Annotated in this window: 78 protein-coding genes and 3 tRNA genes (2 of these 81 cut by a window edge); 39 read left to right on the top strand and 42 right to left on the bottom strand. The window is 58.5% G+C overall.

Annotation, left to right across the window (positions count from 1 at the left end):
- On the top strand, positions 1–24 hold the 3' portion of the coding sequence (locus HB680_RS26000; protein WP_213941266.1) for an ATP-binding protein. The gene continues 2,208 nt to the left of window position 1, outside the view; only the last 24 of its 2,232 coding nucleotides appear in the window; the start codon falls outside the window, past its left edge; its stop codon occupies positions 22–24.
- Here HB680_RS26000 and HB680_RS25995 read toward each other — a convergent pair.
- Complete coding sequence (locus tag HB680_RS25995; RefSeq protein ID WP_213941265.1) at positions 21–389, bottom strand: VOC family protein; 369 nt, start codon at positions 387–389, stop codon at positions 21–23. The genes HB680_RS26000 and HB680_RS25995 overlap by 4 nt on opposite strands.
- 306 nt (positions 390–695) lie before the next feature.
- On the opposite strand from HB680_RS25995, the gene HB680_RS25990 reads away from it, so the two are divergent.
- Positions 696–1,265, top strand: coding sequence for a DUF4174 domain-containing protein (locus HB680_RS25990; protein WP_213941264.1), 570 nt, complete (start codon positions 696–698; stop codon positions 1,263–1,265).
- A 253-nt stretch (positions 1,266–1,518) separates the two neighbouring features.
- Here HB680_RS25990 and HB680_RS25985 read toward each other — a convergent pair whose 3' ends face one another.
- Positions 1,519–2,313, bottom strand: a complete 795-nt coding sequence (locus tag HB680_RS25985) for an SDR family oxidoreductase (RefSeq protein ID WP_213941263.1) — start codon at positions 2,311–2,313, stop codon at positions 1,519–1,521.
- A gap of 233 nt (positions 2,314–2,546) precedes the next feature.
- On the opposite strand from HB680_RS25985, the gene HB680_RS25980 reads away from it, so the two are divergent.
- Positions 2,547–3,662 (top strand): MFS transporter, encoded by a 1,116-nt coding sequence (locus HB680_RS25980; RefSeq protein ID WP_213941262.1) that lies wholly within the window; start codon positions 2,547–2,549, stop codon positions 3,660–3,662.
- 128 nt (positions 3,663–3,790) lie between these two features.
- Here the strand turns inward: HB680_RS25980 and ampC are convergent, their stop codons facing one another.
- Positions 3,791–4,942, bottom strand: coding sequence for a class C beta-lactamase (gene ampC, locus HB680_RS25975; RefSeq protein ID WP_213941261.1), 1,152 nt, complete (start codon positions 4,940–4,942; stop codon positions 3,791–3,793).
- A 154-nt stretch (positions 4,943–5,096) separates the two neighbouring features.
- On the opposite strand from ampC, the gene HB680_RS25970 reads away from it, so the two are divergent.
- Entirely contained in the window at positions 5,097–5,969 is an 873-nt protein-coding gene (locus HB680_RS25970) for a LysR family transcriptional regulator (protein ID WP_213941260.1), read from the top strand.
- 132 nt (positions 5,970–6,101) lie between these two features.
- Here the strand turns inward: HB680_RS25970 and gudD are convergent, their stop codons facing one another.
- Together gudD and HB680_RS25960 are read right to left on the bottom strand one after the other, a co-directional pair.
- On the bottom strand, positions 6,102–7,445 hold the full coding sequence (gene gudD / locus HB680_RS25965; protein ID WP_213941259.1) for a glucarate dehydratase: 1,344 nt from the start codon (positions 7,443–7,445) through the stop codon (positions 6,102–6,104).
- Positions 7,446–7,469: 24 nt separating this feature from the next.
- Entirely contained in the window at positions 7,470–8,816 is a 1,347-nt protein-coding gene (locus HB680_RS25960) for an MFS transporter (RefSeq protein WP_213941258.1), read from the bottom strand.
- A gap of 272 nt (positions 8,817–9,088) precedes the next feature.
- Between HB680_RS25960 and HB680_RS25955 the strand changes: the two genes are divergently transcribed.
- Together HB680_RS25955 and HB680_RS25950 are read left to right on the top strand one after the other, a co-directional pair.
- Positions 9,089–9,802 carry a FadR/GntR family transcriptional regulator gene (locus HB680_RS25955; RefSeq protein WP_213941257.1) on the top strand — a complete coding sequence of 238 codons (714 nt, stop codon included), beginning with the start codon at positions 9,089–9,091 and terminating at the stop codon, positions 9,800–9,802.
- Positions 9,803–9,894: 92 nt separating this feature from the next.
- The gene (locus HB680_RS25950) at positions 9,895–10,125 is read left to right on the top strand and encodes a hypothetical protein (RefSeq protein ID WP_213941256.1); all 231 of its coding nucleotides are present in this window, start codon (positions 9,895–9,897) and stop codon (positions 10,123–10,125) included.
- Between the two features lie 265 nt (positions 10,126–10,390).
- Here HB680_RS25950 and HB680_RS25945 read toward each other — a convergent pair whose 3' ends face one another.
- Positions 10,391–11,308 (bottom strand): DMT family transporter, encoded by a 918-nt coding sequence (locus HB680_RS25945; protein ID WP_213941255.1) that lies wholly within the window; start codon positions 11,306–11,308, stop codon positions 10,391–10,393.
- 96 nt (positions 11,309–11,404) lie between these two features.
- On the opposite strand from HB680_RS25945, the gene HB680_RS25940 reads away from it, so the two are divergent.
- Entirely contained in the window at positions 11,405–12,268 is an 864-nt protein-coding gene (locus HB680_RS25940; RefSeq protein ID WP_213941254.1) for a LysR substrate-binding domain-containing protein, read from the top strand.
- Between the two features lie 126 nt (positions 12,269–12,394).
- On the opposite strand, the gene yegQ is transcribed toward HB680_RS25940, so the two are convergent.
- On the bottom strand, positions 12,395–13,711 hold the full coding sequence (gene yegQ / locus HB680_RS25935) for a tRNA 5-hydroxyuridine modification protein YegQ (RefSeq protein ID WP_213941253.1): 1,317 nt from the start codon (positions 13,709–13,711) through the stop codon (positions 12,395–12,397).
- 168 nt (positions 13,712–13,879) lie between these two features.
- On the opposite strand from yegQ, the gene HB680_RS25930 reads away from it, so the two are divergent.
- On the top strand, positions 13,880–14,941 hold the full coding sequence (locus tag HB680_RS25930; protein WP_213941252.1) for an AI-2E family transporter: 1,062 nt from the start codon (positions 13,880–13,882) through the stop codon (positions 14,939–14,941).
- On the opposite strand, the gene HB680_RS25925 is transcribed toward HB680_RS25930, so the two are convergent.
- The 3 genes from HB680_RS25925 to HB680_RS25915 form a co-directional block, all read right to left on the bottom strand.
- Positions 14,938–15,120, bottom strand: a complete 183-nt coding sequence (locus HB680_RS25925) for a hypothetical protein (protein WP_213941289.1) — start codon at positions 15,118–15,120, stop codon at positions 14,938–14,940. The genes HB680_RS25930 and HB680_RS25925 overlap by 4 nt on opposite strands.
- 104 nt (positions 15,121–15,224) lie before the next feature.
- Entirely contained in the window at positions 15,225–15,419 is a 195-nt protein-coding gene (locus tag HB680_RS25920) for a hypothetical protein (RefSeq protein WP_213941251.1), read from the bottom strand.
- Positions 15,420–15,655: 236 nt separating this feature from the next.
- Positions 15,656–16,015 carry a hypothetical protein gene (locus HB680_RS25915; RefSeq protein ID WP_213941250.1) on the bottom strand — a complete coding sequence of 120 codons (360 nt, stop codon included), beginning with the start codon at positions 16,013–16,015 and terminating at the stop codon, positions 15,656–15,658.
- A 245-nt stretch (positions 16,016–16,260) separates the two neighbouring features.
- On the opposite strand from HB680_RS25915, the gene HB680_RS25910 reads away from it, so the two are divergent.
- Entirely contained in the window at positions 16,261–17,079 is an 819-nt protein-coding gene (locus HB680_RS25910; protein WP_213941249.1) for a shikimate 5-dehydrogenase, read from the top strand.
- 126 nt (positions 17,080–17,205) lie between these two features.
- Here HB680_RS25910 and HB680_RS25905 read toward each other — a convergent pair whose 3' ends face one another.
- The gene (locus HB680_RS25905; protein WP_054053870.1) at positions 17,206–17,850 is read right to left on the bottom strand and encodes a DUF480 domain-containing protein; all 645 of its coding nucleotides are present in this window, start codon (positions 17,848–17,850) and stop codon (positions 17,206–17,208) included.
- A 141-nt stretch (positions 17,851–17,991) separates the two neighbouring features.
- On the opposite strand from HB680_RS25905, the gene HB680_RS25900 reads away from it, so the two are divergent.
- The gene (locus tag HB680_RS25900; protein WP_123513633.1) at positions 17,992–18,501 is read left to right on the top strand and encodes a DUF1993 domain-containing protein; all 510 of its coding nucleotides are present in this window, start codon (positions 17,992–17,994) and stop codon (positions 18,499–18,501) included.
- A 186-nt stretch (positions 18,502–18,687) separates the two neighbouring features.
- Here HB680_RS25900 and sstT read toward each other — a convergent pair whose 3' ends face one another.
- Complete coding sequence (gene sstT, locus HB680_RS25895) at positions 18,688–19,920, bottom strand: serine/threonine transporter SstT (protein WP_213941248.1); 1,233 nt, start codon at positions 19,918–19,920, stop codon at positions 18,688–18,690.
- 335 nt (positions 19,921–20,255) lie between these two features.
- Here sstT and HB680_RS25890 point away from each other — a divergent pair, with 335 nt between their 5' ends.
- A complete protein-coding gene (locus HB680_RS25890) occupies positions 20,256–21,416 on the top strand; it encodes an MFS transporter (protein ID WP_213941288.1) in 1,161 nt (386 codons plus the stop codon).
- On the opposite strand, the gene nhaR is transcribed toward HB680_RS25890, so the two are convergent.
- A complete protein-coding gene (gene nhaR, locus HB680_RS25885; protein WP_213941247.1) occupies positions 21,403–22,302 on the bottom strand; it encodes a transcriptional activator NhaR in 900 nt (299 codons plus the stop codon). The genes HB680_RS25890 and nhaR overlap by 14 nt on opposite strands.
- Before the next feature lie 246 nt (positions 22,303–22,548).
- Here nhaR and HB680_RS25880 point away from each other — a divergent pair, with 246 nt between their 5' ends.
- Positions 22,549–22,791, top strand: a complete 243-nt coding sequence (locus HB680_RS25880; protein WP_213941246.1) for a hypothetical protein — start codon at positions 22,549–22,551, stop codon at positions 22,789–22,791.
- Between the two features lie 29 nt (positions 22,792–22,820).
- Positions 22,821–23,570 carry a TerC family protein gene (locus HB680_RS25875; protein WP_213941245.1) on the top strand — a complete coding sequence of 250 codons (750 nt, stop codon included), beginning with the start codon at positions 22,821–22,823 and terminating at the stop codon, positions 23,568–23,570.
- A 79-nt stretch (positions 23,571–23,649) separates the two neighbouring features.
- Here the strand turns inward: HB680_RS25875 and HB680_RS25870 are convergent, their stop codons facing one another.
- Positions 23,650–23,808, bottom strand: a complete 159-nt coding sequence (locus HB680_RS25870) for a hypothetical protein (RefSeq protein ID WP_213941291.1) — start codon at positions 23,806–23,808, stop codon at positions 23,650–23,652.
- A 179-nt stretch (positions 23,809–23,987) separates the two neighbouring features.
- Between HB680_RS25870 and HB680_RS25865 the strand changes: the two genes are divergently transcribed.
- The 3 genes from HB680_RS25865 to HB680_RS25855 all read left to right on the top strand — a co-directional run bounded on the left by HB680_RS25865 (position 23,988) and on the right by HB680_RS25855 (position 25,250).
- Positions 23,988–24,716, top strand: a complete 729-nt coding sequence (locus HB680_RS25865; protein ID WP_213941244.1) for a peptidase C39 family protein — start codon at positions 23,988–23,990, stop codon at positions 24,714–24,716.
- Positions 24,717–24,809: 93 nt separating this feature from the next.
- Entirely contained in the window at positions 24,810–25,016 is a 207-nt protein-coding gene (locus HB680_RS25860; protein ID WP_213941243.1) for a DUF6021 family protein, read from the top strand.
- Positions 25,017–25,034: 18 nt separating this feature from the next.
- A complete protein-coding gene (locus HB680_RS25855; protein WP_213941242.1) occupies positions 25,035–25,250 on the top strand; it encodes a hypothetical protein in 216 nt (71 codons plus the stop codon).
- A 62-nt stretch (positions 25,251–25,312) separates the two neighbouring features.
- On the opposite strand, the gene pbpG is transcribed toward HB680_RS25855, so the two are convergent.
- The 3 genes from pbpG to folD all read right to left on the bottom strand — a co-directional run bounded on the left by pbpG (position 25,313) and on the right by folD (position 28,221).
- Entirely contained in the window at positions 25,313–26,251 is a 939-nt protein-coding gene (pbpG, locus tag HB680_RS25850; protein WP_213941241.1) for a D-alanyl-D-alanine endopeptidase, read from the bottom strand.
- A 159-nt stretch (positions 26,252–26,410) separates the two neighbouring features.
- The gene (mddA, locus tag HB680_RS25845; protein WP_213941240.1) at positions 26,411–27,193 is read right to left on the bottom strand and encodes a methanethiol S-methyltransferase; all 783 of its coding nucleotides are present in this window, start codon (positions 27,191–27,193) and stop codon (positions 26,411–26,413) included.
- A gap of 173 nt (positions 27,194–27,366) precedes the next feature.
- The gene (gene folD / locus HB680_RS25840; protein ID WP_123513612.1) at positions 27,367–28,221 is read right to left on the bottom strand and encodes a bifunctional methylenetetrahydrofolate dehydrogenase/methenyltetrahydrofolate cyclohydrolase FolD; all 855 of its coding nucleotides are present in this window, start codon (positions 28,219–28,221) and stop codon (positions 27,367–27,369) included.
- Positions 28,222–28,496: 275 nt separating this feature from the next.
- Between folD and HB680_RS25835 the strand changes: the two genes are divergently transcribed.
- The 3 genes from HB680_RS25835 (at position 28,497) to HB680_RS25825 (ending at position 28,822) form a co-directional block, all read left to right on the top strand.
- Positions 28,497–28,573, top strand: a tRNA-Arg gene (locus HB680_RS25835).
- Positions 28,574–28,605: 32 nt separating this feature from the next.
- Positions 28,606–28,681, top strand: a tRNA-His gene (locus HB680_RS25830).
- Between the two features lie 56 nt (positions 28,682–28,737).
- Positions 28,738–28,822, top strand: a tRNA-Leu gene (locus HB680_RS25825).
- Positions 28,823–28,831: 9 nt separating this feature from the next.
- On the opposite strand, the gene HB680_RS25820 is transcribed toward HB680_RS25825, so the two are convergent.
- The 25 genes from HB680_RS25820 to HB680_RS25705 form a co-directional block, all read right to left on the bottom strand.
- Positions 28,832–29,740, bottom strand: a complete 909-nt coding sequence (locus tag HB680_RS25820; RefSeq protein ID WP_256735625.1) for a site-specific integrase — start codon at positions 29,738–29,740, stop codon at positions 28,832–28,834.
- Between the two features lie 74 nt (positions 29,741–29,814).
- On the bottom strand, positions 29,815–30,126 hold the full coding sequence (locus HB680_RS25815) for a helix-turn-helix domain-containing protein (protein WP_213941238.1): 312 nt from the start codon (positions 30,124–30,126) through the stop codon (positions 29,815–29,817).
- A 1-nt stretch (position 30,127) separates the two neighbouring features.
- Entirely contained in the window at positions 30,128–30,520 is a 393-nt protein-coding gene (locus HB680_RS25810; RefSeq protein ID WP_213941237.1) for a hypothetical protein, read from the bottom strand.
- Positions 30,517–30,702 carry a hypothetical protein gene (locus HB680_RS25805; protein ID WP_213941236.1) on the bottom strand — a complete coding sequence of 62 codons (186 nt, stop codon included), beginning with the start codon at positions 30,700–30,702 and terminating at the stop codon, positions 30,517–30,519. The genes HB680_RS25810 and HB680_RS25805 overlap by 4 nt, the downstream gene beginning before the upstream one ends.
- Complete coding sequence (locus HB680_RS25800) at positions 30,689–30,883, bottom strand: hypothetical protein (RefSeq protein ID WP_213941235.1); 195 nt, start codon at positions 30,881–30,883, stop codon at positions 30,689–30,691. The genes HB680_RS25805 and HB680_RS25800 overlap by 14 nt, the downstream gene beginning before the upstream one ends.
- 179 nt (positions 30,884–31,062) lie before the next feature.
- Positions 31,063–31,902, bottom strand: a complete 840-nt coding sequence (locus tag HB680_RS25795; RefSeq protein ID WP_213941234.1) for a hypothetical protein — start codon at positions 31,900–31,902, stop codon at positions 31,063–31,065.
- Complete coding sequence (locus tag HB680_RS25790) at positions 31,899–32,123, bottom strand: DUF551 domain-containing protein (protein WP_213941233.1); 225 nt, start codon at positions 32,121–32,123, stop codon at positions 31,899–31,901. The genes HB680_RS25795 and HB680_RS25790 overlap by 4 nt, the downstream gene beginning before the upstream one ends.
- Complete coding sequence (locus HB680_RS25785; protein WP_213941232.1) at positions 32,120–32,566, bottom strand: hypothetical protein; 447 nt, start codon at positions 32,564–32,566, stop codon at positions 32,120–32,122. The genes HB680_RS25790 and HB680_RS25785 overlap by 4 nt, the downstream gene beginning before the upstream one ends.
- A gap of 33 nt (positions 32,567–32,599) precedes the next feature.
- Positions 32,600–32,902 carry a helix-turn-helix domain-containing protein gene (locus HB680_RS25780; protein WP_213941231.1) on the bottom strand — a complete coding sequence of 101 codons (303 nt, stop codon included), beginning with the start codon at positions 32,900–32,902 and terminating at the stop codon, positions 32,600–32,602.
- A 177-nt stretch (positions 32,903–33,079) separates the two neighbouring features.
- Entirely contained in the window at positions 33,080–34,390 is a 1,311-nt protein-coding gene (locus HB680_RS25775) for a DNA cytosine methyltransferase (protein WP_213941230.1), read from the bottom strand.
- Between the two features lie 55 nt (positions 34,391–34,445).
- The gene (locus HB680_RS25770) at positions 34,446–35,090 is read right to left on the bottom strand and encodes a hypothetical protein (RefSeq protein ID WP_213941229.1); all 645 of its coding nucleotides are present in this window, start codon (positions 35,088–35,090) and stop codon (positions 34,446–34,448) included.
- Positions 35,087–35,854: a lambda exonuclease family protein gene (locus HB680_RS25765; RefSeq protein WP_213941228.1), complete on the bottom strand. Its 768-nt coding sequence runs from the start codon at positions 35,852–35,854 to the stop codon at positions 35,087–35,089. Before HB680_RS25765 ends, HB680_RS25770 begins: the two co-directional genes overlap by 4 nt.
- On the bottom strand, positions 35,851–36,762 hold the full coding sequence (locus HB680_RS25760) for a hypothetical protein (protein WP_213941227.1): 912 nt from the start codon (positions 36,760–36,762) through the stop codon (positions 35,851–35,853). Before HB680_RS25760 ends, HB680_RS25765 begins: the two co-directional genes overlap by 4 nt.
- An 8-nt stretch (positions 36,763–36,770) precedes the next feature.
- On the bottom strand, positions 36,771–37,928 hold the full coding sequence (locus HB680_RS25755) for a hypothetical protein (RefSeq protein ID WP_213941226.1): 1,158 nt from the start codon (positions 37,926–37,928) through the stop codon (positions 36,771–36,773).
- Between the two features lie 166 nt (positions 37,929–38,094).
- On the bottom strand, positions 38,095–38,481 hold the full coding sequence (locus HB680_RS25750; protein ID WP_213941225.1) for a hypothetical protein: 387 nt from the start codon (positions 38,479–38,481) through the stop codon (positions 38,095–38,097).
- A 117-nt stretch (positions 38,482–38,598) separates the two neighbouring features.
- Positions 38,599–38,739, bottom strand: coding sequence for a hypothetical protein (locus HB680_RS25745; protein WP_213941224.1), 141 nt, complete (start codon positions 38,737–38,739; stop codon positions 38,599–38,601).
- Entirely contained in the window at positions 38,736–39,095 is a 360-nt protein-coding gene (locus HB680_RS25740) for a hypothetical protein (protein ID WP_213941223.1), read from the bottom strand. Before HB680_RS25740 ends, HB680_RS25745 begins: the two co-directional genes overlap by 4 nt.
- On the bottom strand, positions 39,092–39,226 hold the full coding sequence (locus HB680_RS32935; RefSeq protein ID WP_256735624.1) for a hypothetical protein: 135 nt from the start codon (positions 39,224–39,226) through the stop codon (positions 39,092–39,094). Before HB680_RS32935 ends, HB680_RS25740 begins: the two co-directional genes overlap by 4 nt.
- Before the next feature lie 121 nt (positions 39,227–39,347).
- Positions 39,348–39,776 carry a hypothetical protein gene (locus HB680_RS25735; protein WP_213941222.1) on the bottom strand — a complete coding sequence of 143 codons (429 nt, stop codon included), beginning with the start codon at positions 39,774–39,776 and terminating at the stop codon, positions 39,348–39,350.
- A 21-nt stretch (positions 39,777–39,797) separates the two neighbouring features.
- Positions 39,798–40,004: a hypothetical protein gene (locus HB680_RS25730; protein ID WP_213941221.1), complete on the bottom strand. Its 207-nt coding sequence runs from the start codon at positions 40,002–40,004 to the stop codon at positions 39,798–39,800.
- Positions 40,005–40,155: 151 nt separating this feature from the next.
- Complete coding sequence (locus tag HB680_RS25725) at positions 40,156–40,371, bottom strand: hypothetical protein (RefSeq protein WP_213941220.1); 216 nt, start codon at positions 40,369–40,371, stop codon at positions 40,156–40,158.
- 288 nt (positions 40,372–40,659) lie between these two features.
- Positions 40,660–41,292, bottom strand: a complete 633-nt coding sequence (locus HB680_RS25720; protein ID WP_213941219.1) for a pentapeptide repeat-containing protein — start codon at positions 41,290–41,292, stop codon at positions 40,660–40,662.
- A gap of 239 nt (positions 41,293–41,531) precedes the next feature.
- Positions 41,532–41,675, bottom strand: a complete 144-nt coding sequence (locus HB680_RS25715) for a hypothetical protein (protein WP_213941218.1) — start codon at positions 41,673–41,675, stop codon at positions 41,532–41,534.
- A gap of 317 nt (positions 41,676–41,992) precedes the next feature.
- Positions 41,993–42,523, bottom strand: a complete 531-nt coding sequence (locus HB680_RS25710; protein WP_213941217.1) for a hypothetical protein — start codon at positions 42,521–42,523, stop codon at positions 41,993–41,995.
- A gap of 12 nt (positions 42,524–42,535) precedes the next feature.
- On the bottom strand, positions 42,536–43,300 hold the full coding sequence (locus HB680_RS25705) for a S24 family peptidase (RefSeq protein WP_213941216.1): 765 nt from the start codon (positions 43,298–43,300) through the stop codon (positions 42,536–42,538).
- A 52-nt stretch (positions 43,301–43,352) separates the two neighbouring features.
- Here HB680_RS25705 and HB680_RS25700 point away from each other — a divergent pair, with 52 nt between their 5' ends.
- The 20 genes from HB680_RS25700 to HB680_RS25610 form a co-directional block, all read left to right on the top strand.
- On the top strand, positions 43,353–43,562 hold the full coding sequence (locus tag HB680_RS25700; protein ID WP_213941215.1) for a Cro/CI family transcriptional regulator: 210 nt from the start codon (positions 43,353–43,355) through the stop codon (positions 43,560–43,562).
- 29 nt (positions 43,563–43,591) lie between these two features.
- Complete coding sequence (locus tag HB680_RS25695) at positions 43,592–43,798, top strand: hypothetical protein (RefSeq protein ID WP_213941214.1); 207 nt, start codon at positions 43,592–43,594, stop codon at positions 43,796–43,798.
- Positions 43,799–43,817: 19 nt separating this feature from the next.
- Positions 43,818–44,039, top strand: coding sequence for a hypothetical protein (locus tag HB680_RS25690; RefSeq protein ID WP_213941213.1), 222 nt, complete (start codon positions 43,818–43,820; stop codon positions 44,037–44,039).
- A gap of 111 nt (positions 44,040–44,150) precedes the next feature.
- Positions 44,151–44,945 (top strand): helix-turn-helix domain-containing protein, encoded by a 795-nt coding sequence (locus tag HB680_RS25685; protein ID WP_213941212.1) that lies wholly within the window; start codon positions 44,151–44,153, stop codon positions 44,943–44,945.
- Positions 44,935–45,744: an ATP-binding protein gene (locus tag HB680_RS25680; RefSeq protein ID WP_213941211.1), complete on the top strand. Its 810-nt coding sequence runs from the start codon at positions 44,935–44,937 to the stop codon at positions 45,742–45,744. Before HB680_RS25685 ends, HB680_RS25680 begins: the two co-directional genes overlap by 11 nt.
- The gene (locus tag HB680_RS25675; protein WP_213941210.1) at positions 45,744–45,962 is read left to right on the top strand and encodes a TraR/DksA C4-type zinc finger protein; all 219 of its coding nucleotides are present in this window, start codon (positions 45,744–45,746) and stop codon (positions 45,960–45,962) included. The genes HB680_RS25680 and HB680_RS25675 overlap by 1 nt, the downstream gene beginning before the upstream one ends.
- A complete protein-coding gene (locus HB680_RS25670; protein WP_213941209.1) occupies positions 45,959–46,426 on the top strand; it encodes a recombination protein NinB in 468 nt (155 codons plus the stop codon). The genes HB680_RS25675 and HB680_RS25670 overlap by 4 nt, the downstream gene beginning before the upstream one ends.
- A complete protein-coding gene (locus HB680_RS25665; RefSeq protein WP_213941208.1) occupies positions 46,423–46,644 on the top strand; it encodes a hypothetical protein in 222 nt (73 codons plus the stop codon). The genes HB680_RS25670 and HB680_RS25665 overlap by 4 nt, the downstream gene beginning before the upstream one ends.
- A complete protein-coding gene (locus HB680_RS25660) occupies positions 46,641–47,228 on the top strand; it encodes a recombination protein NinG (RefSeq protein WP_213941207.1) in 588 nt (195 codons plus the stop codon). Before HB680_RS25665 ends, HB680_RS25660 begins: the two co-directional genes overlap by 4 nt.
- Positions 47,225–47,350 (top strand): hypothetical protein, encoded by a 126-nt coding sequence (locus tag HB680_RS32930; protein ID WP_256735623.1) that lies wholly within the window; start codon positions 47,225–47,227, stop codon positions 47,348–47,350. The genes HB680_RS25660 and HB680_RS32930 overlap by 4 nt, the downstream gene beginning before the upstream one ends.
- Entirely contained in the window at positions 47,347–47,601 is a 255-nt protein-coding gene (locus tag HB680_RS25655) for a hypothetical protein (protein ID WP_213941206.1), read from the top strand. The genes HB680_RS32930 and HB680_RS25655 overlap by 4 nt, the downstream gene beginning before the upstream one ends.
- Complete coding sequence (locus HB680_RS25650; RefSeq protein ID WP_213941205.1) at positions 47,598–47,801, top strand: hypothetical protein; 204 nt, start codon at positions 47,598–47,600, stop codon at positions 47,799–47,801. The genes HB680_RS25655 and HB680_RS25650 overlap by 4 nt, the downstream gene beginning before the upstream one ends.
- 244 nt (positions 47,802–48,045) lie before the next feature.
- Positions 48,046–48,318: a hypothetical protein gene (locus HB680_RS25645; protein ID WP_213941204.1), complete on the top strand. Its 273-nt coding sequence runs from the start codon at positions 48,046–48,048 to the stop codon at positions 48,316–48,318.
- A complete protein-coding gene (locus HB680_RS25640) occupies positions 48,315–48,674 on the top strand; it encodes an antiterminator Q family protein (RefSeq protein ID WP_213941203.1) in 360 nt (119 codons plus the stop codon). The genes HB680_RS25645 and HB680_RS25640 overlap by 4 nt, the downstream gene beginning before the upstream one ends.
- Positions 48,671–48,844 carry a hypothetical protein gene (locus HB680_RS25635; protein ID WP_213941202.1) on the top strand — a complete coding sequence of 58 codons (174 nt, stop codon included), beginning with the start codon at positions 48,671–48,673 and terminating at the stop codon, positions 48,842–48,844. The genes HB680_RS25640 and HB680_RS25635 overlap by 4 nt, the downstream gene beginning before the upstream one ends.
- Before the next feature lie 401 nt (positions 48,845–49,245).
- Complete coding sequence (locus HB680_RS25630; protein ID WP_213941201.1) at positions 49,246–49,560, top strand: peptidase M48, Ste24p; 315 nt, start codon at positions 49,246–49,248, stop codon at positions 49,558–49,560.
- Between the two features lies 1 nt (position 49,561).
- Positions 49,562–49,822 carry a hypothetical protein gene (locus HB680_RS25625; protein WP_213941200.1) on the top strand — a complete coding sequence of 87 codons (261 nt, stop codon included), beginning with the start codon at positions 49,562–49,564 and terminating at the stop codon, positions 49,820–49,822.
- A 56-nt stretch (positions 49,823–49,878) separates the two neighbouring features.
- Complete coding sequence (locus HB680_RS25620) at positions 49,879–50,037, top strand: hypothetical protein (RefSeq protein ID WP_213941199.1); 159 nt, start codon at positions 49,879–49,881, stop codon at positions 50,035–50,037.
- A gap of 15 nt (positions 50,038–50,052) precedes the next feature.
- Complete coding sequence (locus tag HB680_RS25615; protein ID WP_213941198.1) at positions 50,053–50,577, top strand: hypothetical protein; 525 nt, start codon at positions 50,053–50,055, stop codon at positions 50,575–50,577.
- A protein-coding gene (locus tag HB680_RS25610; RefSeq protein ID WP_213941197.1) for a PBSX family phage terminase large subunit crosses the window boundary here: on the top strand, positions 50,567–50,597 show its 5' portion. Its footprint extends 1,229 nt past the window's final position; 31 of the gene's 1,260 nt are visible here — the first part of the coding sequence; the start codon lies at positions 50,567–50,569; the stop codon falls past the right edge of the window. The genes HB680_RS25615 and HB680_RS25610 overlap by 11 nt, the downstream gene beginning before the upstream one ends.

Below are 50,597 nucleotides of genomic sequence, written 5' to 3'. Positions count from 1 at the left end.
TCCATCCCGGCGATGAGTGCCTAGGGGCGGGTCATGATCTCCAACAGGTGCCCGTCCGGGTCATCGAAATACACGCGCCGACCGCCGCCGTAATCGTTGATCTCATTCGGCCGCTGCTTGCCCGGGTCGGCCCACCACGGCTGCTTGCGCGCTTGCAGGCGGGCGAAGGCCTGGTCGAAGTCGTCGTCACCGATCAGGAACGCATAATGCTGCGAGGCGATGGGCGGGTCGTTGTCGTAGAAATCCAGCGATACGTCGTTGTCGAGTTTGACGATCAGCATCGGCCCGAACGGCTCGGGGCTGGGCAGGCCGAGGATCTCGGCGAGGTAGTTCGCCGAGATTTTTTTATCGCGGCACCAGACGATGGTGTGGTTCAGATGAGCGCTCATGGAGAGGTCCTCATGGCGGGTCAATCAAGATTAGCCCAGCAGGACCAGAGCACCTCAACCCTTGTGGGAGCGGGCTTGCTCGCGAAAGCGGTGAGTCAGCCAATATCAATGTCGACTGACACGACGCCTTCGCGAGCAAGCCCGCTCCCACAGGGTTGTGCATTCGCTTGAAAGACTCATCATCTGTTGCGCAATGCCGCCCCTGACCTAAGCTTTGGGCTAAGCGAAACATATTCGTGGATCGTCACCCGGAACGATCGTCGCGATGCGCAATCATTAGAGCGTGGATATCAAAAGGAGATGCGCATGCTCATCAGGTCATTGACCCTGACAACCTTGCTGGCGCTTGCCGGCCCCTTGCTCGCCGCCGACGGCGATTCACCTCTGGATATCGATAAGGGCAGGGCCCGACCGTTGATCGTGATCACGTCCAGTACCATTGACCCGGTCTGGCTGGGCCTGAAAAAGTCGTTCGAGGATCCCGCCAACAAACAAGGCGTCGCTCAACGCAATATCAAGGTCTACAGCGTGCTGAACATGTCCGGTCAGCTCGATGGCAAGGACATGGGTCAACAGGACACCATGGCCCTGATCCGTTCGCTGAAACTCGGCGCCGGGGCGTTGCCCAAAGTCATCTTGCTGGGCAAGGACGGCGAGAAAAAACTCGAAAGTTCGGGGGATGAATCGAAGGCGGTCGATCTGAAGAAAATCTTCGACACCATCGATGCCTTGCCGCCAGAGGAGAAGGAAGCCGCAGCGCCAACCCCGCCACCGGTGGCGGCGGAACCCGCAGCGCCAACGGCCAAAGGGGCCAAGGGCACGAAACCGGGGAAACCGGCCAAGCCTGCCAAACCACCTGAGATGCCGGATGATTGATTGACACCTGCGGGAGCGAGCCTGCTCGCGAAGACGGCGGCACATTCAGCTTCAATGTGCCTGACGCGCCGCCTTCGCGAGCAGGCTCGCTCCCACGGTGAGTTTGTGATGAACCGGTCATTTGTGCGCGATGAGATCCCTTGTGGGAGCGGGCTTGCTCGCGAAGGCGTCGTGTCAGTCGACATTGATATTGACTGACCCACCGCCTTCGCGAGCAAGCCCGCTCCCACAGGGGGGATTGTGGTGGTCTTGTTCAGGCGATGCTGTCCACAACCCCGCCGTCGACCCGAAGTGCCGCGCCAGTCGTGGCCGACGCCTGGGGCGACACCACATACACCACCAGATTCGCCACTTCCTCCATGCTCGCCGCCCGTTGGATGATCGACGTCGGGCGGTTGGCCATGACAAAGTCCGCCGCCACTTTCTCGATCGGCTCGCCGGACTTCTGCTGCTCATCCTTGAGCATGTCTTGCAGCCCCTCGGACAACGTCGGCCCCGGCAGCACCGCATTCACGGTCACGCCAGTACCGGCCATGCGCTTGGCCAGGCCACGGGAAATCGACAGGTTGGAGGTCTTGGTAAAACCGTAATGAATCATGTCCGCCGGAATGTTCAGCGCCGACTCGGAGGAGATGAACACCACCCGACCCCAACCGTTTTTGGCCATGCCTTCGAGATACGCGCGGGACAGCCGCACGCCGGACATTACGTTCACTTCGAAAAACTTCTCCCAGACCTCGTCTTCAGTCTCGAAAAAATCCTGCGGGCCGTAGATCCCGACGTTGTTTACCAGAATATCGACCTGGGGCAGGTCCGCGACCATCGCCTTGCAGCCTTCAGCCGTGCCGGCATCGGCGGCGATACCACGCACGTTGGCGGACGGGAGCAGGTGTTTGAGTTGGGTGACGGCGGCGTCTACGGCGTCCTGCTTGCGGCCATTGATCACCACCTCGGCGCCGGACAGGGCCAGCCCTTTGGCGATGGCGAAACCGATGCCTTGGGTGGAGCCGGTGATGAGGGCGGTTTTGCCGGATAGATCGATATTCATGGGGTTCTCACTCTTGAAGGGGGTAAGAGGGATGACTGCGCGGTGCTTAGCCTAGTTCAAGACATCGCTGTGCAGCAGCCCCCTTTTTTGGGGCCGCTTCGCAGCCCGGCGGGAGCAAGCTCCCTCGCCACAAAGTGTGTTGAGTCCGGCCATTTGTTATTAAAGCGATTGTCAGCGCCCTCACTTCACGCCAGTGTGTAGGCCGCTGATTGTTACCAAGGCCTTTCACTCCCATGTCAGAAAAAACCGCCGACAGACACTCCTCCCGGGCCGCCGCTGTATTGGCCCTGTGTTTACCTGGCGACGTGTTGTTGTACTTGCTCTTGCCCATGCAGCCGCAGGCATTTGGCATCAGTCTGGCCGAGGCCGGGATTTTGCTGGCGGCCAATCGGCTGGTGCGGATTTTCGGCTACCGCTACGTCATGCAGTTTTACACCCGCCAGGGCGATCGCCCGGCGTTGCTGCTGGCCACCGGCACGGCGGCGTTGTGTGCGTTGGGTTATGCGACCTTGTCGGGGTTCTGGTGGTTGTTGCTGTTGCGCCTCGGCTGGGGTTTGTCTTACGCGGCGCTGAATTTGTCCACGCAAGTGATGGCGACGGCTGAACCCTCGGGCGCTGCGCGTCGCACTGGCCGCTCACGCGCACTGATTGCGGCGGGGCCGATGCTGGCGTTGCCGTTGGGGGCGCTGCTGAGTGTGGCGTATGGGCCACGAGTGATTTTTTTTGTGATGTTCGCGACTTCATTGCTCGCGATGTGGCTGGCGCTGGGTTTGCCGTCGGCACCGCATCCGATGTCGGCGTCGACACGGCGTTTTCAACTGCCTGACAGTGTGGCGATGTGGTCGTTTATCGAAGGGTTGACCCTCGACGGGCTGTTCATCATCGGCCTTTCGCTGTTGGCGCAACATCTGCTGGAAGGCAACGCGGTGGTGGTCGCCGGGTCGTTGCTGGCGTTGCGGTATGTCTCGGAATTGTTGCTCAGCCCCTTGGGCGGGATCGCGGCACAGCGTTGGGGGGCGACGCGGATGTTGATTGTGTTCTCGCTGATGACCTCAATGGCGCTGATCGGGTTTGGCTTCCACTGGCTGATCGTCGGCGGGGCGTTGGTGCTGGTGCTGCGGGCGCTGCAACTGCCGTTGGTGGTGACTGTGATTGCGCAACGTCATCCGGACAGTGGGCGTGTCCGGGCGCTGGCGGGGAATGCCGTTTGGCGTGATATCGGCGCGGGGGTGGGGCCGTTGTTGGCCGGGTTTCTGCTGCCGGTGGCGGCGTCGGAGTGGGTGTATACGGGGGCGGCGTTGTGTTTGGCGGTGAGTGCGTTGGCCTGTCTGGAGCGCAAAAAAGCGTAGGCCCACCACATAACCCCCTGTGGGAGCGGGCTTGCTCGCGAAGGCGGAGTGTCAGTCAACATCCATATCAACTGACAGACCGCTTTCGCGAGCAAGCCCGCTCCCACAGGGAATGGTGGTGTGTCGAGTTATTCGGCCAGCGCACTCAATATCCGATGCGCCGCTTTTACCCGCTCCGGGATCGGGTAGTTTTTGTTGGCCAGGATCACGATGCCGATGTCCTTGGCGGGCACGAACGCGACGTAGGCGCCGAAACCTCCGGTGGAACCGGTTTTGTTGATCAGCACACTCTGCGGTTCAGGCTGCGGCGGGTTCAACCATTGGACTTTATGCGCTTGCATCGCCATCGGCGTCGAGTTGCCGCCCAGCAATTTTTCGAGACTGATCGGATAGCTGTAGCGTTCCCAGCCCAGGCCCTGAGTCATGTCGCCGACTGTGTAATAACCGGTGTGAGTGGTCGCGATGGCTTGTTGCAACGGTTTTTCCAGTGAAGCCGGTTTCAGGTTTGCTTGAACAAAGCGAATCATGTCCGTTGCACTGGTTTTTACGCCGTATGCCTGTGAGTCCAGCGCCCCTGGCCCGACGCGCACAGGTTTGCCGTCCTTGTCGTAGCCCTCGGCGTACAGCCCCATCTGGTTCTGCGGCACGTTGAGATAGGTGTGCTTGAGCCCGAGTTTCGGCAGCAGGGTTTTTTCCATCACCTCATCAAAAGACTGGCCCAGGCTTTGGGCTGCGAGATAGCCGAATAACCCAATGCTCGGGTTCGAATATTGCCGATGGGTGCCAGCGGCATACACCGGCTTCCACTGTTTGAAGTAGGCAAGCATCTTGTCCGCTTGATCCGCCTCATCCGGGAACTGCAACGGCAATCCACCGGCGGTGTAGGTGCCCAGTTGCAACACGCTGACATTATCAAAGGCACTACCGCGCAAGGCTGGAAGCACTGTGCTGGCCTTTTCGTTCAGCGACAGCTTGCCGGTCGCGTTGGCATAGCCGCCAAGGGTGGCGGTGAAGGTTTTGCTCACCGAGCCGATTTCAAACAGGGTGTTTTCCGTGACCGCTTGGGCGCTTTCCTTGGAGGCGACGCCGTAGTTAAAGTAATGCGGCTTGCCGTTGACGGTGACAGCCACGGCCATGCCGGGAACACCCTGGGCTTGCAGGATGGGGCGGATGGCGGCGTCGACCGTGCTTTGGATCTGCTGATCGGTCTGACCCTGGGCCAGGCACGGACCGGCGCCGAGCGCTGCCACGCAAACCGCGAAAACAGTCAGTCTGGACATAGTGGTGTTGTTCTTCATTGTTTGTATTCCCTGCGAATGGAGGCCGCTACCCGGTAGACTGCGCGCTGAACGGCGAGGCAAATCTAGGCAGTCCGGCGCTGTTCGACAACCGATGATATTTCGCATGAGCCATTAGAAAATTTTGGGGGTTGGCATGATCCGGCCGCAATTACCGTTAAACGCACTGCGCGCCTTCGAGGCATCCGCGCGGCATTTGAGCTTCACCCGGGCGGCGGTGGAGCTGTGCGTCACGCAAGCGGCGGTGAGTCATCAGGTCAAAAGTCTTGAGGCTCAGCTTAGCGTCACCCTGTTCAAACGCTTGCCCCGTGGGCTGATGCTGACCAGCGAGGGCGAAACCCTGTTGCCGGTGTTGCGCGAATCCTTCGACCGAATCGCCGAAACCCTGGAACGACTGGAGGGCGGGCATTATCGGGAAGTGCTGGCGGTCGGCGCCGTCGGGACGTTTGCCGTGGGTTGGCTGTTGCCGCGTCTGGCGGACTTCCAGGCGAAACACCCGTTCATAGATTTGCGCCTGTCGACCAACAATAATCGGGTCGACGTGGCCGCTGAAGGGCTGGATTACGCGATCCGCTTTGGCGCCGGAGCGTGGCACGGAATTGAAGCGCTGCGGTTGATCGAGGCGCCGCTGTCGGTGTTGTGTGTGCCCGAGATTGCCCGGCAACTGCAGGAACCGGCGGATGTTTTGGGACAAACCCTGCTGCGTTCCTATCGCTCGGATGAATGGCCGGACTGGTTTCAGGCGTCCGGCCTTTCGACCCACGTCTCACCGCCTCAGAGCATCGTCTTCGACTCGTCGCTGGCGATGATGGAAGCGGCGTTGCAAGGGGCGGGTGTAGCGTTGGCGCCGCCGCTGATGTTTGCACGGCAACTGGCGGCGGGGGCGATTGAGCAGCCGTTTGCCATCCACATCACCACGGGGAGTTATTGGTTGACGCGGTTGCAGTCGCGGTCCGAGACGGCGGCGATGGTGGCGTTTAAAGCGTGGTTACTGAACGCCGCGCAATAATCTCAAATTGATACAAAACCTGTGGGAGCGGGCTTGCTCGCGAAAGCGGTGGGTCAGTCAAAATTGATGCCGACTGACACGACGCCTTCGCGAGCAAGCCCGCTCCCACAGGGAGATTGCGGCACGCCGGGATTAACGCACCAAACACGGCCGCTTGTTATCGAACTTCCACCCCGGAATCAGAAACTGCATCGCCACGCTGTCATCCCGCGCGCCCAGTCCCATGCCTTTGTACAACTCATGAGCCTTGGCCAACTGATCCATATCCAGCTCAACCCCCAGCCCCGGTTTCTTCGGCACCTGCACGCAACCTCCGACAATTTGCAGCGGAGCTTTGGTCAGGCGCTGGCCGTCCTGCCAGATCCAGTGGGTGTCGATGGCTGTGATTTCACCCGGCGCCGCCGCAGCGACGTGGGTGAACATGGCCAGGGAAATGTCGAAGTGGTTGTTGGAATGCGAACCCCAGGTCAGGCCCCACTCGTGGCACATCTGCGCCACCCGCACCGAGCCCTGCATGGTCCAGAAGTGCGGGTCGGCCAGGGGAATGTCCACCGATTGCAACTGAATTGCGTGACCCATCTCGCGCCAGTCGGTGGCGATCATGTTGGTCGCGGTTTTCAGCCCGGTGGCGCGGCGGAATTCAGCCATCACTTCACGACCCGAATAACCGTTTTCCGCCCCGCATGGGTCTTCAGCATAGGCCAGCACGTGATGCTGATCGCGGCACAAGCGGATCGCTTCTTTGAGTGACCACGCGCCATTCGGGTCGAGGGTGATGCGCGCATCGGGGAAGCGTTCGGCCAGGGCGGTGACGGCTTCGATTTCTTCGTCGCCGCTGAGCACGCCGCCCTTGAGCTTGAAGTCCTTGAAACCGTAGCGCGCATGGGCGGCTTCGGCGAGTCGGACCACGGCGCCGGCGGTCATGGCTTTTTCGTGACGCACGCGGAACCAGTCGTTATCGGCGTCCGGTTCGCTGCGGTAAGCCAGGTCGGTTTCGTTGCGATCACCGACATAAAACAGATAACCGAGCATCTTCACTTCATCACGCTGCTGGCCTTCGCCGAGCAGGGCTGCCACTGGCACATCCAGATGCTGGCCGAGCAAGTCGAGGAGGGCGGCTTCCAGGCCGGTGACCGCGTGAATGGTGATGCGCAGGTCGAAGGTCTGCAAACCACGGCCACCGGCATCGCGGTCGGCGAAGGTCTGACGCACTTGGTTGAGGATCTTCTGATAAGTGCCAATCGGACTGCCGACCACCAGCGATCGCGCATCTTCCAGGGTCTGGCGAATACGTTCGCCGCCCGGCACTTCACCGACGCCGGTATGCCCGGCATTGTCAGTGAGGATGACGATATTGCGCGTGAAAAATGGCCCGTGGGCGCCACTCAAATTGAGCAGCATGCCGTCATGGCCCGCCACCGGAACCACTTGCATACTGGTGATGATCGGCGCTTTGGCAGTGTCGTGTGCGTTCATTGTGATGTCCTTCAAAACAGAAATTCAGGCGTGGCTGGAAGCAGGTTTGCCGACGGCAGCGGCGGGCTCGGTTTTCGGTGTGTTGCGGGCGGCGAAGACGATGATCGCGGCGATGATCGAGGTCGCGGCCAAGCCGTAGAGCCCGCCCTGAATCGAGCCGGTGTGTTCTTCCAGCAGGCCGAAGGTCGTCGGCGCGACGAAGCCGCCAAGGTTACCCACCGAGTTGATCAGCGCGATCACACCCGCAGCGATCCGCGCATCGAGGTACGCCTGGGGAATCGGCCAGAACAGCGACGATGCCGATTTGAAGCCCAGCGCCGCAAAGCAGATCGCGACAAAGGCGAAGATCGGCCCGCCGGTGGTGGACATGAACATCCCGGCCGCCGCGATCAACAGCGCAGCGGCGACCCAGGCTTGCTGATGTTTCCATTTGGCGGAAAACGCGGCGAAGGCGTACATGCCGACAATCGAGAGCAGCCACGGGATCGAGTTGAACAACCCGACCTGAATATCGCTGAGGTCACCCATCTTCTTGATGATGCTCGGCAGCCAGAAGGTCGCGGCATAAATGGTCAGTTGAATGAAGAAGTAGATCAGGCAGAACAGGATGATCTGGCGATCCTTGAGCAATTTGCCGAGCGAAGGTTTGATCGGCGTCGCGGCTTCGCGGGCCAGTTGTTCGTCGTCGATGGCCTTGACCAGAGCATCCTGCTCGTCGCGGCTCAGCCATTTGGCGTCGTGGGGTTTGGAGTCGAGCCAGAACCAGACGAACACGCACAACCCGACCGAGAACATGCCTTCAATGAAGTACATCCACTGCCAACCGTGCAGACCGAACCCTTCAATTTGCAGTAGCAGACCGGACAACGGACCGGAGATCAGCGACGCAACCGCCGAGCCGCTGAGGAAGATCGCAATCGCTTTGCCGCGTTCGACCCCTGGCAACCAACGGGTGAAGTAGTAGATCACTCCGGGAAAGAATCCGGCTTCAGCCACGCCCAGCAGAAATCGCAGGATGTAGAAGTGAGTTTCGTTCTGGATGAATGCCATGCCGGCGGCCACCAGGCCCCAGGTGAACATGATGCGGGTCAGCCAGATACGCGCGCCGACTTTTTGCAGGAGCATGTTGGAGGGGACTTCGAACAGGGCGTAACCGATGAAGAACAGGCCGGCCCCGAGGCCGTAGGCAGCAGCGCCGATGCCCAGGTCCTGCTCCATGTGGGCGCGGACGAAGCCGATGTTCACGCGGTCGATGTAGTTGACGATGAACATGATCACGAACAGCGGCAGGACATGACGTTTGACTTTCGAGATGGCGGACTTGAGGACCGAATCGGTGCCGTCGTTCGTCCCGGACAGGGCTGTATTCACTTGCGTTTCTCCCACTGATTATTTTTATGCGGGGTGTGACTGGGTGTTGCGATGTTGATAGACATCATACAACTGCGTTTTTTCGTCATGCAAGTGTTGTCGTCCAACAAAATGGCGCTTATTTGGCTATTTGTTATTCTTTGTTTGGTTGGAGTGAGCGCTTTTCGGGGCGTTTAGCCCTGTTTTGCTGAATGTTGTCATACAAGTTGAGCGCTGTTTTCTCCGGCATCCGGTGCTACGATCTGGACAGCCCTGCTTTTCGGATAACCACCATGCAAGAAGACCTCGACGCACCCGCCCGCAAGCGCAGCCATAACCTGGCCCATGATCTGGTGGCCAAACTGACCCAAAGCATCCTGCTCGGCCAGATGTTGCCGGGGGACAAACTGCCGTCGGAAAACACCATCGTTCAGGAGCATGGGGTCAGCCGCACGGTGGTGCGCGAGGCGATCTCGAAGTTGCAGGCTTCGGGGCTGGTGGAAACCCGGCATGGCATCGGCACCTTTGTCATCGAGCGCGCGGCAGAGCAAGGGCTGCGGCTGAACGTCGATACCGCGCTCGGGGTGCGCAGCATTCTGGAGCTACGCCTGGGCCTGGAAACCCAGGCTGCCGCCCTGGCTGCGGTACGCCGCACCGATCAGCAACTGGGGCAGATGCGTGAAGCGCTGGATGACTATCAACGTTTGCTGGCCAACAACGACAGTTGCGTGGAAGCCGACAAACGCTTCCACCTGTTGATCGCCGAAGCCACCGGCAATGTGTGCTTCACCGAAATCATGCAACACCTGGGCAGCGCGATGATCCCCCGCACCCGCGTCAACGCCGCCGAGCGTGGCGCCACGGATTTGAGCAAGCTCGGGCAACTGGCGAATCAGGAACACGAGGCGATTCTCAACGCTATCAAGCGCCAGGACCCGGACGCAGCGCGGGCGGCGATGTGGCTGCACCTGACCAACAGCCGCGACCGGTTCCTGGCCCAGGGCTGACAACCGTCGGTCTACTCGATAGCACGCCCGTCATGCGCCCGCTTCCAACCTGTACGGCCCAGATTAACTGGACCTCATCAGTGAGGTGCATCATGGCTAATGATTCAATGTTCCAGGGCGGAACCCCCAACACCGACCCGACCAGACCCATGCCTGGCACAGACGAGCCAACGCTGGACCAGGATGCACCGCCCGGCATGGACCCTTCCCGGGACCCGGCCCTGAGTGACGCTGATCGTCCTGACGACTGGAAAGACCCGGCCGCCGATGAAGATGTGCCGTCGGCGGATGAAGAGACGCCGCTGTCTGATGACAGGCGGTAAATGAGAAACCCGGCTATTGCGCCTAATGCCGGTCAGTTAAGCCGTCAATCTGTAGCAGCTGGCGAAGCCTGCGTTCGGCTGCGCAGCAGTCGTGAAATCGGGCGGCGCGGTGGTTCAGAGAGTACGTGTACTCAGGGTTCACGACTGCTTCGCAGCCGAACGCTGCCTCGCGTTGCTCGTCAGCTGCTACGCAGCGCGTGTTTCGTCTGAAACTCTCTTAACTGACCGGCATTAGCCATTGCGCCGGGTTTTTTGTTTTCACAGATCAATGTGGGAGCGATCCGGCTCGCGAAGGCGTCAGCAACCCCAGCACCCGACGCTCCAGATTCAACGCCAACACACTCACCAACACCACCATCGCCCCGACAATCACCATCAACGCCGGCCGTTCACTCAGTGCTACTGAGGCAATCACCATCGCCGTCGGCGGCACCAGGTACAACGTCATCGCCGCACGGCTCAAATCCACATGGGCCAGCACAAACGCCCAAGCCAGGTAGGCCAACGCACTCGGCAAAATCCCCAGCCCGATCACCGCCATCTGCACCGCAACCGGTGCGCGCACCACCTGATCCAGCAACCCCGGCAGATACACCAGCAACAGCAGCGTCCCGGACCAGACCGTGTAGCAGGTCAGGGTCAAACCGTCATAACGCCCGGTGTGATGCTTTTGCAGGGCAAAGTAAAAACTCCACGACACCGCCGCCGCCAGTATCAACAAGCCGTGCGCATCAATGCTGCCCAACCCCTTATTGCCAGCCACCACAATCACCACGCCGATCAAACCCAGAAGCACACAACCCCAACGCCAGACGCTCACACGATCCTTGAACACAAAACGCGCCAGCAACGTGCTGAACAACGGCGTCGATTGCGCCAGCACACTGGACGCTCCGGCGCTGACACCTTGCTGGCCGAAGTTCAGCAGCACGTGGTGCAGGCTCACTGCAAAGAAACCGAGGGCGATCAGGAACGGCAAGTCGCGCGGTTTTGGCAGGCTGATGCCTTTGAACACCGCGATCACCGCCACGAACACCGACGCCACCAGAAACCGCAACAGCGCCAGATGTCCAGGGTCGTAGGCCTGCAAACCGATATGGATGCCGGTCGGAGAGTAACCCCAGCACAGCACGACAAACACCATGGCGAGGATGATTTTAAGGGTGGGCGAGAGCAGCGGCATGGTCGGGCACCTGTGGGTTGATGCCCTCAGTATCAGAAGCCCGACCATTCGCCACAACTGACTTATACTGCGTCAACTCTTCACTTTAGGTGATGTATGGAATTGGCCCAGATTCGCATGTTCAAGACCGTTGCCGACGTCGGCAGCATCGCTCGGGCGGCCGAGTTGTTGCACTGTGTGCCGTCGAATATCACCGCACGGATCAAAGCGCTGGAGGCCGAGTTGGGGGTGGCGCTGTTCCTGCGCGAAGGCCGGGGACTGCGGATCAGTCCGTCGGGCCAAACCTTTCTGGCCTACGCCTCGAAAATCCTCGCGCTGACGGCCGAAGCCAAGCGCGCACTGGACCCGTCCGCCGATCCTTCCGGGCCGCTGCGTATTGGCGCCATCGAATCCTCGGCCACCGGTCGCTTGCCGCGATTGCTGGCCAAGTTTCACAAGCGTTATCCCGGCGTGGCGTTGGAACTGACCACCGGCACCTGGAGCCAATTGCTCGACGACACCGTCAATCACCGCCTCGACGGCGCGATCGTTGCGGTGGATGTCGAGCGTTCGCAGCTCAAACGCACGCCGATGTACCGCGAAGAGTTGTTGCTGATTGCATCGACATCGTTGGGGCCGGTGCGCGACATCGCCGATTTGCAGGACAAAACCGTCTTCATGTGGCCCCAGGGCTGCCCGTATCGTGCAGCGCTGGAGCATTGGTTGCTGCGTCAGGGGCAAGCGCTGCCGATTGTCAGCCTGGCCAGTTATGGGGCGATTGTCGGATGTGTCAGCGCCGGGGCCGGGGTGGCGCTGGTGCCCAAAGGGGTGTTCGACCAGTACGCCAAAGGCGCGGGTTGCGCGGGGTATGAATTCCCGGAGCTGACGGCGGTGGAGAATTTGTTCTACTGGCCTGAAAACGCCGGGGTACACCCTGCGCGGGAGGCGTTTGTGGGGATGTTGCGGGAAGAGTTCGCGTAGGCGGACATGACCACTGTAGGAGCTGCCGAAGGCTGCGATCTTTTGATCTTTGGCAAACTTAAGAGCGCCAAAGATCAAGGTCAAAAGATCGCAGCCTTCGGCAGCTCCTACGGGTTTGCCGTTGGTTTAGGCGCCGACATCCCGCATCAACAACCCAAACCGCAAATCCACCGCATCCGGAATCGGCACATACACCGTGTGCCCATCCCCGGGCGCCACTTCTATCGGCAGGCCTTTGACGTTTTGCAAGTCATGCAAATCAAAGTGAAAGTTGCCCTTGGGCGTCATCAGCTCCATGTGATCGCCCAGGCCAAAGCGATTCTTCACCTTCACCTGCGCCAATCGATCGCGCCGTTCACCGGTCAGTTCGCCGACAAACTGCTGGCGCTCCGACACCGAGCTGCCGTTCTGATAATTCTGGTACTCATCGTGCACATGCCGCCGCAGAAAACCCTCGGTGTAGCCGCGTTGGGCCAGGGATTCCAGGTCAGTCATCAAACTGCGGTCGAACCCGTGCCCGGCCACCGCATCGTCGATGGCCCGGCGATACACTTGGGTGGTGCGGGCGCAATAGAAGTGGGATTTGGTCCGGCCTTCGATTTTCAGTGAGTGCACGCCCATTTGCGTCAGGCGTTCGACGTGCTGCACGGCGCGCAAGTCCTTGGCGTTCATGATGTAAGTGCCGTGCTCGTCCTCGAAGGCGGGCATCAGCTCGTCGGGGCGATTGGCTTCCTGCAACAGGAACACCTGGTCGGTCGGTGCGCCGATGCCGAGGGTTGGTTGAAACTGTTGCACGATTTCACCGAGCTGATTTTCCGTGGCCTCCGTCGCTGAGTACTTCCAGCGACAGGCATTGGTGCAACTGCCCTGGTTGGCGTCGCGCTTATTCATATAGCCCGACAGCAGGCAGCGCCCGGAGTAAGCCATGCACAACGCGCCGTGGACGAACACTTCCAGCTCCATGGCTGGCACCTGCTGGCGGATCTCGGCGATTTCTTCGAGGGACAGTTCCCGGGACAGGATGATCCGGCTCAAGCCCTGTTGCTGCCAAAACTCGACACTTGCCCAGTTCACCGTGTTGGCCTGCACTGAAAGGTGAATCGGCATCTGCGGATAGTGCCGGCGCACCAGCATGATCAGGCCCGGGTCGGACATGATCAGCGCGTCCGGCGCCATGGCGATCACCGGTTCCAGGTCTTTTAGGAAGGTTTTGAGCTTGGCGTTGTGCGGCGCGATGTTGACCACCACGTAGAAGCGCTTGCCCTGTTCCTGGGCCTCGCGAATGCCGAGGGCCAGGTTAGCGTGGTCGAATTCGTTGTTGCGCACCCGCAGGCTGTAGCGCGGCTGCCCGGCGTACACCGCATCGGCGCCGTAGGCAAAGGCATAACGCATGTTTTTCAGGGTGCCGGCGGGGGCGAGCAGTTCGGGAGCGATGAGGGGCATGAGGGTTTCGACCACAAAAGCCGGGCAGGGTAAACGGCTTGGCCCAAGGGTTTGTTGATCTGGATCTATGCTTGATGAACAAACGGATGGCACTCGCGCGAACCGTGGCGGACTAAGCATCAGGAGACGAGTTTCGCGCTCCTTTTTGCGCACTGACATGGATCGGACATGAAAGAAACCACGCTACAAAACAGATCACTGCTCGTCTTGCTACTGGTGGTCACTCTTGCGTTCATTGGCATCCTGCTGCCGTTCTACGGCGCGGTGTTCTGGGCCGTCATTCTCGGCATCGTATTCGCGCCGTTGCAGCGGCGATTGCAGATGAAATTCAACTGGCCACGCAACCTGACGTCGTTGTGCACCTTGAGCATCTGTCTGGTCATCGCGATTTTGCCGGTGATCATCATCAGTGTGTTGCTGGTCCAGGAAGGCGCGTCGCTGTACAGCCGCATCGAAAGCGGTGAGCTGGACATCGCGGCGTATGTGGCGCAGTTCAAGCACGGTTTGCCGCCGTATTTCCAGCATTTGCTCGATCGCTTCGGTGTCGGCGAGTTGAAGGGTTTGCAGGACAAAATCGTCAAGGGCGCGATGCAGGGCAGTCAGTTCGTGGCGGCGCAGGTCGTGACGTTTGGCCAGGGCACGTTCGAGTTCATCGTCAGCTTCTTCATCATGCTGTACCTGTTGTTTTTCTTTCTGCGGGACGGCGCCGAGCTGGCGCGCAAAGTGCGCACGGCGGTGCCGTTGCAGGAGCACCAGAAACGTCGTTTGCAGCTCAAGTTCAACCGCGTGGTGCGGGCCACCGTCAAAGGTAATCTGTTGGTGGCGATCACACAGGGTGCGTTGGGCGGTTTGATTTTCTGGTTTCTGGATATCCCGAGCGCGTTGCTCTGGGCGGTGTTGATGGCGTTTCTGTCGCTGTTGCCAGCGGTGGGAGCGGGGATTGTCTGGGCGCCGGTGGCGGTGTACTTCCTGCTCAGCGGGGCGATCTGGCAGGGCGTGGTGCTGGGGCTGTTCGGGGTATTTGTAATTGGTCTGGTGGACAACGTGCTGCGCCCGATTTTGGTGGGCAAGGACACGAAAATGCCCGACTACATGATTCTGATCTCGACGTTGGGCGGCATGGCCGTGTTCGGTCTCAACGGCTTCGTGATCGGGCCGTTGATTGCTGCGCTGTTCATGTCGAGCTGGGCGATCTTCATCGAAACCAAGCCGCGGGTTCAGCTGCCTTAGGCGCTGAGCTGCACGGTGCCGATACGTTGCGACAGGGCTTGTGCGGCGGGGAGCGAGGTGAGCGGGCCGCTGATCGGTTCGCCGTCGCGCATCAGGTACCAACAGGCGAGCAATCCCAGCTCTCTGAGCGATGCGGGAACGGCGCTACCGATAACGGACATGATCTGAACCTGGGACATCATAAGTACCTCCATCAATCTATGGAGCCACCTTACGGACCGCGCGGTTCAACGGACAATCAACATTCTCGATAGTGGACATTGATGCCAGCGAGGTGAGGCGATCAATCCACGACCAGATCGAGCATATGCACCACTTCCTGTTCGTTTAGCAGGCCTTTGCGCACCAGGTTTTCGGCCAGCAGCGAAAGAAACTTGGCGCTGCGATGGCCTTCCAGGTGCTTGAGTTCAGTCAGTGCGTTGTACACCTTGCTGGAAGTGCACAAGCTGACATTGCGGTGCGGGTTTTGCGTGGGCATGAGGTCGTCCTTGTTTTTATCAACCTGTTGTTTACGGACAGATCCAAGCTTGCGGACCTGACATGACATAAATATGACCGTTTTCCCCTGATTGGGGGAAGGGCGGTCCAGTCAATCTTGCCTGCTTTACTTGCCGATACTGTCCTGACAGCGACCTTGACGAGATTTATCCAGACCTCACCCGACTGGCGGGCATAAAAAAGGCCCCGCTTTTAAGGCGGGGCCTGATGAGTCTGTTACCAGCGTGGGCCACCATAGTAACCGCGGGGATGGCCGTAGTAGCCGCGTGGGGGGCCGTAATAAACCGGCGCAGGGCTGTAATAGACCGGTTGTTGCACATACACCGGGGCCGGTTGGTAGTAGACCGGTGGCGGCGGTTGCTGCACGTAAACCGGTTGTGGCTGAACGTAAACCGGCGCCTGTTCTACATAGACTGGCCGATTGGCGTTAATGAGGGCCGAGCCGACGATGGCCGAGCCAACGATCGCACCAAATACCGCTGGACCTTGCCAACCGCCACCGCCATGGGCTTCTGCCTGCCCTGCGACAGCCAGTACACCAATCAACAAGGCTACTGTGGGGATTTTACGGATCATGATAATTCCTCGGTTCTTCGACCCGGCGCTTGAATCTGCAATAGACCCAAGGATTGTCGCGGGGATACTTCTAAGACAGCGCTTTTTTGAAAAACTGCACAATCGTTAGGTAAATTTTGTGTAAGGTCTGTACCGGCTTCCTTACGGTGCTGCAAAGCCGTGTGCGGACAGGCCTAATGATCGAACAGAACAGGATGGAATGGCTAATCCCGTCTATCTGAAAGTGCAATCGAAGGAGATATTTCATGCAGATGAACCCCAACAAAGACACCCAGCTGTGCATGTCCCTGTCAGGGCGCCCCGGGAACTTTGGCCTGCGATTCCACAATCATCTGTACGAACAACTGGGGCTGAATTTTTACTACAAGGCGTTCAGCAGTAAAGACCTGACCGGCGCTGTCGGCGGCATTCGTGCCTTGGGCATTCGCGGTTGCGGCGTGTCGATGCCGTTCAAGGAAGCCTGCATCGCGCTGGTCGATGAACTGGACGCGTCCGCCGCCGCCATTCAGTCGATCAACACCATCGTCAATACCGACGGCCATCTCAAGGCTTACAACACCGACTACATCGCCATCGCCCAGTTGCTGGAAACCCATCAGGTGCCCAAGGAATCGACCTTTGCCCTGCGCGGCAGCGGCGGCATGGCCAAGGCCGTGGCCAGTGCCTTGCGCGACGGCGGCTACAAAAACGGCCTGATCGTGGCCCGCAACGAACGCGCCGGGCAGGCGCTGGCCAAGGCCCTGGGTTATGAATGGCAAGCGGAACTGGGGGCTCGGCGCCCGCAGATGCTGATCAATGTCACCCCCATCGGCATGACCGGCGGCCCCGAGGCCGATCAACTGGCGTTTGACGCAGAGGCCATCGTTGCGGCCGAGACTGTGTTCGATGTAGTGGCGATCCCCTCGGAAACACCGCTGATCGTGCGGGGAAGAGCTGAAGGCAAACGAGTGATTACCGGACTGGAAGTGATTGCGATCCAGGCGCTGGAGCAGTTTGTACTTTATACCGGCGTGCGGCCGACGGATGAGCAGTTCCAGGCGGCGGTGGCGTTTGCGCGGAGTTGACCGATTCACGAAATCCCTGTGGGAGCGGGCTTGCTCGCGAAGAGGCCGGCACATCCAACATAGATGTGACTGATAAACCGCTTTCGCGAGCAAGCCCGCTCCCACATTTGGATCTGTGTTGCCAGGTTATTCGAGGCGCGCCAAACGCTCTTCCAGCGCCGCAATCCGCGCTTCCAGCTCTTCGATCCGTTCCACCGACACGCCGCCAGTCCCACGTTCCGCCGGGTTCTGCCGCGCCGCCAGAATCACTTCGATGTCCGCCGGATCACCCAGTGCATGCATATAGCGGTCTTCCCGCTGCCCCGCCTGACGCGGAATCAGCAGCGCCAAACCGCGAGCAATCAAACGCTCCAACTGATGCACCACTTGCTCGGCATCTTCGAATTCATGCATGCGACCGCTGCGGGTCAGCAGTTCATTAACGGTTTGCGGGCCGCGCAAAAATAACAGCCCGGTCAAAATCACCTGGGCCGGCACCAGTTCCAGCGCCTTGTCCACTTTGTGTTCCCAGCGGTCGGCGCGGCTGCCCATCACCAGTTTGGTGAAGCCGCGACCTTCGAGGGCACGCAGGCTTTGGCCGACCTGGCCCTGGGTCAGGTTCATCACCGGTTCGCGGCTGGTTTTCTGGTTGCAGGCAATCACCAGCGCGTTGAGGGTCAGCGGATAGGTTTCCGGGCTCGTGGCCTGTTTCTCGATCAAGGAACCCAGAATGCGGATTTCCGTGCTGTTGAGGCGCGGCTCGTCGAAGGTCGTCTCTTGCTCAGTGCTCATTCGCGCTTTTCCCTTTGCTGTCGAAGCGTGCAGTCGAAGCCGCCTAGCCTAATCCTTGCGAAACAAAAGGCAAGCCGCCCGGTCATCAAGCATGGCTATAATCGCCCCACGTTTTCACACCCGCCACAACACGAGACTGCCATGACCATTTCTTTGTACGCCGCTTCCGTCCCGGTTTTCCAACAAATGCTCAACGCCCTGAGCGATGTCCTGAACAAGGCTGAAGCCCACGCCACCGCGAAAAACATCGACCCGAACGCGTTCCTGCAAGCCCGTCTGTACCCGGACATGTTCCCGCTGGTGCGTCAGGTGCAGATCGCCGTTGATTTCGCCAAGGGCGTTTCTTCGCGTCTGGCCGAGATCGAAGTGCCAAAGTACGACGACACCGAAACCACCTTCGCCGAGCTGCAAGCGCTGATCACCAAGGTTCTGGCCTACATCGGCGAGATCAAGCCTGAGCAGATCGACGGCAAGGAAGGCATCGAGATCATTACCCGTCCAGGCACGCCAAAAGAGAAGCGCTTCAGCGGCCAGGCTTACCTGCTGAGCTACGGTCTGCCGCAGTTCTTCTTCCACGTCACCACCACTTACGCGTTGCTGCGTCACAACGGTGTGGAAGTGGGCAAGCGCGATTACATGGGCGCGTTCTAAACCGTCCGGCAATAAAAAAGTCCCCGCAGCCTCAGGTTGCGGGGGCTTTTTCATAGGTGAACATTCTCCGTCTACACCACGGACCCTGTGGGAGCGGGCTTGCTCGCGAAGACGGACTCACATCCAAAATACAGGTTGCCTGACACACCGCTTTCGCGAGCAAGCCCGCTCCCAAAGGGATTTGGGTCAGGCCATACGCTGGGCTTTCTCGTCTTCACCCAAACACGCCGCCGCGGTAAACAACACATCCGTCGATGAATTCAACGCCGTCTCTGCCGAATCCTGCAACACGCCAATAATGAAACCCACCGCCACGACCTGCATGGCAATCTCGCTCGGAATGCCAAACAGGCTGCACGCCAGCGGAATCAGCAACAACGAACCACCCGCCACACCGGAAGCGCCGCACGCGCAAATCGCCGCCACGACGCTGAGCAAAATCGCCGTCGGAATATCCACGGCAATCCCCAGCGTATGCACAGCGGCCAGGGTCAACACGGTAATGGTGATCGCCGCGCCGGCCATGTTGATGGTCGCACCCAGCGGGATCGACACCGAATAGGTGTCTTCATGCAGCCCCAGGCGCTTGCTCAACTCCAGATTGACCGGAATGTTCGCCGCTGAACTGCGGGTGAAGAATGCGGTGATGCCGCTTTCCCGCAGGCACATCAGCACCAGCGGATACGGGTTGCGGCGCAGTTTCCAGAACACGATGACCGGGTTCATCACCAGCGCCACGAACAGCATGCAGCCGAGCAGCACGGCCAGCAGATGCGCATAGCCGATCAACGCCCCGAACCCCGAGGTGGCCAGCGTCGACGCCACCAGCCCGAAAATCCCCAGCGGCGCAAAGCGGATTACCAGGCGCACGATCAAGGTCACGCCATTGGACAAGTCACCGAGCACTTCGCGGGTGGTGTCGCCGGCATGGCGAATCGCAACGCCCATACCGATCGCCCACGCCAGAATGCCGATGAAGTTGGCGTTCATCAGCGCACTGACCGGGTTATCGACCACGCTCAGCAGCAGGCTTTGCAGCACTTCACCGATGCCGCCCGGCGCCGTCACCGCCACATCCTGCGTCGACAGCACCAGGCTCGACGGAAACAACGTGCTGGCCACCACCGCGACCACCGCCGCGGCGAAAGTGCCCAGCAAATACAGGAACAGAATCGGCCGGATATGGGTTTCCTGACCGTGCTTATGGTTGGCAATCGAAGCCATGACCAGCACGAACACCAGGATCGGCGCGACGGCTTTCAGGGCCGCGACAAAGACTTTGCCGATGAACGCCGTGGACTTCGCCACGTCAGGCGCGAACAAGGCCAGGGCAATGCCGGCGATCAGACCGATGACGATTTGCGTGACCAGGCTGGTGCGTTTCAAGCGGTGCAACAGGGACGGGGATGAAGCGCTCATAACGGTATCTCTGATTTTTTTAGGTGCAGGGTTCCGCAGGTCACGCAGCAATAAGCAGGGCAGGCCACATGGAGGAACCGAGAGGTGTCGCGACATCAATGCCAACAACTGGCCGATGAATAGGGTGTACGAATCGCAGGACGCGGACTTTATCACAGGGTCGTCCCGATCCTTCAGACCTGTGACGATCTGCCACCCGGCTGTTCCACGGGATATGCAGGTTCGTGCAACCCGGTTTGGAAACACTCTGTTAAGCTTCGCCTCCTTCATTTTCAAGTTCTGCCAGCGGGCCTTCGGGCTATCGCTGCTGTTGGCGTTTTCTGGAGTTCTGCATGCTGTTGCTGCCCATTCTTCTGTTGTCTGCCGCCGGTTTCACGGTGCTGACCACGGAATTCATCATCGTCGGCCTGTTGCCGGCGATCGCCCGGGACCTTGAGGTCACGATTCCCCAAGCCGGTCTGCTGGTGACGCTGTTCGCGTTTACCGTGGCCGCGTTCGGTCCGTTCCTCACCGCGTACTTCGCCCGTTTCGAGCGGCGCAAGCTGTTCATCTCGGTGCTGATCATGTTTGGCGTGGCCAACACCGTCGCAGCGTTGGCGCCGAATATCTGGGTGATGGCCGCCGCCCGGTTGATCCCGGCGTTGGGGTTGCCAGTGTTCTGGGCATTGGCCAGTGAGACGGCGGTGGACATTGTCGGGCCGGAGCACGCCGGACGGGCGATTTCCAAGATCGGGTTCGGGATTGTCTGCGCGATGGTGTTCGGCATTCCGGTCGGTACGCTGATTTCCGATGCGTTCGGCTGGCGCAGTGCCTTCGGCATTCTGGCGGTGATCGCGTTTGCCAAGGCGTTGCTGCTCTTCATCTACTTGCCGAAAACCATTCTGCATAAACAGCAGGCGAGCTTTCGTTCGCAATTCAAAATCCTGCGCAGCCCGTTGATGATCGGGCACGTGCTGCTGTCGATCCTGGTGTTTACCGGCATGTTCACCGCTTATACCTACCTGGCGGACATTCTTGAGCGGCTGGCCGGTTTCAACGGCACGTTGGTCGGCTGGTGCCTGATGGGCTTTGGTGCGGTGGGGTTGTTTGGCAACTGGTGGGGCGGCCGTGCGGTGGATCGTCATCCGTTGATCGCGTCGATGATGTTCTGCGCGTTCCTGATTGCCGGCCTGATTGCGCTGGTGCCTAACATTCAGTCGCCGCTCGGTCTGGCAGCGGCGATGGGCATTTGGGGGATCACTCAGGCAGCGTTGTTTTTGGTCAGCCATGTGCGTTTGATGAAAGCTGCGCCTGAGGCGCCGGCCTTTGCCGCATCGCTGAACATCGCCGGGGCCAACCTCGGGATCGGCCTGGGCGCCATGGTGGGCGGTCGGGTGATCAATGCCTTTGGCCTGGGAGGCCTGGGTTTTGCGGCGGCTGCTTTCATTCTGGCTTCGATCCTGCTGGCCATGGCGCTGATGACCATGGCGCCCCGTGAGCCGGTCATAGCTCAGTAAACAACTCGCGTCGGGCACCTTCGGTAATGGCGACAATGCCGGGGTGCTTGACCTTGCGTTCCACCGAAATGGCATAGAACGACTCGGTCACCGCGTCGGTCTGGCCGATCAACTCCACGCCATATTGGCGTTTCACCTCGTCGGCAATCACGCTCGGGCCGATAAAAATCCCGCTGCCGGATTGGCCGAACGCCTGCATCAACGCACTGTCATCGAACTCCCCGACGATGCGCGGCTGAATCTGCTGTTCGGCAAACCAGCGTTGCAAACGACTGCGCACCACGGTTTCCGGCCCGGGAATCAACAGCGGTGCGCCGTGCAGGCTGCGCGGGAAATCCTGGCCGTACTGCTCCGCCAATTCCGTTGTCGCAAAAAAACTGATCCCGCACTCACCGAGCTTCTGGCTGTAGCCCTTGATGTCCAGGTGCGACGGCATCGGACTGTCGGAAATCACCAGGTCCAGACGCTGGATCGCCAGGTCGGCGAGCAAACGCTCCAGTTTGTCCTCGCGACAGGTGATGCGCAGCGGTTCGCTCAACTCCATGGTCGGCGCGATCAGGCGATAGACGATGGATTTGGGCACCACGTCCGCCACGCCGACCCGGAACAGAATCTGCTGCTCGTTGGGCTGGGCGCGCAGCATCAGCTCCAGTTCGCCACCGAGCTGGAACATCTGCTCGGCATAGGGCAGGGTCTGGCGCCCGGCCTCGGTGAGTTCCAGATTACGCCCGACCCGGCGAAACAACTCGATGCCGTAGGTTTGTTCGAGCAAGGAAATCTGCCCGCTGATGGTCTGTGGCGTCAGGTTCAGTTGCTCGCAGGCACGCACGATGCTGCCGGTCTTGGCCACCACCCAGAAGTAATGCAGTTGTCGATAATTGAGCATATTTGCCTACATCCCTGTAGGAGCTGTCGAGTGAAACGAGGCTGCGATCTTTTGATTTTGATTGTTAAAAACAAGATCAAAAGATCGCAGACTTCGGCAGCTCCTACGCATAAACGTTCTGGATTCGTATAAATCGAAGTATAACCGCTAAAAATACGAATTTTCCTGAAGTATTTCCCTCCATAGAATGCCTCGCTATCGACGAGGTGCCTTTTCGCACCTGTCCGTTCTATCGAGGAAAGCCCTATGAAACTTACCGCTACGGCGCTGTTGATCACGTCTTTACTGGTATTGACCGGTTGCGACCAGGCCGAAAAGAGCGCCCAACAACTGATGGGCAAGGCAGCCGAAACTGCCAAACAGGCGATCGACGACACCCATAAAGCCGCCGAGCAGGCCATCAGCGATGCCACCGGCGGCCTGATCAGCAAGAAAGAACAACCGGCCGAAGATAAAGCGAAAACCGAATCTTCGTCCCAGGACATCTAAACCGTCTTACAGCGAGTCAGGACTGACCCATGGAATATCTTGTAGAACTAGCCGCCAGCCCCACTGCCTGGGTCGCCCTGGCCACGTTGATCGTCATGGAAATCGTGCTCGGCATCGATAACCTGATCTTTATCTCGATCCTGACCAATAAATTGCCGGAACAACATCGGCAGAAGGCGCGCCGCATCGGTATCGGCATGGCGCTGATTCTGCGCCTGGCGCTGTTGAGCACCATCGCGTTCATCGTGCAGTTGACCGAGCCTGTGATCGATATCCTCGGCCAGACCTTCTCCTGGAAGGACATGATCCTGATCGCCGGTGGCCTGTTCCTGTTATGGAAGGCGACCACCGAAATCCATCACAGCATGGACCCGACGCCGGAAGATCCGAAGTCGGCGACTTCAGGCGTCACGCTGGGCTTTGCCGCTGCAATCGGGCAGATCCTGATGCTCGACATGGTGTTCTCCATCGACAGCATCATTACCGCAGTCGGCATGACCGAGCACCTGCCGATCATGATCATCGCAGTGGTGGTGTCGGTGCTGGTGATGTTGCTGGCGGCTGATCCGTTGGCCAAGTTCATCAACGACAACCCGACCGTGGTGATGCTGGCTCTGGGCTTCTTGATCATGATCGGCATGACGCTGATCGCCGAAGGCTTCGGTGCCCACGTACCGAAAGGTTACGTCTATGCCGCCATGGCGTTCTCGGCCACGATTGAGGGGCTGAACATGATGTCCCGGCGAGCGAAGCAGAAGCGAATCGCTGCTGAAGCTTAATCGGCGCTGAAACAAACGGCCGCCTGCACTCGAAAGAGTCCAGGCGGCCGTTTTTGTTTGGCGGGCCGAAAAATGTCGGTCAGTGGGCGGTGGCGGGGCGCGCCGCGGGTTGATCGGGTTTCGACACAGGTGCCGATTGCACGGGGTGATGATGGTGCCGGCGAGTGATACGCAAAACGCCCCATAACATGGCGGCGGCCACGGCCAGCCAGCCGGAAATCAGCATTACGATTGTCATTGTCAGGCTCATCGGCGCCTCCTCTTTGCCCTGCACCGGGCACACGCTCTCTGCAAATGACAGTCTAGTCGCTGCTGTGTTTCAGGCTATTGACCAAAGGTCGCCTGTCACCAACCCGTTCGCTCTATCGAATGCAAACAACTGCCGGTTTAGGCTATACCGCTGCCGCGCGGCATCCTATGATCAATGGCCAAGCCGGGGGCACGATTGCCTGGCGTCTGAACAAGAGAGTGATGATGGTGCGGGTATTTTCTCGAATTCGAATGGCTGCGTTGGTAGCGGGTTGCGTTGCTGCGTTGAGCGGTTGCGCCGGCAGCGTGGCGCCTGAGGTCAAGCGACTGCCAGAGCGCGTTGAACTCAGCGGTACGTTCTACCGCGGCCAGGCCAATCAAAGCGGGCCGCAGGTGTTGGCCAGCATATTGTCCCAGCAGGGCGTGGTGATTACGCCGGGGCTGCTGGAAAAACCCCTGCATTTGCCCGGCGCCGAGGCGCAGTTGCAGCAAAACATGCAGAACCTGGCCCGCGAATACGGCATGGTGGTGTATCCCCTCGACAACAATCTGCCCGCGTTGTTGACCCAGGTTGCGGCCGGTTATCCGGTGATGGTGCGTTTCACTGAAGGTTCGGCGTTCTGGGCCGAGCCGCGTTACGCCATCCTCGCCGGGTACGACCGGCAGAAACAGACGGTGCTGTTGCGTTCCGGCATGGACCGCCGGTTGCTGAAGAGCTTCAGTTCGTTTGAATCGTCCTTCAAGGACGCCGGCGGCTGGGCCGTGCTGATTCAGAAGCCAAACCAGATTCCGGCCAAGGTCGATGAACAGCGCTGGCTCAAGGCCGCGAGTGATCTGGGTCAGGCCGGTCAGGAGCAGGCAGCAACCCGGGCGACCAAGGCGTTGAAGGCTCAGTAGCTCCGTTCGTCATCTTCAGGGCACCGTCGCGCGCCCTTGGCCTCTTAAGGATAACGCCCGGATTTTTCCGGGCCAGATTCCAGGAGGCGTCCCATGGCAAATTCCTCTACCCCAAGCGGCCCACACTCGTCCGAGCATTCGTCCGGCCATGACCTGGGGTTCGATCCCGATTCCCCGGACCTTGCCGACCCGCAGGTCGATCCCATCGGGCCTGCGAAGGCGCCCAAGGATATCAAGCCGGGTGACGACGACAAGAAACCTGCAAAGCCCTACGACCCGCTGGCTGATCTCAAACCCTGATGCGCAAGGAGGTGGCTTATGTCTACTGATTCGAGTTTTGACGACAAACGTCCGGACAGCGTGCCGACCACACCCGAGGACGACATCGATCCAGTGTTGGACCCCGACAGCCCGTTGCGCGATCCACTGGCGCGCCCAATGGTGGTGCCGACGGAGCCTCCGCAAGGCTGGAAAGACCCAAGTGCCGGCGACGGCATTCCCGATGATGACCAGATGCCGTTGCCCAACGACTAATTCACTTATTCACGATGAAAAAAACCCCGACTGATCGGGGTTTTTTGTGTGCTGTTGCTGGCCTATTTCGAGGCTTCAACCACACCGCTTTGACGCTGCTTCAGATTCTTCGCGGCTTTGTACTGCAAGGCCACCGACGGTGCGTTAGTGCTCTTGCCGGTTTCGACCCAGCTGCGAATCCGGGTGGCATCGGCAAAGTGGGTGTACTTGCCGAACGCATCAAGAATCACCAACGCCACCGGGCGATTGCCCATGCTGGTCACCAGCACCAGGCAGTGACCGGCCTCATTGGTGAAACCGGTCTTGGTGATCTTGATGTCCCAATTGGCCTTGTTCACCAAATGATCGGTGTTGTGGAAGCCCAAGGTGTAATTGGGTTTACGGAACGCAACGGTGGTTTCCTTGGTGGTGGTCAGTTCGGTCAGCAATGGGTATTTGTGCGCGGCGATCAGCAGTTTGCTCAGGTCCCGCGCCGTGGATACGTTGCGCGGGGAGAGCCCGGTTGGTTCAACGAAGTGGGTGCTGCTCATGCCCAGCGCCTTGGCCTTGGCGTTCATGGCCGCGATGAACGCGACATAACCGCCCGGGTAGTGGTGGGCGAGGGTGGCGGCGGCACGGTTTTCCGAGGACATCAGTGCGATCAACAGCATTTTCTTGCGCGGCAGTTCGCTGTTGAGTTTGACCCGGGAGAACACACCTTTCATTTCCGGCGTGTGGCTGATGTCGACGTTGATGTATTCATCCATGTTCTGGTGCGCTTCAACCACCACCAGGCCGGTCATCAATTTGCTGACCGAGGCGATGGGCACGACCACGTCCGGGTTGTTGGCATAAATGACTTTGTTGGTCTGCAAATCCATCAGCAAGGCGCTGCCGGAAGCGATCTTCAGTTGTGACGCGTCTCGCGGTGCCGCGGTGGTTTCCGCGGCATGGGTCATTGGCGTGATAACAGTCCCTGTAAATGCAAAAAATAGACTCAGGATGGAAAGACGGATTTTCACGCGGGCGAACTCATAAGGGTGGATATGCCGTTTTGTTACGGGCTGTTTCTTAAAAACGACGCATTCTAGGAGTATGAGCCACGAAAGCGCTAGGCGCCTGTATGGCGAGCGCTTTATATGAAGAAAATTTAATGTTTTTTGTGCTGGATTGTTCAGTTGTTATTCGTCTTTCTCGCGATCCGGTTTGCGTTTGGCCAGAGGTACAAGCATCGCGACTTTTTGTTGATAGCGCTGGTATCGCTCGCCAAACAGATTCACCAGATCTTTCTCTTCAAAATGAGCCCCGATCAGGATGTAGATCGTGCCCAGTAGCGCAAACAAAAGATGTCCGGCGGTCATGTCGGGTGTAGCCCAGAACACCATCAGAAATCCCAGATACAAGGGGTGGCGGACCCATTTATAGAGCAAAGGGGTTTTGAAGATGGGGTTGTCTGGTCTGGCCGAGTGCCAGGCGCTGAGTGCCTGGGTTATGCCGAACAATTCGAAATGACTGATCAGGAAGGTGGAAAGCACCACGACGCCGCAGCCCAACCAGAACAAAGCCATGAGCAATCCGCGGCTCCATGTGGACGTCATGCTCCAGACAGGCGTTGCCATCGGTTGCCACAGCCAGAAAAGCACTATGAGCACCAGACACGTCGACAATACATAGGTCGCGCGCTCGATGGGGGCCGGGATATGTGTGGTCCACCAGCGTTTGAAACGCTGTCGTGCCATGCCGCTGTGCTGGATGGCAAACAGCGTAATCAACAAGGTGTCGATGATGAAGGCCAGCGGCCAATCGAGGCCGGGGCCCGAATCAATGTCCTTGGGTACGCCGATACCGGAGAGAAAACCGATCAGGTACAGCGCGGTGAGCAGGAACAGCAGGTAACTGCACAGGCTATAAAGCAGTCCCGCCAGCTTTTCCGTGGAAGAGATCAAGTGATTTTTTGGCTTCATGGACGACTCCTGGCGAAGGTGCCATTGGTATCCGGTTGCCTTGTTGGCGTCTTTAGGTCGTTTATTTGTCTGCCGGTATTTTATTCCGAAAGTTCGCAGGCTGTTTGCCCAGAGCTCAAAAACAACAAAGCCCCGCAATAGCGGGGCTCTGTTTGTGCAGCATGCCAGCGAACTCAGCTGTGCAGGGTTTCCGCTGCGTACAGGGTGTTCTCCAGCAGGCAGGCACGGGTCATCGGGCCGACACCGCCCGGAACCGGAGTGATCCAGCCTGCGCGGGGCAGGGCGGTTTCGTAGATCACGTCACCCACCAGTTTGCCGTCTTCCTGGCGGTTGATGCCGACGTCGATCACGATCGCGCCTTCCTTGATCCATTCACCCTTGACCAGGCCCGGCTTGCCGGCGGCCACCACGACCAGATCGGCGCGGCCGACATGGCCGGCGAGATCCTTGGTGAAGCGGTGGGTGACGGTGACGGTGCAGCCGGCCAGCAGCAGTTCCATCGCCATCGGGCGGCCAACAATGTTGGAGGCGCCGACAATCACCGCGTCCATCCCGTAAAGATCAGCCCCGGTGCTTTCCAGCAGGGTCATGATGCCTTTGGGCGTGCAGGGGCGCAGCAGGGGAATGCGTTGAGCCAGGCGACCGACGTTATAAGGGTGGAAGCCATCGACGTCTTTATCCGGACGAATGCGCTCCAGCAATTTGGAGGCGTCCAGGTGGGCAGGCAAAGGAAGCTGAAGCAGAACGCCGTCAATGGCCGGGTTGTCGTTCAGGCTATCGATCAGATCGGTTAGCGCTTCTTGAGTGGTTTCAGAAGGCAGGTCGTAGGCTTGCGACAGGAAGCCGACCTCTTCACAGTCTTTACGCTTGTGCGAGACATAAACCTGAGAGGCAGGATCGCTGCCGACCAGGATCACCGCGAGGCCGGGCGTGCGCAGACCTTGCTGGCGACGTTCGGCAACTCGTTTGGCGATCTGCTGGCGCAGGCTGGCGGCGATTGACTTGCCGTCGATTAGTTGTGCAGTCATTGCGCGTGATTAACCATCGAGAGGGGAAAAAAAGAGGGCGCATTCTCGCATGTCAGGCGGCAAGGGCAAAGGCGCTTGGTCTGCAAATTCCTCTAAGCCCTTTAATTAAATGAATTTTTTTTAAAAAGGATTTGACGGCCTCTGGGGCGCTCTATACTATTCGTCGCACTTGTCGGGCACAGCCTAGCACTGGATGAGAAGGTCAAGCGGGATTACGGTTCTGCGAGGCTGGAAAGCACTTAGTTTGTAGTCCTCCAAGAGTACAGATTAATAAGGCGCCCGTAGCTCAGCTGGATAGAGCATCCGCCTTCTAAGCGGATGGTCGCAGGTTCGAGTCCTGCCGGGTGCGCCATTAGGCAGCTTTGGCACAAGTAGCGCAATATGGTGGGCGTAGCTCAGTTGGTAGAGCACGGGATTGTGACTCCCGTTGTCGAGGGTTCGATCCCCTTCGTCCACCCCATATTTCGAAAGGCGCCAGATTAACAGTCTGGCGCCTTTGCTTTAACAGCTTCAAGCGCGGATGTGGTGGAATTGGTAGACACACTGGATTTAGGTTCCAGCGCCGCAAGGTGTAAGAGTTCGAGTCTCTTCATCCGCACCACCTTTAAAATCAAGGCTTTACCAGCCTTAGATGACCCTCCTGTAACGCCGTTGGATTCTCGCTGTAGCGAGATTGTGACAAGCCCAGATCCAATACGTTGACCGCTTCGCGCACTCTGGCCGGTGCCAGGTGGGCGTATTTCTCGGTCATCTGGATTGTCGAATGCCCCAGCAAATCCCGTATTTCGATCAGCGGTACGCCCGCCGACACCAGCCACGCGGCGCAGGTGTGGCGCAAGTCGTGTATGGTGAAATCCGTAATGCTGGCCTTGGCGCAGGCGTTGTCGAATCCCGTCGAAGGATCTGCCACCCTTGCCCCGTTTTTCCTCGTAAAAACCCATGGCGTTGTCGGGCAGTGTTCGGCCCGCATCGCCATTCTCCCCTTCAGCGCTGACAGCGCCCCCTCATTCAGCGGGATACTCCGGCGCTTTGCCGCCTTGGTATGCTCTCCGTCCAGATAGATCAGCCGGTTGGCAAAATCGACCCGGCGCCATTCCAAGCCCAACATTTCCTCCTTGCGACACCCCGTGTTCACCGCCAGTCGGATGAAGTCCTCCAGCATGTCGCCAAACCGCTGCTTGCGCACCATGCGGCACAATCCATCAACTTCGGCGCGAGTGATCCAGCGCACCCGTCCCTCCGGCTCCTTGAGCTTTCTGCCGCGTACCGGGTTGGGCAGTTTCCACTCCAGCTCGGTCACGCACCAGTTGATCGCCGCCGACAACGCCGCCAACTCACGGTTTACGGTCGCTGCGGACTTGCCTGCCTTGGCCCTGATCGCTGAATACTCTCGAACATCCTTCCCAGACAGCTCATTCATCATCATGCCGGCGAAATGCCGTTGCAGCGACTTCACCCGGTGCTGCGTGGTTTCAAAGCTTTTCTGTGCGGTCTTCGCATTCCCCAGGTACTCAATCATTACTTCCTCGAAGGTACGTGGGGGATCAACCCCCAACTCCTTCTGACGCCATGCCGCGCCGCGATGCTCCTGCTCTATGGCCTTGGCTGCTGCGTAGTCTTCGGTGCCAGCAGAGCGTCTAACATACGTGCCATCTGCTGCGGTGAAACTGATCCACCACGTTTTTCCTCTTTTATAGGGCATATCTTCTCCTTGGATACGCCGCCCGCATCGGCGAGGGTATCAGGGATACCGTCTTCGATCATCTGGACTAGCTTTTCGTAGTGGACGCGCAGGGGGCCGAAGCCCCGCACGCAGGGAATTTTCCCGGACTTTGCCAGCGCATAGGCCGTTGTTCGCCCGATGCTCAGGATTTCGGCTGCTTGAGAGATCGAAATCAGCTTCATCTCAACCCTCCTTGCCAGTGATGGCGTGGATTGCCCAATCAAGCTGAGCCAGTTCCGCGTCGGAGCCTTCAATGCCAACATATGACCGAGCCATTTCCAAGATCGGCAGCAGACTCGCCGCCCCATCCCTGAACCCGTCAGCCGCAGCGGTGCCCATGTCTACGGCGGAGAACTTGGCTGCTGACTCAGCCTTCAGGAATTCGATCATCTGCGCCTGCTGGGCAACTGTGGCCTGTAGCGCGATCATGTCGCCGTTGTCGCGCAGGCACTGCTGGAGTGGGTGGATAGGTGCTTGCATGTTCTGCATCAGAGCCTGCCCTGGCTGCATATTTAGTGTTGAAGAAAAGCAGTTCAGGCAGCCCGGCTTACCGCATGGTTGGTGTTTTGTGCTCATGATCTTCTCCACGATTCACGCTGCGCTTTATTCCAACCGTCAATCCATCTCTGCTTGGAGAATGGCGATGTGTCGTTTTCCGTATCGAACGGGTTTTGCTTGAGGCTCAGGCCTTTCAGAAACGCCGCATAGCCCTGCTCGAAGCAGTTGATTTTCTGGCCGTGCAGTTCAGCAGTTGCCATGGCGTTCCACCTCGATGCGTTTCTGGATGCCTGCCCGATAACCTTCCGGCCTCATCGCGGCAGTGCGTTCAATGTTGGCGATAACCCGCTCGACTCCGCCGAATATGGGGTCTACTTGGCGACCGGCCTCGATCAACTGATCAGCCAGGTTCCAGCCTTCTCTTTCTTCAATGCGAGACATATGGGCTCCAGTCCGCGATGTGCGGCAGAGTTGAGATTGAATTAGGGGTTTACACCTGGATGGGTTAGCGGACGTAGACGAAGTAGAACCAGGTTAGGGCGATCATGCCGCCACCCAATGAAACGCCAAGGACAGTGGAAGCCAGCCGAAGAGCAGGCTGATGGCGATTGCTTTAAGGATCATTGATTCAGCTCCTTGACCTTGTCGAGGCAGGCGTTCCAGCCGGCAAACTGTGCATCATCCGCAAGATCGATACGATCAAGCTCTTCCCAGTCGGCCGCAGTTCGTGGTTTGCGGTCTGGGACCGTAAATTGCGTTCTGAATTTTGCGCGAGCTTGCCATCCAACCCATGCGCGCTGAAGTGGTTCGTCGCAGTAGGTGCCGTAAAGCGGATCATCCTCCGGAAGCGCATCACGCACGTAGCGCAATGGTGCTGAAGGCCATTCGCCGATAATCCACCTTTCGAACGTGGCTCGCTCAGGCATCACCACCGTCTCACCCTGCCCACCCTTCAGCCTCTCAACCGTATCGTTCAACTCGTTGTTCTTGGCGCGCATCGTTTCTTTGTCCGCCGTCAGCCGTGCGATGGTGGCTTGCAGTTCGGCGAGTTCGGGCGGCGAGGCTGGATCGCACACATTGCAGAACTCGTCACGCGGCCGGCTGACGCATGCATGGCAGACAGGACGCCGCTCGACGACAGGCTCAACCTTGCCCAGGCAATTGCGCTTCGACTCAGGCCAGGTCTTCACGACCTCGGCGCATTGCTTGCAGTGCTCGCGCAGGGAAGGTTCATCGCTGGAGCGCATATCACAAATACCGCACACCGTTGCCGTCCCTTCTGAATTTATATCCCATTCGTGAGCGTGCTCAACCACCCCGAGCGGTTCCTCGCTATGGTTGGTGAGCAGGGCGCGCCACTCTTTGATTATCGGGGTGCTTTCGTGAAGGCCGTTCAGCATGGCGGCTTCGACGCGCTCCGCCAGCTCCCGCGACATGGTTACGGTTTTATCGTTGGTCATTTCGGTGCCTCCGGCAGATCCATCCAGTGGGTGATAGCGCCATCATAAAAACCAGATCCATGCTGCCATGGTGTTTCGCCACGCTTGGCGTCGGCATCGAACTCGTAAAGCATTTCGATCCAGTTTTCAGCCTCGAAGGTTCGCTGCGGATGCATGGAGCATGCTGGATAAATCCCAGTTTTTGTCGGGAGCCGATCTTTACAGCTAATCCAGTCGCTCATTCGCTTGCTTCCGATTCGGTGGGTTGTGCCAATAGCGCATCAATGGCCTTGTAAGTTAAAAACCCAATCTCTGACTCCGTATCGTCGTCAATCCCTTTTCGGATATCACGCAACAACTCGACTAGCTCCGCATTCCGCTGCTCGGCGGCTGTCAGGCTGAGTGACTGCTTCGAAAACTCGGATTCGAACAGGGCCACGGTTTCCTTCATACCGGCCAGCTCTTCCCGCAATGCAGCCTCACGCTCGGAAGCCTCGCAAGCCTTGAGTTTCCAGTTTTCAAGGTAGCGCTTTGATTCGGTCAACTCGTATTGGGCGGCGTCGTAACCGGTTTGAAGACGTTCGGCTTCGGCCTTCCAGATATCACGATCAGTGGAAAGCTCAAGGTTTTCCTTGGCCGCAGCATCTTGCAAAAATGCGCGAATGTTGCTGCTCACAGTGTCCATAATTTCTCCAATCTGCTGTGCCCGATAGGGCGGTTATTGTTGGGCGCGCTGAGCCCGAAGCTGACTGTGGAATGTCGATCGGTGGAATCCGACATGCTGCTCGACGTCGTACCACGTAGCGCCTTTAGCCTTCATGCCCAGCCCGAGAGCCAGATACTCGGCCGTGAGCTGCTTTGGCTTACCCTTGTTCCCAAGCACGATCCAGGCTGCGTTGAGGTAGCGCACGACAGTGGAGTACGAGCATCCAGCCGCGTCAGAGATGTGCACGACCGGATGCCCGGCGGCGTGCATCGTGAAAATCAGCCCGATCGAGTCAGGCGACAGTTTGGCTGTCATGGTCATTCCTCCGTGCGTGTTCCCGCTGCCGGGCTTTCGAGCAGCGTTCGTGGTTTCCGGTGCTGCGAGGGCGGCCGCAGATGCTGCATGCGTTGTGGAGTTCCATGTAGCCGGCGGCGAGCTTTCCTTTGGATGACATAGGGCCTCCCGGAGGGGGTGAGGTTGAATTGGAAGGGTTTAGCCGTAAGGGCTGGGAGTGATCTGTTTCAGTAGGCGCTGGCCGATCCAGCGAACGACGGTTACCGCCTTGCTGTTCCCGATCGCCTTGTAGCGCGGGCCGTCCGGGCATTCCTCAGCAGGCTTGCCGCGCCAAGGGATCAGGGTGTAGTCGTCGGTCATGCCCTGCAGGCGCTCGCATTCAACAGGAGTGAGGCGGCGCACGGCTGTGTCACCCACCAGCATGGAAATCTCCGTGACGGGGTTGCTGTTGTTGCGCATGTTTCCGGAGCGAAGGGTTGGCGAAATATCAGCGACTAAAGGCGTGGCGCGCGACCTGTCAGCGCTAGTGGTGAGTGGCCTGGACACATCTGAGGCGGAGAATGTTCCCTCCTTGTAATCGTCAGCCACGAAGCTCTGTACAAAGAACGTTTCGCTTTCGATATCGAGCCGGCTGTCCTTGGCGGTGAGCGTTGCCGCCCGCTCGATCGAGCCACCCAGGCTATGCCCGCCGAATGCCGGGATGCCGCCAAACATATCGACCGCCGGACCTTCATCACCCTCGCAGTTTGGGCATCCGTATTGGCCTAGGGATTCAGCGAAGACGTATCCACATCCGCACTGGAGTGCAGGGCCGAAAGGAGCTGTTCCGGTAATGTCTTGCCCCTCGCCTCGGCGCGGCGCAGTATCCCGGCGCATGCCTTCTCGCTCAAAAAGTACCTCGGTGGGATCGAATCCGTCTCGAGCACTTGCGACAACAAACACACGACGGCGTCGTTGGGCCAAGCCGAAATATTGGGCGTCCAGGACCCGCCACGCGATTGTTCTTTTGGGTCCATACACACAACCAGCGTCCGGCCACCTTTTCCCTGAAGGCTGCAGCTCGCAGTCTTCCCCAGCAAGCGCGCCAAGAAAGCATCCGAAGGCGTTCCCTTTGTCGCTGAGGACGCCGGGGACGTTTTCCCAGACGATGACACAGGGGGGCTTTCGGTGGCTGGCGCGAACATAGTCAGTTGCATCTGCGAGCTCCACGTATTTGATGGTGAGGGCGCCGCGCGGGTCGAGCAGACCCTGGCGCATGCCGGCGACACTGAAAGCCTGGCAGGGTGTCCCGCCGACCAGTACGTCGGGAGCGGGAATCTTTCCAGCCAGGACCAGGGCCCCGAGCTTTGTCATGTCGCCGAGATTCGGCGTGTTCGGGTAATGGTGGGCGAGTACTGCACTGGGGAACGCTTCGATTTCGGCGAACCAGGTTGCGCGCATCCCGAGAGGCTTCCATGCAAGCGTTGCCGCCTCGATGCCTGAGCAGACCGAGCCGTAAGTGATTTCCATGATTGCTCCAGTCAGGCGCCGCCCTCCAATGACTGGATGCGACAGGTGGGTTGGTTTACTGCTGCTTGGCGAAGAAGGCCGGATGAGGGCCTTTGCGGCGTTTCGGATAGTCGATATTGAATTGGGTCAGGAGGCGGTTGAATCGGTTAAAGCACATGCCGATTTGATTCATGGCCTGAGTGCGTGACAGGCCTTCCTCCGCGAGAGACTTTATGCGCTCGGCGTCTTTTTCATCCTGTGCGGCATCGATCGTGACCGGAACCAGGTTTCGAAGGCCGCGATAGGCCGCGTTCTGGAATCGAAAGACGCCTTCCTTGGCGAGGGTAGTCAGGAGCTTTCTGGAGAGCCCCGTCGCTTCCTGTGCCTGGGCGTAGGTCATGGTTTCAGCGAGTTTTCGCGCTCGTTCCGTCTGTTGTTCGCGCTCTACTGCTCGTTCGATCGCCCGTTCGTCTCGTTCACGCTGGCGCTTGGTCTTCTGTCGAATCGCGGCGGCAGTAGGCGGTTTCGGAGTTGTATCCTTGACCACCACAACCCTTGGCAGCGGCTCATGGCGTACAGGGTGGGGTATGAAGCTTGGCCCCTGCAACACCTCAATAGTCCCTCCTTTTTTCAGGAACTCTTCGCGGGCCAGTGCAATACGATGGCGCTCAGGATCAAGCGCCTTGACCATGTTCAGATCGTTGCTGATGTAGGCGTTCATGCTGCTTTACTCCGCAGTTTGGCCTCGTACTCATCGACCAGAAGCTTGAATTGCCACAGGTCTTCCTCCAGCTTTTCGATGTAGTCGTCATCGCGCTTGAACTCTTGCAGCCAGAGCTGGCGGCCAACTGGCTTGAGTAGCGGACAGTACATGCCGAGATGCCACCATTTTTTCTCAGCTATCCACATGCAGCCCTGCACCTGGTCGATAACATCGCTGGCGTCGTTGTCGATATGGAACCCGCGCAGTTTTTCTGGAGCGAGAAAGCATTTGTATTCTGCACCTCCGTCATCGCCGATAAAGCCGTCGGCGCTGGCCCCAAAAGCCCCGTCATCCGTCTTGACTAGTCCGACCTGCGTAACGATCAGCCCGGTTTGGATTTCGTGCTCCATGCGTGCTTCAGGCTCCAGTTCATGGCCTCGGCGCATCTGCCAAGTTTCAAACCCATTGTCGAGCGGTTTGCCGCCGATGCGCTCAACTGCCAACTGGAAGGCGTAGTCGAGGGCGGCCGATGAAGGCTCGCCAACGGTTTCGCCGTCAAGGGCACGCTGTACCACTTCCGCCTTCGGGCCTGCCTTGTAGCCGGCAATGTCGCGGGCCTGACTTTCGCTGCGACCTTCGAGCATCGCCGTCACGTACTTCTGCTGCTGAACTGTCAGGCCGTTCACCTTGGAGCGAGCCGTGGAGAACATGCTGGCTGTAATGCATCCAGACCTCTCCTGAAGCCAGACATCCGACCCCTGCGTACAGTTGATCTGGATCATTCTTCGACCTCCTCAAACTCAACCTCATCGTCAGAGATAACAGTCGTTTCGGTTACTGGTTTGACGTCCGTATCAGGCTTTGCGTCTTCAGCTTTCAGTGTCACGCCGCGAGCGCCGACAGCCACCTTGAATGCCTCGTAAGAGGTCATGTCTTTGACCTCGTTGATGGCCGATACGCCGGCCTTCCATACTTCAGTTAGCGCTTCGGGTGTTGCCGCTGCATTGGCTTGCGCGATCCAGTGGGCGGCCAGTTCTGGGTCATGTGGCGCCGGGCCTGGCTTTTGATTGCTGGTCTGGGCGCTTTCCTGCGGCCGCAACTCTTCCGGCAGGTCTTCAATGTCCTGCGTGAAGATGTCCGAGGCGGCGGTAACGTTCAACGTCATGGCGATCATGGCTCGCTTGCAGGCCATCTTTAGGATGGTGTTGGCCAAGTCGGCCGGCTCGGTGCGGATCTGGTCGACGGTGTTACCGTTATTGTAATACTTCTTCCGGCGCAGGTTTTCAGGGGTTGCGTCCAGCTCGGCTTTGCACGCCGCCCTGCGCCACTTGTATTTCTCTTCGCCAGATGAGCACTCGCCAACCCCTTCGCCGAGCGCAATGCCGGAAATCTGGTGGCGTCCAACACAGGTAACCCGGTAGCGCGCCACGCCCTCGATGGACAGGTCCTCAATTTCGTATTCCTGCGCAACGCGGAAGGTTACGCAGAGAACTTCGGCGCCGGGCTTGTATAGCGTAGGCTTCGGCGTGCCTGGGATCGTGCCGTAGTGCGTCTCGCGCTTCATGATGCCCTGCATCACTTCCTGCACCAGGTTCACGCGCTGGCGGATCTCTACGGCCGAGAACCGGTGAGTTTCTGCGGCGGTAAGACCTGAGGCCTCGCGCACTGGCATCTGGATGATTTCGTTCATGGCGACCTCTAGTAAGTGATGGAAACGGCGGGGATCTTGCGCTGAGCGATGAGGGTGACGGCCTGCTTGGCGCACGACTCAGGCATGCCGCCAGCGATGAAGGCGTCCAATGCGGCGCGATTGATCCGAGCTTTGTGGGCCTTGTCGGCTTCGCGGGCTTGAGCCTGCTCCAGCTCGAAGGCTACCGCTGCGGCTTGGCGGGCCAGTTCGTTCTGGCGCGCTTGTTCCACTGCCTGTTCCTGGCGCTGGATTGCGGCGATGCGCTCCTGCTCGGCTCGCTGTTCTGCTGCAATGCGATTGGCTTCGGCTTGGGCGGCGGCTGTGCGGGCCTGTTCGGCTTGCAGCTCCAGTTGCAGGCGTTGACGTTCTGCCAAAGCCTCGGCGTCCCGCGCGGCCTGCTCAGTTGCGCGTTGTGCGGCTGCGGCTTGGTCAATCAGTTCCTGCTCACGCTTGGCGGCAGCATCACGTGCTGCCTGAGCGCGCTGCTCTGCTTCGATACGGGCCTGCTCAGCGGCTACGCGGGTAATCTCTGCCTCGTGGTCACGCTGAGCCTGTGCTTCGGCCTCGGCACGCAAGCGGACCAGTTCGGCCTGTTCTGCTTCGTATTGGGTGCGCTCTCCGTGCAGGGTGCGCAGCTTCGCCAGAGTCTCGTCCTTTACCGATGCTGCCTCGGCCAAGAACTCTTCCCAGCTATCATTGATCGCCACCAATTCAAGGATGGCAATAATGTGGCAGACCTGGCCGGCACTCGGAGCACCTTCAAAAATCAAAAAGTCTTTCATGGCCTGGATGCCGTCAACGTGCTTGTCCTTGCGGGCCTGCTGTTCAGCTTCCCAGTCTGTCAGCGGCTGGCGCGTCTCATCCCGCAGCGCGTCCATAGCATCAACGAACTCGCGCAACTCGGCCTCGACCACCTTCGGCATTTCCTTCAGACGCTTCAGGTACTCGCGGCCGGGCTTCTCGACGGCGACCTTGGACTTACTGACCTTGGCAGCCAGCGATGCGATACGCTCGCGACCTTTGGCAGTCTTGAGGTCCGGCACCTGAGAGCTGACTTCCTCCTTAACCGCTTGCAGGAATGGCTTCAGGCCGTCTTTCACGTAGATCGCTGGAGCATTGGCTTCACTGATGTCGTCGATGGTGACGGCAAGTTGATTAGCAGACATGACGGTTCTCCCCGCCATGCAGGCGGCGTATGAGTTCGAGTTATTGGGTGAGGGTGCTGACGTATGCGCTGGCCAGCATTACGAAGATGGTGCCGAGAAGGACGATGGCTGAGCCGCACCAGATGATGATGCGTTTGGCGCGCTGGTAGGAGGTCATAGCTTCACCTCAGAATGGAAAGCAGTTGTGCTTGAATGAGCAGGAAGCCGAACCGCAATCAGTGCAGGGCTCGCCGGTCTGCGGCACATGCTTGTCGGGCTCATGAGTCATTGACATCCAGTCTGGCTTTTCGAAAGAGACTTCTGTCAGCTCCCAATAACGCCGGAAAAGAACATTGCCGAATTCATCACTTTCGCCTTGGTCATAGCAGGCGCAGTAAACGTATTCGCCGGGGCCGCTGCTGAACTCATGCTCGCCTTTGAGTTCTTCCTCGATCTCAGCTAGAGCATCAATTGTGACCTCGCCATTCACCGCACAGATGAATGGTTCGTCGTCATCGCTTGCATTCCAAACCTTGACCACTAATTCCTTTCTAGGCCTGAAAAGGTCGCTCATCTCGCCACCGCCGCAGGAAGGCTGAACTGTCTCGGCTCGCCGTCCTCCTTGAACAGGCTGTACTGCATCAGCAAGATGGTCAGGCCGAAAGCGAGAATCCAGTAGAACGTCTTCATCTCATTTCCCCTTGTACTGGATCGGCACGAAGGTGAAGTGCTGATCGGGTTCTTCTTCAGACTCGACGACGTAGAAGACATCGGAGTCCAGTCGCTTCATCAGTTCGCGGAAGGTGTAGACGCGGGTGGCGAGGCGTTTCATGGCTTAGCCCTCAGAAGCTCAGCGCCGATGAGGCGAAGGCGACTTTTCAGGTGGTTCGCCCGCTGCTTGATCGATTTCCGCTCGTCCAGCAAGACCGCCATGAGGTAATGAGCGTGGTCATCCCCCAGTACTTGGTCGTCGAAGTCATACAGCGTCTGAACAGCGTGTAGCCATCCATTCCAACGGATGCAGGCTCCTTCATCGAGCCATACACCTTCGTAGTAGCGATCCCGCATAGGGCTCATGTTGATGTAACCGTCTTCGTTACACTCGCGAATGGCCTTCGCGTTGCTGTACAGCTGTGTGCGGTTCTCGGCATAGGCCTTGGCAAGATCTATCAGCCGTTGCTCGCTCACGACAACCTCACAACCAGCATGCCGCGCCGGGTCTGAATGGAGATGCGCTGAGGCAGATCAGCGACCAGAAAAAAGCCCTGACGATTCAGGGCTTCAGTCATTGCTTTGGCGTTTCTCGCGACGATGATCATCACAACACCTCAAATTTGATTGGGCAGCAGTACCCGTCTTCGTATGCGTGAAAGCATTCCATGTAGCCATGCTGTGGCACGTTGAACCAAAGGATCAGGCCGTTACACCAGAAGGGGGCGATCATAATTCTGCGTCTTCGGCCATGGCGATCAGGGCGTCATCAGCAAGCGGTTCAAGAAGGGCTTCTGCGATCTCGCCAAGCTTGCCGAGCGGGTGGTCACTATTGCCGAGAAGTTCGTCGACATTGACTGAATCGACAGTCCCGCGATTTGCGTCAATGAGCAGCCAGCCCAGCGCCGTGGTACCAACCTCGCAGTCAGACAGCCGCTTATTGACGTACTCATCAACAGCCAGGGCGAACTGCTTCATGCTGACCCCTTGAGGCGGGCTCATACGGCGCTGGAATGCCACACCGGTACGGAGCTGAACAAGCTGCTCGCCACCCTCATACAGCCACTCAGCCCGCGCAATCTCCTTAGGCGTCTCGCTCACCATTGGAGGCAACTTCGCGTCGTGCGCGGCCTGACAGATATTCAGTCTTGCATTCATGATCGCCTCCAGTAGTGGCGGTTAGTTCAGACCGCCATCGCTGGCGCCGTAATCCCAATCAGATAATCCATCCATGATGTCGTTGTGGTCGTCCCAGTCCTTGTCGCCGCGACGGCTCTGAGGGATTCCATCGTTATCTCTTTGTCGTTCGTGATAGGCCGCGTTTTGACCTGTCAGCGCTTCCGGTCTGCTGTTCGGGCAATGAATGGCTGCTTGCATCGAACGCATGCGTATTCGGCTGTCGCTGCCATCTCAATCTCCTAGGCGATATACCCGCCCGGCATAGTGGTAACGACCTTCCTCGGTGCGTCATGCATCCGACCTTTGGCGCAGTCGTGGACGTCGGGGCGGGGCTTGCGGGGTGAGGGGGTTGTGCGTTTCATGGCATCTCCCTCGCTGCGAGCATGGCGTCTGCAACGACGTAGGCATCTTTTGCGGCGCCCAGCCCCATGCAGCATTCGTCAGCGTTGTTCCCGGTGATAATTGCCTGTATTGCCTTGGCCGCGAAGTAATCACGCAGGGTCATTCCAAGAACCGCGCCGTAACGATTGCTGTCGCTCGGAAATGCTGGATCACTTTCGTCTTCTGTACTCATCACACTCACCTCCAATCGCCAAATAAAAACCCCGACATAGCCGGGCTTTACCTTCCCTACGAAACGACCGGGCGCATGAGGCGTCGGATCGTGGCTATCTGTTACATGGCTGCATCCTCCGCGTTAAGTTGTCATGCGACGAAATCCACCTGCATGAGAATGACCACTGAAGCACTCCGCTTTGCAATCACGGCGCTGGCATTGTCACAGTGGCCATTCCGATACAGCCTCTCCATCACCATGGAGATATCGGGCCATTTTCGTCTGGCAAGACGTGTACGGAGAGGGTTAGGACGCTTCGGTTGCTGGATCTGGTGCTGCGCCGCCAGGAACTGCCGGGGCCGACGCAATAATGTTTTGCAATATTGGCTTCCATACCGACCACCACGCAGTTGCCTCGCTATCCATTCGATCAATTTCAGCAGCGCTGAACGTCCACCACTCAGCGATTTGGTGGATCTGGCAGCCGATCTGCATGTGGGTATTCGTGTACGTCACGGGATAGGTTCCGCACTGAAGTGCCTTGATTTCACAGCCATTGCCAGAGGCGTTCCAAAGCGTGCTAACGCCGCGCAGGTAGGCGCCGCGCAGGTAGGCGCCGCGCAGGTTGGCGCCGCTCAGGTTGGCGCCGCTCAGGTTGGCGTCGCGCAGGTTGGCGCCGCGCAGGTTGGCGTCGCTCAGGTTGGCGCCGCGCAGGTTGGCGTCGCTCAGGTTGGCGCCGCGCAGGTTGGCGCCGCGCAGGTTGGCGTCGCGCAGGTAGGCGCCGCTCAGGTTGGCGCCGCTCAGGTTGGCGTCGCTCAGGTTGGCGCCGCGCAGGTTGGCGTCGCTCAGGCCTGCACGTTCGCCGCCTTCTTCGTCATCCAGCCAGGCGCGGTGTTTGCCGAGAATCTCGGCCAGTTGTTCAGGGGTAATTGGTTTCATGGTATTTCCTTGTCGGGGTTATGTTGGCTTTCGAGTGCTGCCTGGGGTTTAAGCAGCACTTGTAAAGCCAGATGGCCAGCCTGAAACAGGCAGGAAGCCATCTGATATCCGGTCGCTCTCTACTGGAGGCGCGACTGGGTGTTTCGTTAGAGGTGGGGGATGCAGGGGGCCGCGTTGCGCGGAATGTTGCATGGTCATCCGCATCCCGCTGCGCACTCTGTGAATGCGCAGGAGGTTGCTTACTTGGCATTGCGTGCGTGCTTCATGTTGATGTCGCGCAGATCAGCCGCAAGGTCGGCAGTCCATGGGCGACCGGCCTTGATGTGCGCGATCACGTTGCGATTCATTTCGCGAGCTTTTGCTACGAGTTCTTGCTTGCTCATTATTTTGTCCTCTGTTGATTTTCCTGATGGCCCTGTCGCCAAGGCCAGCCAGTGAAATCTGTTGTTCCGTTCTAAAGAGCTGTTGGTTCAAGTCGGTCCTCGGGGAGAGGGCTTGGAGATCACTTCGCTGATCCCGGGCTATCTGGCGGCTTCACCAGTCGTGTGAGGCCCCTTTCAGGCCCTGGCGCCTCGTTGTTCTGTGGCGTTGGAATGAATATAAGCCTGCTTATCGAGCCAGTCAATAAGATTGCTTATATATTTTTCGGTAGACGAAAAAAATCCCGCGCTAGGCGGGATCGTGAGTATTAGCTAGCTATTTATATTGACTGAGCGCTCGGCCTGGAAGGCTTGCTTTGCTGCTGCTTGAGCTGTGCGGCAGACTTGGCGGCAACCCCGCAAATCGTTTCAGCCATCAGTGACGCCAGAGTGCCCCCGCCAAAGACGAAGTCATTGTTACCGATGAGATTGCCCTGCATGTCATGCATCACCAATGCTCCCCTATTGGAAATGCAATCCTCCGTTGGAACCGACCATTGGAATAGTGAAATATCTTTTGAGCCAAGGTTTATGGCGCGAACGATGACCACGGCCAGTGTGTTTCCTTTTGTGTCGCCATCGAATCGGAATGAGCCTTCCTGCACCTGATAAGCATTCTGGTCGATGGTTGCGACTTGCACCCAGCCATCAATGCTATCCCCGAGCTCTAAGGGCTTTTGCTTAGGGGCTTCTGATGTGTGCTGTGAAAGCTGGGCAGGAGTTGGCGCAGGTAGCGCTGGAGAAGGGATCTGTAAGACGCATCCGGCGGACGCGGCAATATAAAGGCACAATAACGGCGCTATTTTGCGCATGAGACCTCCATGTTATTTGCGTCTTGGTGAGCGCCTGACAGTTGACCACCAGAAGACCCGACCCAACATTCTGACATCACTGGCGAATTTCTCGGCGGTCATTACCTCATCCGGAAAGTCTTCAGAATTTTCACTGCGGATTCTCACGCTACCGCCAGGCAGTCGGTGAAGGTACTTCACCCTCAGCATGCCAAGCTGATTGAAGGCGTAGATCTCGCCGTCGATGATTGTGGTGTCATCCAAGTCAAAACCAATTGCGGCGCCGTCCAGAATTAGGCGCTCCATGCTACGACCTTTGATCCTGGCGCAAGCAGCGCTTTTCGCCTCAACACCGGCCGCCTTTAATGTGGCGCCGCTAAATCGAAGCTTTCGATCGGCAATTTCAACGACCTCAGACATACCTTGCCCACCCGCGAACTCGACTTCAGCAAAGTATGGGATTTCATACTCGTCGTCATCCAGCGATTCGCCTTCTTCCCAGGCTTCCATGTCTCCGAGCAGCTCAGCGTTTGCCTCGATGTGCGTCAGCCTTCCTTTCATCTCACCAATTCCATCAGATAGCCATATAGCACTAACTGAGCAAGCGTGCGCGATCTTCGCTATGTGCGCGCTCTGGAGGTTCTTCCCGGTTTCGAGCTGGGAGATGACTGGCTGTTCGACGCCCACGAGCTCAGCGAGCTTCTTCTGGGTAAGCCTGGCGCCTTGGCGAGCAATTTTAATGCGATTAGCAAGAGTATTCATCTTCACAACGTTATAAGCCCTCTTATCTTCTTGCAAATAAGCCTCCGCATCACTAGGATATAAGCAGGCTTATCAGGAGGGCTCTCGAATGACCCCCATTGAACGACTCGTTGACTACTTCGGTGGACAGACCAAGACAGGGTTCGCCCTCGGTGTTTCTCAGCCAACAGTTTCGTACTGGGTCACAGGCACCCATCCAATTAGCGCGGATAAAGCATTTCTTGCCGAGGACCTGACTTGCGGAGCGATCACTGCCCGCGAGCTTGTGACCGGCGTAAACCAATCAACCGCCGCATAACCACTTTTAACCACGAAAGGAAACGTCCTATGGGATACGCAAACCCCAACGACCATCGCCGCGATAAGCGTCACAAGGTCAGCCTCAACAGCACGCTCGACAAGATCACTGCGCGTGCCGCCATCCGTGCCGAGAAGCAGCACGGAACTCTCCTCTACATGCTCGTTGAGTGGGCCGTTGAGAACGGCGCCATCGAGGCGCTGGCCAAGGACAGGAAAGAGTCTAGCGCGGCCTGATGGGCCAAAGGAGGGCCAAGTGCTCGAATACGAAGACCTGAGTCCAGGCGTAAGAGAAAAGATCGAGGAACTAGCTCGACAGAACGGATGGAGTCTCGACAGGGCAGTTGAGGAGCTGGTTATCGAAGGAATCGCCATGGGTGGTTTAACCCTGGCAGTAAGGCCCAAAGCAAAGATTGTCGCGATCAACAACGCGACGAATCTACTGGGCCAAAAAAGGGCCACACCGGACCCGAATTAGCAACGCCAAATTCAAGACACAAAAAAGCCGGGATTGCGCCCCGGCTCATCGTTACAACGTTGTGGAGCGAATCATGACCTACCGTAATTTCAGCGTCAAGGGGTACAGAGAATGAGCGTTCAATCCATGAGTTGGGCGCTTGAACAGAACGATATTATTGACGCTACAGCGCGTCACGTTCTGCTGTGCCTGGCCAACTACGCCGACAAAAATGGGAAGGCTGCCTTCCCTTCGGCAAACAGCCTGAGTGCCGACACAGGGCTTTCCATTCGCACCGTTCGCTACAAGCTGGATTACTTGCTTGAAGTTGGCGCGATCCGTCTTGGCAATCAGGTTATCGCGGCAGCCTACATTGACCGTAATGACCGCCGTCCGATTGTGTATGACCTGTGCGTTGAGCGGGGTGCATCTCCTGCACCCGGTAAGGCACGGGGTGCAAATGAAGACACAACGGGGTGCAGCTCACGACCGAACGGGGTGCAGCTCACGACCGAACGGGGTGCACCAGCTGCGCCCAATCCATCCTATAACCATCCTATAACCATCAATGAACCGAAAGAGCAGGTCGCTGCCGCTCCGGTGAAGTCCGGAAAGTTCGATCCGCTGACTGCCAAGCCGGCAAACGTCAGTGATACCGCATGGGTAGATTGGTGCCAGCACCGCAAGGAAATCCGCAAGCCGCTGACCGCCAAGAGTTGTGAGCAGCAGGCGAAAATGTTGGAGCGTCACTCATCCCCTGATGACGTTCTTTCGAACTCCATTGCCAACGGCTGGACCGGAATCTTCCCCGACAAGACGGCCAGCAATGTTCACCCGTTTCCAAACCAATCGCGCCATACCGGCTTCGACACTCGCGACTACTCCGCTGGCCTGACCCAGCGGGAGGATGGCACTTATGCGTTCTGAAAACGTTATCGCGATGCCAACGGCTGTCGTTGCTGAGCCGCACGCGCAGCCCGCAATGTGCGAAGACCACGGCCCGTTCAGCCAAAAGATCAATGTAATCTTCGGCAAGGAGTTCAAGACTGGCTGCCCTGAGTGCAGCCGTATCCGCCAAGAAGAAGATGAAGCGCGTAAGCAGGAGCGTGAAGCCCTGGAAGCGCGGATTCGCATGGCTGAAAAGCTTGGCGCCGCGCTGATCCCTAAGCGCTTCACTGGCAAGACCTTTGATGCCTACGTGGCGAATACGGCCGAGCAGAAGGAAGCGCTGCGCATCTGCCGCAAATATGCCGACGTGTTCCCAGAGATCTTTGAGTCTGGGCGCTGCCTGCTGTTGCTGGGCAAGCCAGGCACAGGGAAAACCCATCTGGCTGTATCGATCGCCAATCAGATCATGAGCACGAGCAACGCTACGGCGGTGTACCGCACCGTCGGAGGCCTGCTCCAGTCGATACGCGGCACCTACGACAACTCCAGCGACATGAGCGAGAGCCAGATCTTCGCCAGCATGATCAGGCCGTCACTGCTGATCCTCGACGAAATCGGCGCTACCAAGGAAAAGCCGAGCGACTTCGAACTGTCCACCCTGTTCGCCGTCATCAACGGCCGCTATGAGCAGCAGCGCCCGACCATCATCGTCTCCAACCTGAAGGCAGAAGAGTTGTCCGGCGCGCTCGGTGATCGCTGCGTTGATCGTCTGCGCGAAGGCGGCGGCATTGCGGTGAAGTTCGACTGGGAATCACAACGCGGCAAGGAGGGCTTCTGATGGCCGACATCGTAGACCTGGCTGACGGCGTGATCGAGCAGACCCTAGAGCATTCACTGTCGAACATCCCCCGTTACACCGGCATCAGCGCCACTGAATGCGAAGAGTGCGGTGAGGACATTCCTGAAGGCCGTCGCAACGCGGTCCAGGGCGTGAAGCTGTGCGTGGGCTGTGCTGAGCGGGTGGCGCTGGTGAAAAGTGGAGTGCGGAGATTATGAGTAACGTTATCCACACGCCTCGCCACTTCTGGGCTGCCGGCTCCAGCCGAATCCGCGACGTTTTCAAGCTGGCCTACTTGTTTGCCTTCGACCTGTCGGCCCTCGGCGCCGTCGAGATCATCGTCCGCCCCGTGAAGTCCCGTCGCACCCTGGAGCAGAACGCCAAGCTGTGGGCAATGCTGGGCGACATCTCGCGTCAGGTTGAATGGCCGGTCAACGGCATCATGCAGAAGCTCGACAGCGAGGACTGGAAGTCGCTGATGACCGCTGCAGCCCGCCAAGAGATCCGCATGGCTCAGGGCATCAACGGCGGAGTGGTCATGCTGGGGGAGAGCACCAAGCGCATGACAGTGGCCGAACTGGGCGACGTGATCGAGTGCATGTACGTCTTCGGTGCCGAGAAGGGCGTCGCCTGGAGCGAGCCCAAAGGGCAGATGCCAGAGACTTGGGAGGCGGCAGCATGACCACTCTCGAAGAAATCAGCCTGTGCCCGAAAGCGAACCACCAGTACTGGTCGGACCGCGCTCGCTCAAGTCTTTCCTTCATGCGCTACAACTGTGCCGGATCGGCTGATCGACGCCTGGAGCGCGGAGCTTTCCGCAGAAACATGGCGCACCGACGGGCGCAGACCTATCTCGATATGCAGCGTGGGCAGCCGGATATGTTCGAGGTGGCAGCATGAGCCTCCAGTCGAAACCACCCCGCGCCAAAAAGTGTCGCGTCGAATCCTGCGGGGCCTCATTTGTGCCTGCGCGTCTCGGTCAGGCTGTGTGCAGCGTTGCCTGCGCGATTCTGGATGCGCCTAAGAACCATGAGAAGACTCGCAAGGCCCTTGCCGATGTAGGCCGCAAGGAGCTGAGAGCGGACAAGGAGCGCGTTAAGCCGAAGGGGCAGTACATGCGTGAGGCTCAAGCGAGTTTCAATTCCTGGGTGCGCTTGCGTGACGCCGCTCTGGGCTGTGTGAGCTGCGACAAGCCCGCGACCTGGGTAGGTCAATGGCACGCCTCTCACTTCCGCAGCGTCGGGTCATCGCCAGAGCACCGGTTTAACCCGCTCAACGTGCACAAGGCCTGCTCTATCTGCAACAACCATCTGAGCGGAAACATCCTCGGCTTCCTGCCGGAGCTTGAGCGCCGCATCGGCCTGGAAGCAGTCGAGGCCCTATTAGGGCCCAGTGAACCGAAGCGCTACACCATCGAAGACCTGAAAGCCATCACCGCCGAATACCGCGCCAAGACCCGTGAACTCAAGAGGCAAGCCGCATGAACATCCCAAGCGAAGTCCTGATCAATGTGTGGATTGCCTTCTACCTCGTTCTGGGTGGAGGTCTTAGCGCCGCGATTCGCCACGTCCTGCGCAAGGACCAGATTGCGCGGGGTGGGAAATGAAGAAGTCGTCATCGATGTTCAAGCAAATCCAAAAGGCCCGTGCCGCCATGGCTAGATGGCCTAAGGAGTGGCTTGCCGGGCTGCGTATAACCCGTCGTCCTGAGTTTGATGAGTGCTGCGTCAACTTCGACCTTGATCGGATGAAAGAGGCCCTGAAAGGTCCGTTTTATGAATTGCCGCAAGGCCTCACCAAGGAAGAGCTGCGTGCACACCTGATCGCCCACGCCAGAAGCATTGAGGATCGGCCATGAACTGGAAAGGCATCAGCAAGAACTGCCTCTCATCCGATGAAGGCTATCTGGTGAGCCGGTACAGGGTGAAGGAGGGGGTTGTCTTCATCGCACGTACTCCAGCGCCTGCCTCGAAGATTTTGTACTCGGGCGATCACGAAAAGGGCGCCAAGGCGGTATGCATCGAACATTTTGAATCGACACGGGGGAAGGCAGCATGAGCGAATTTGTCCGACAAAGCTTCGAGCGGTGGTTTGCTCAAAAATTCCTGCGCGACACAGGTGCTCATCTGTCATCCGAGGAGATTCAGTCTATGCGCGGTGATGGCGACTACAACGAATTTAGCTACATGCATGGCTGCTGGACGGGCTGGAAAGAGCGCGCAGCCCTGATCCTTACTATTGCGTCGAGCACGGCCAGACCAGTCTGTTCTTCCACCACGGGCACAAGAAGAAGCCGACGGCAGTGGCTGACGTCTTCGTGGCCAAGTTCCGCGACGTCTTCGGTCGCACCCAGCACAGCTACGCGCACCTGGGCCACCTGCACCACGTCGACATCAAGGAAAACAACCTGATGCTCGTCGAGCAGCACCGCACCCTGGCGGCACCTGATGCCTACGCAAGCCGTGGCGGATGGATAAGCGGCCGTGACGCCAAGGTCATCACCTACCACAAGCTGTACGGCGAGGTAGGGCGTCTGACGATCAATTCCGACATGTTGAAAGTGGGGGCCTTATGAGGGACGCCGAAGATCTTTTGACCCACTGGGGTCGCTGGAGCCGTCAGCAGGTTGGTGTGCCGCGCTGCACGTCGCCGTCCTATGTCCTGATGCGGGATAACGTGGAGCAGACGGGCGGACTGCCAGGCGCCGACATCACCGACGAAGAGGCCATGATGATCGACCGCATGGTGGCAGTCATGGCCCGGCGCTGGCCCAAGATGGCGCAGTGCATTACCGTGTACTATCGGGGCATGGACATGACCATGGCCGAAGTCGGCAAGCAGGTTGGCGAAACCCGGCTCAAAGTGCGCGAGTTCATTATCGCCGGGCACGCCTACATCGATGGGTGTCTTGAGATGAGGGAGGCGGCATGACCTATTATTGGAAATTTGTCGTCGTCTATCTATCGATTGTTCTTTTGTGCAGCGCAGTGAATATATATGCCGGGCTTGGCGATGGTATAGCTGCACTGGTATCCGTCATTTTAATTTTCTTGGCTGTCCCTGTTTGGATATTTTGGGCTGGGAAAGGTCAAGCAGATTGACGTGTTAACTTTTTTCTGGCACATTGCCCAAAGATGCGGTTTTACCGCTTCGAAAGACTCATCCCAAGCCTCGCCACAGTGCGGGGCTTTTTTATGTCCGCAATCCACGAGGTGGAAAATGCTTAAGGCTCGCATCAACAGTCGCTACGACCGGTTAGCGCTCCACTTCAACGAAGGCGGCCGCTGGATGACCTTTTCGTTTTGGGCCTTCAACGACTTGTCTATGAAATGCAGCCCGCAAGGCAGCTCTCGCTGGTTGTTCCGCCTTTGGGTGGCTGGGCGCGAGTTTATTCTCCCGTTCAAATCCTCGCGTCGCGTCAAAGACACTCGTTTCTAATTCCGCCGCGCTCCCCAGCGTTTGGCCGCTCACACCGGCCTTTTTTATTCCCTGGAGTCACACCATGGCCGAACCCGCGAGCACTACAGCCGTCGGCGTCCTGCTCGCGAAGTACGGCGTTGTCATTGGTGGGTTTGCCGGAGCATTGGCCTCACTGATGTTTCTGCAAGGCTTGACCCGCAAACAGGCTGCTCTGGCCTTCTTCACCGGCTTCACATCCGCCATCTTCTGCACGCCATTGGCCATTGGGTTCTTCAAGCTCAATGCTGAGGGTGACGGACAATACGGCGTTGCCTTCCTGATTGGCCTGTTGGCCATGAACATCATCCCGGGCCTCAAGGCTCTGGCTGGGAAGTTCGGCGCCACAGGAGGTGCATGACATGCAAACCATCCTTCAGGTCCTCGACGCGTTCCTTTGCGTGCTGGTGGTGATCGCTGCTGCTGAATACCTGCGCCGCATCAGGCCTATGGATGACCCCATCCTAGCGGTAGTCCTGTACGTGATGGCCATCGCAGCGTTTGGCTCGTTCATCTTCAACATCAAGGGCCACCCTGGCAGTCCTTTCACGATGGCGCTGCACGGCGCGATCATCCTCTACGCCATCTCGCGGCGCGGGCATATCTGCACCGCCTCGCAATAGATTGCGCGAATCACCCAAGAACACACGGAATATCAGCACTTCATTGCAGGTGACCCATGGCCAAGACCATCAAGGTTCGCGCCTATCTGCCTTGGTGGTTCAGAACCTACGTCCGGGCCGTCTACGCATTCGCCTACATGGCTGGCCTTGAGGTGGATCAAGACGTCATCCGCGCCCAGGCCAAGCAAGTCACGCGCTACCGCGAGATCGAATAACTGAAGGATTCCAACATGACAGTTAAACCCGACTGGGAGGCCATTGAACGTGCCTACCGGGCTGGTTCTCTTTCGATCCGTGCCATTGGTGAGCTGCATGGTGCAAACCACGCAACGATCCTCAAGCGGGCCAAGAAACACGGGTGGGAGCGAGATCTGACGGAGCAGGTCAGAGCCGCGACTCAACGCAAGGTAACCACTTCGGTAACCACGGCGTTTGGTAAATCTGAAGCGGTTACCAATGCGCAGATAATCGACGAAGCATCTGATCAAGCTGCCGCTCTTGTCCTCTTCCACCGCCACAGCTGGGCGGTGTGGAGTGGGATTGCCACGCGACTGAGCGCGTTCCTCGCCGAGGCGGATATTGATGAGAAGACACATGGCGACTTCGCCCGATCGTTGAATGCAGGCGTTGATGCCCAGCTAAAGATCATCAAGGGCCAGCGCCAGGCTTACAACCTGGGCGACGACAACGGTGAAGGCGGTAACGCTACCGATCAGAGCCTGACCATCAGCTTCGTCAAGCCAAATGGCAATTGAGTTCCCCGACAAGCTCGCGT

It is taken from the genome of Pseudomonas sp. dw_612 (genome assembly GCF_018449725.1).
GTDB lineage: Bacteria > Pseudomonadota > Gammaproteobacteria > Pseudomonadales > Pseudomonadaceae > Aquipseudomonas.
The sequence above is the reverse complement of the archived record's forward strand: the minus strand, read 5'-3'. Positions and strand labels throughout refer to the sequence as shown.

Bases quoted from the DNA above. Each gene is read 5' to 3' on its own strand.
- HB680_RS25995 (WP_213941265.1), bottom strand. From the start codon at position 389: ATGAGCGCTCATCTGAACCACACCATCGTCTGGTGCCGCGATAAAAAA.
- HB680_RS25990 (WP_213941264.1), top strand. From the start codon at position 696: ATGCTCATCAGGTCATTGACCCTGACAACCTTGCTGGCGCTTGCCGGC.
- HB680_RS25985 (WP_213941263.1), bottom strand. From the start codon at position 2,313: ATGAATATCGATCTATCCGGCAAAACCGCCCTCATCACCGGCTCCACC.
- HB680_RS25980 (WP_213941262.1), top strand. From the start codon at position 2,547: ATGTCAGAAAAAACCGCCGACAGACACTCCTCCCGGGCCGCCGCTGTA.
- ampC (WP_213941261.1), bottom strand. From the start codon at position 4,942: ATGTCCAGACTGACTGTTTTCGCGGTTTGCGTGGCAGCGCTCGGCGCC.
- HB680_RS25970 (WP_213941260.1), top strand. From the start codon at position 5,097: ATGATCCGGCCGCAATTACCGTTAAACGCACTGCGCGCCTTCGAGGCA.
- gudD (WP_213941259.1), bottom strand. From the start codon at position 7,445: ATGAACGCACACGACACTGCCAAAGCGCCGATCATCACCAGTATGCAA.
- HB680_RS25955 (WP_213941257.1), top strand. From the start codon at position 9,089: ATGCAAGAAGACCTCGACGCACCCGCCCGCAAGCGCAGCCATAACCTG.
- HB680_RS25950 (WP_213941256.1), top strand. From the start codon at position 9,895: ATGGCTAATGATTCAATGTTCCAGGGCGGAACCCCCAACACCGACCCG.
- HB680_RS25945 (WP_213941255.1), bottom strand. From the start codon at position 11,308: ATGCCGCTGCTCTCGCCCACCCTTAAAATCATCCTCGCCATGGTGTTT.
- HB680_RS25940 (WP_213941254.1), top strand. From the start codon at position 11,405: ATGGAATTGGCCCAGATTCGCATGTTCAAGACCGTTGCCGACGTCGGC.
- yegQ (WP_213941253.1), bottom strand. From the start codon at position 13,711: ATGCCCCTCATCGCTCCCGAACTGCTCGCCCCCGCCGGCACCCTGAAA.
- HB680_RS25930 (WP_213941252.1), top strand. From the start codon at position 13,880: ATGAAAGAAACCACGCTACAAAACAGATCACTGCTCGTCTTGCTACTG.
- HB680_RS25925 (WP_213941289.1), bottom strand. From the start codon at position 15,120: ATGTCCCAGGTTCAGATCATGTCCGTTATCGGTAGCGCCGTTCCCGCA.
- HB680_RS25920 (WP_213941251.1), bottom strand. From the start codon at position 15,419: ATGCCCACGCAAAACCCGCACCGCAATGTCAGCTTGTGCACTTCCAGC.
- HB680_RS25915 (WP_213941250.1), bottom strand. From the start codon at position 16,015: ATGATCCGTAAAATCCCCACAGTAGCCTTGTTGATTGGTGTACTGGCT.
- HB680_RS25910 (WP_213941249.1), top strand. From the start codon at position 16,261: ATGCAGATGAACCCCAACAAAGACACCCAGCTGTGCATGTCCCTGTCA.
- HB680_RS25905 (WP_054053870.1), bottom strand. From the start codon at position 17,850: ATGAGCACTGAGCAAGAGACGACCTTCGACGAGCCGCGCCTCAACAGC.
- HB680_RS25900 (WP_123513633.1), top strand. From the start codon at position 17,992: ATGACCATTTCTTTGTACGCCGCTTCCGTCCCGGTTTTCCAACAAATG.
- sstT (WP_213941248.1), bottom strand. From the start codon at position 19,920: ATGAGCGCTTCATCCCCGTCCCTGTTGCACCGCTTGAAACGCACCAGC.
- nhaR (WP_213941247.1), bottom strand. From the start codon at position 22,302: ATGCTCAATTATCGACAACTGCATTACTTCTGGGTGGTGGCCAAGACC.
- HB680_RS25880 (WP_213941246.1), top strand. From the start codon at position 22,549: ATGAAACTTACCGCTACGGCGCTGTTGATCACGTCTTTACTGGTATTG.
- HB680_RS25875 (WP_213941245.1), top strand. From the start codon at position 22,821: ATGGAATATCTTGTAGAACTAGCCGCCAGCCCCACTGCCTGGGTCGCC.
- HB680_RS25870 (WP_213941291.1), bottom strand. From the start codon at position 23,808: ATGACAATCGTAATGCTGATTTCCGGCTGGCTGGCCGTGGCCGCCGCC.
- HB680_RS25865 (WP_213941244.1), top strand. From the start codon at position 23,988: ATGATCAATGGCCAAGCCGGGGGCACGATTGCCTGGCGTCTGAACAAG.
- HB680_RS25860 (WP_213941243.1), top strand. From the start codon at position 24,810: ATGGCAAATTCCTCTACCCCAAGCGGCCCACACTCGTCCGAGCATTCG.
- HB680_RS25855 (WP_213941242.1), top strand. From the start codon at position 25,035: ATGTCTACTGATTCGAGTTTTGACGACAAACGTCCGGACAGCGTGCCG.
- mddA (WP_213941240.1), bottom strand. From the start codon at position 27,193: ATGAAGCCAAAAAATCACTTGATCTCTTCCACGGAAAAGCTGGCGGGA.
- folD (WP_123513612.1), bottom strand. From the start codon at position 28,221: ATGACTGCACAACTAATCGACGGCAAGTCAATCGCCGCCAGCCTGCGC.
- HB680_RS25820 (WP_256735625.1), bottom strand. From the start codon at position 29,740: ATGATTGAGTACCTGGGGAATGCGAAGACCGCACAGAAAAGCTTTGAA.
- HB680_RS25815 (WP_213941238.1), bottom strand. From the start codon at position 30,126: ATGAAGCTGATTTCGATCTCTCAAGCAGCCGAAATCCTGAGCATCGGG.
- HB680_RS25810 (WP_213941237.1), bottom strand. From the start codon at position 30,520: ATGAGCACAAAACACCAACCATGCGGTAAGCCGGGCTGCCTGAACTGC.
- HB680_RS25805 (WP_213941236.1), bottom strand. From the start codon at position 30,702: ATGGCAACTGCTGAACTGCACGGCCAGAAAATCAACTGCTTCGAGCAG.
- HB680_RS25800 (WP_213941235.1), bottom strand. From the start codon at position 30,883: ATGTCTCGCATTGAAGAAAGAGAAGGCTGGAACCTGGCTGATCAGTTG.
- HB680_RS25795 (WP_213941234.1), bottom strand. From the start codon at position 31,902: ATGACCAACGATAAAACCGTAACCATGTCGCGGGAGCTGGCGGAGCGC.
- HB680_RS25790 (WP_213941233.1), bottom strand. From the start codon at position 32,123: ATGAGCGACTGGATTAGCTGTAAAGATCGGCTCCCGACAAAAACTGGG.
- HB680_RS25785 (WP_213941232.1), bottom strand. From the start codon at position 32,566: ATGGACACTGTGAGCAGCAACATTCGCGCATTTTTGCAAGATGCTGCG.
- HB680_RS25780 (WP_213941231.1), bottom strand. From the start codon at position 32,902: ATGACAGCCAAACTGTCGCCTGACTCGATCGGGCTGATTTTCACGATG.
- HB680_RS25775 (WP_213941230.1), bottom strand. From the start codon at position 34,390: ATGGAAATCACTTACGGCTCGGTCTGCTCAGGCATCGAGGCGGCAACG.
- HB680_RS25770 (WP_213941229.1), bottom strand. From the start codon at position 35,090: ATGAACGCCTACATCAGCAACGATCTGAACATGGTCAAGGCGCTTGAT.
- HB680_RS25765 (WP_213941228.1), bottom strand. From the start codon at position 35,854: ATGATCCAGATCAACTGTACGCAGGGGTCGGATGTCTGGCTTCAGGAG.
- HB680_RS25760 (WP_213941227.1), bottom strand. From the start codon at position 36,762: ATGAACGAAATCATCCAGATGCCAGTGCGCGAGGCCTCAGGTCTTACC.
- HB680_RS25755 (WP_213941226.1), bottom strand. From the start codon at position 37,928: ATGTCTGCTAATCAACTTGCCGTCACCATCGACGACATCAGTGAAGCC.
- HB680_RS25750 (WP_213941225.1), bottom strand. From the start codon at position 38,481: ATGAGCGACCTTTTCAGGCCTAGAAAGGAATTAGTGGTCAAGGTTTGG.
- HB680_RS25745 (WP_213941224.1), bottom strand. From the start codon at position 38,739: ATGAAACGCCTCGCCACCCGCGTCTACACCTTCCGCGAACTGATGAAG.
- HB680_RS32935 (WP_256735624.1), bottom strand. From the start codon at position 39,226: ATGATCATCGTCGCGAGAAACGCCAAAGCAATGACTGAAGCCCTGAAT.
- HB680_RS25735 (WP_213941222.1), bottom strand. From the start codon at position 39,776: ATGAATGCAAGACTGAATATCTGTCAGGCCGCGCACGACGCGAAGTTG.
- HB680_RS25730 (WP_213941221.1), bottom strand. From the start codon at position 40,004: ATGCGTTCGATGCAAGCAGCCATTCATTGCCCGAACAGCAGACCGGAA.
- HB680_RS25725 (WP_213941220.1), bottom strand. From the start codon at position 40,371: ATGAGTACAGAAGACGAAAGTGATCCAGCATTTCCGAGCGACAGCAAT.
- HB680_RS25720 (WP_213941219.1), bottom strand. From the start codon at position 41,292: ATGAAACCAATTACCCCTGAACAACTGGCCGAGATTCTCGGCAAACAC.
- HB680_RS25715 (WP_213941218.1), bottom strand. From the start codon at position 41,675: ATGAGCAAGCAAGAACTCGTAGCAAAAGCTCGCGAAATGAATCGCAAC.
- HB680_RS25710 (WP_213941217.1), bottom strand. From the start codon at position 42,523: ATGCGCAAAATAGCGCCGTTATTGTGCCTTTATATTGCCGCGTCCGCC.
- HB680_RS25700 (WP_213941215.1), top strand. From the start codon at position 43,353: ATGACCCCCATTGAACGACTCGTTGACTACTTCGGTGGACAGACCAAG.
- HB680_RS25695 (WP_213941214.1), top strand. From the start codon at position 43,592: ATGGGATACGCAAACCCCAACGACCATCGCCGCGATAAGCGTCACAAG.
- HB680_RS25685 (WP_213941212.1), top strand. From the start codon at position 44,151: ATGAGCGTTCAATCCATGAGTTGGGCGCTTGAACAGAACGATATTATT.
- HB680_RS25680 (WP_213941211.1), top strand. From the start codon at position 44,935: ATGCGTTCTGAAAACGTTATCGCGATGCCAACGGCTGTCGTTGCTGAG.
- HB680_RS25675 (WP_213941210.1), top strand. From the start codon at position 45,744: ATGGCCGACATCGTAGACCTGGCTGACGGCGTGATCGAGCAGACCCTA.
- HB680_RS25670 (WP_213941209.1), top strand. From the start codon at position 45,959: ATGAGTAACGTTATCCACACGCCTCGCCACTTCTGGGCTGCCGGCTCC.
- HB680_RS25665 (WP_213941208.1), top strand. From the start codon at position 46,423: ATGACCACTCTCGAAGAAATCAGCCTGTGCCCGAAAGCGAACCACCAG.
- HB680_RS25660 (WP_213941207.1), top strand. From the start codon at position 46,641: ATGAGCCTCCAGTCGAAACCACCCCGCGCCAAAAAGTGTCGCGTCGAA.
- HB680_RS32930 (WP_256735623.1), top strand. From the start codon at position 47,225: ATGAACATCCCAAGCGAAGTCCTGATCAATGTGTGGATTGCCTTCTAC.
- HB680_RS25655 (WP_213941206.1), top strand. From the start codon at position 47,347: ATGAAGAAGTCGTCATCGATGTTCAAGCAAATCCAAAAGGCCCGTGCC.
- HB680_RS25650 (WP_213941205.1), top strand. From the start codon at position 47,598: ATGAACTGGAAAGGCATCAGCAAGAACTGCCTCTCATCCGATGAAGGC.
- HB680_RS25640 (WP_213941203.1), top strand. From the start codon at position 48,315: ATGAGGGACGCCGAAGATCTTTTGACCCACTGGGGTCGCTGGAGCCGT.
- HB680_RS25635 (WP_213941202.1), top strand. From the start codon at position 48,671: ATGACCTATTATTGGAAATTTGTCGTCGTCTATCTATCGATTGTTCTT.
- HB680_RS25630 (WP_213941201.1), top strand. From the start codon at position 49,246: ATGGCCGAACCCGCGAGCACTACAGCCGTCGGCGTCCTGCTCGCGAAG.
- HB680_RS25625 (WP_213941200.1), top strand. From the start codon at position 49,562: ATGCAAACCATCCTTCAGGTCCTCGACGCGTTCCTTTGCGTGCTGGTG.
- HB680_RS25620 (WP_213941199.1), top strand. From the start codon at position 49,879: ATGGCCAAGACCATCAAGGTTCGCGCCTATCTGCCTTGGTGGTTCAGA.
- HB680_RS25615 (WP_213941198.1), top strand. From the start codon at position 50,053: ATGACAGTTAAACCCGACTGGGAGGCCATTGAACGTGCCTACCGGGCT.